A 57,671-nucleotide genomic window follows, 5' to 3' on the forward strand; every position below is an offset into this window, starting at 1 on the left:
CGTTGCCGTGGTTGTGTACGTTCCCCGCAGACGCGGGGATGAACCGGCATTATTGATTCTGCTGTTAACTCTCTTGATACGTTCCCCGCAGACGCGGGGATGAACCGCGTGAAGCGTAGAGATCAGGTAGTTCACTCGGACGTTCCCCGCAGACGCGGGGATGAACCGCTATTATTGATTCTGCTGTTAACTCTCTCGATACGTTCCCCGCAGACGCGGGGATGAACCGATATATCAGGGTCATCACCTTGCTGGTTGCGCACGTTCCCCGCAGACGCGGGGATGAACCGTTGCAGCAGAGATGTATATCTTCCTGGGCGGTACGTTCCCCGCAGACGCGGGGATGAACCGAATCTCTCAATCTTGAATTTTATAACCTACCACGTTCCCCGCAGACGCGGGGATGAACCGCCGATGACCTGAAAAGAATAGAGTTTAAGGTTACGTTCCCCGCAGACGCGGGGATGAACCGAGGACAACAAAACAAAAATACGTAGGTTATATACGTTCCCCGCAGACGCGGGGATGAACCGAGGTCGAAATAAAGAAAGAGGTGAAGCTTGCCACGTTCCCCGCAGACGCGGGGATGAACCGGTCAAGGTCACACTTGCAAGAGCTCCTTTTCAACGTTCCCCGCAGACGCGGGGATGAACCGAAAAAGAAATTATCCAAAAAGAAATGGATGAAACGTTCCCCGCAGACGCGGGGATGAACCGACTCTTCCCGTGGTGGTGCTGTGCACGGACGCACGTTCCCCGCAGACGCGGGGATGAACCGGCTGCAAGTGTGCGCTCTTGCATTTCTCCCGGACGTTCCTCGCAGACGCGGGGATGAACCGATAATATTGATTTGGCTTTCCGCTGTCCCGCTACGTTCCCCGCAGACGCGGGGATGAACCGCGTAGGACGATATGGTGACAGTACATCCACCCACGTTCCAGGACGATATGGTGACAGTACATCCACCCACGTTCCCCGCAGACGCGGGGATGAACCGACAGCAACGGGTTCAGAAATGCGAGAACCGTTACGTTCCCCGCAGACGCGGGGATGAACCGCATTACGGTCATTCTACCGTTCCCTGCAATTGACGTTCCCCGCAGACGCGGGGATGAACCGGGAGGTAGTAGATGGCAAAAACAGCTTTTGTAGACGTTCCCCGCAGACGCGGGGATGAACCGAGGGCCGCACGATCATTCCTATAGATTGGTTTACGTTCCTCGCAGACGCGGGGATGAACCGATAATATTGATTTGGCTTTCCGCTGTCCCGCTACGTTCCCCGCAGACGCGGGGATGAACCGCCTGCCCACGCACCTTGATAAGACAGAGCGTTACGTTCCCCGCAGACGCGGGGATGAACCGCCCTGAAAAAGGCCGAGAAAGAATTAAACAACACGTTCCCCGCAGACGCGGGGATGAACCGCATACGACGAACTTGAGCGTCTATCCCCTCAAACGTTCCCCGCAGACGCGGGGATGAACCGATTAACGGTATACCCATGAATGGAGAGCAGACACGTTCCCCGCAGACGCGGGGATGAACCGTCCCCGGTATCCACATGGATATTTTTAAGGGTACGTTCCCCGCAGACGCGGGGATGAACCGGGGTAACTGTTATCGTTGCCGCGTTGGGTTTGACGTTCCCCGCAGACGCGGGGATGAACCGGCAATAAAAGCAAAAAAGGCAGTGAATAGTGAACGTTCCCCGCAGACGCGGGGATGAACCGAAAATCAGGCAAAGACAGAATAGATATTTGTGACGTTCCCCGCAGACGCGGGGATGAACCGGGATTGTGACAGGTGCTGTAGACAACGGCCTGACGTTCCCCGCAGACGCGGGGATGAACCGGGACGCAAGAATATTTGAGGGCGGTTAGTAGGACGTTCCCCGCAGACGCGGGGATGAACCGCTTCTTTGCCCAGCCAAAGGCGGGGTGATTATATGTTCCCCGCAGACGCGGGGATGAACCGGGAACTATACCGGCAGCGCTTATGATCTACGGCGTCGCCCCCTGTCATTGGGGTCATTGGGGTCGGGCCAAGATAACTGATTGATATTCATGCAATATTAGGCTATAGATACATGTTTTTAGGGCTTAAAGTGCTATTTATTTGGGGTAAAACCGTAACAAACATCTGTGGTTGAAAATAAAAGGACGGGGCAAAGAAACATTTGCTGCAACATTTGCTACAACTTTTAAAATGGTCATAAAGCTAATAATACAAGCATCTTAGCGATCAGCCATCACCAATCAAAAAAACCGAGGGTCAAATCTTTATCCTTGACATTGGAGGGTAACGGGTAAGGCGCGCACGACCCACTCACCGGGTGGGTACCCCGGCAGAGAGCAAAACAGTATTCCAGGGGTAGATTGGGGTCGGACCAAATTCAGCTTCTGTATGAGGCGTTGATTTTTATGTAATCGTAGGTAAGGTCAGTGGTGTATATGTCAAAGGATGCCTTTCCGTCGTGAAGGTCAACGGTCAATTCTATCTCTTTTTTGTTCATCATCTTTTTTAATTCCTGTTCATCGAAGGGCACTTCAACACACTCTTTTACCAACTGCCTGCCCTGCATGATGATCTCTATCTTTGAGGGTTGAAGGGGTACGTCTGCATCCCCGGCTGCTGCAATGATCCTCCCCCAGTTGGGGTCACAGCCGAAAAAGGCCGTCTTTGTTAACGGCGAAATGGCTATCCTTCTTGCAATTTTTTCTGCATGGTCCTTTTTCTTTGCCCCCTGTACCGTTATGTGTATCACACGTGTAGCGCCTTCCCCGTCCTTTACGATCATTATTGACAACGCTTTCATAACAAGATTCAGCTTATTTTTAAAGTCGTCGAGTCCGTCCAGATCCTCTTCACCGGTTTTTGTAAAAAGTGTGACGGTATCGTTTGTACTGCATTCACCATCGACCGTTACCCTTTCGAATGTCTCCTTCCCCGCCTTAGAGAAGATATTTTTTATCCGTGAGGGGGAAACAGGATAATCCGTAAAAACAAAGGAAAGCATCGTGGCGAAGAGCGGGTTTATCATGCCGGCGCCTTTTGCTACCCCTATGATGTTATATGTTTTTTTTCCATGAACCGTTTCACTGACTATCTTCGGGTAGGTGTCTGTCGTCATAATGGACCGCGCAAATGATTCGATGTTGTTATTTTTGAGGCTCTTGCAAAGACCTGGCAGCGCACTGATCATTCTGCCGGTTGGTAGCCTTTTCCCTATGACACCGGTTGAGGCGAAAAGGATCTCCTCTTTGCTGGTTCCGAGGATGCCCGAAAGCTCTCCTGCAATCGTTTTCAGGTCTGAAACACCCTCCTTCCCCGTGCATGCATTCGCGCACCCGCTGTTCACGAGGATTGCCCGTACAGGATGATGCTCTATTTTTCTATCGTAGATGATATGGGCTGCCTTTACCTTGTTTCGCGTATAGAGCGATAGACAATGCATCGGTTCTTTGAAAAATGCAAGACCGAGGTCGAGGCCATTTGCCTTTATGCCGGATGCGTAACCGGCGAACCGAATACCGTCTATCATAACAACCTCCACGCTCCGCGCAGGCTAAAGCCCTGGCCAAGAACTACAAAACAACACCTTGGCAGGACATGCCTGCGGCTGCCTCTATCAGCAATCAGCTATCAGCCATGAGCAATCAGCTGACCCCTGATCCCTGTATTTATTTGCCGCAGCATCGTTTGTATTTTTTCCCGCTGCCGCATGGGCAGGGATCGTTTCTGCCGATCTTCTTGTCTTTCTGCTGGGATAACAGTTCATCACCCCTGTTTAAGAACATGACCGGCTCATTAAAGGTCAATTCTTCTTTCGCAGGTTGTATCGCATAGAGTTTTCTCACCGTGTCGAGTTTGGCCTGCCCAAGCATATCGAGGAATAGTTCAAAGCTTTCCTTCTGGTATTCTCTCAGGGGATCTTTCTGGCCGTATCCTCGCAGGCCAATCCCTTCCTTCAGATGGTCGAGAGAGAGAAGGTGTTCCTTCCAGTGTGTATCAAGAGAATTCAGCGTGATGAATCGCTCTAAGGCCCTTAATTCATTTTCTCCAAATTCGGTTTCCTTGTGCCGGTAGACATCAAGGACATTTTCTTTCACCATCTCAAGCAGCCCCTGCTTGGTAATGGATTTGAAGTCTATAGAATCGAATTCCATGTGAAAGAAAAAGGTTTCGAATATCCTGCTTTTCAAAGAAGTAAGTTCCCATTCTTCAGGATAGACCTTTTCGGGGGCATATTCGTCCACGAGACCTTCACAGATATCCTCAATCATATCGAATATCTGATCGAGGACATCCTCGTTGCTCATGAGCTCTTTTCTCATCCCGTACACGGTCTCGCGTTGTTTATTCATTACGTTATCGTATTCAAGGAGATATTTCCGTATTTCAAAGTTGTGCCCTTCCACCCGTGTCTGTGCGTTTTCAATAGCCTTCGATATGAAGGGATGTTCTATGGGCATATCCTCTTTCATGCCGAGCTTTGCGAGCATTGGCGAGACCCTGTCAGAGCCGAAAAGTCTCATAATCTCATCTTCCAGAGAGACATAAAACCTCGAAGAGCCAGGATCTCCCTGCCTTCCAGCCCTTCCTCTTAACTGATTATCAATCCTTCTCGACTCGTGTCTTTCAGTGCCAAGAATATGGAGTCCACCAAGTTTTATGACCTCTTCTTTGTCCTTTTCACATATATTTCTTGTTTCTTCCAGGGTCTTTTCGAATTCTTCCGACCCTTTTTGCCCTTTACACATGCTGAGGGCAAGGAATTCCGGGTTGCCACCGAGAAGTATGTCGGTTCCTCTTCCTGCCATGTTTGTAGAGATAGTCACTGCCTTCAATCGTCCCGCCTGGGCAACGACCTCTGCTTCCCGCTCATGATTCTTCGCATTAAGAATATGGTGCTGGACGCCCTTTCTTTTGAGCATCTCCGATACCTTCTCCGATTTGTCGATGGACAGCGTTCCAACAAGTACAGGACGCCTTTTTTTGTACAGATCTTCGATCTCATTGATGACGGCCCTGAACTTTTCCTTCTCGGTCCTGTATATAACGTCTGAATAGTGTGTCCTTATAAGGTCTCTATTTGTAGGGATTACCATGACATCGAGATTGTATATCTTCTTGAACTCCACTGCCTCTGTATCTGCCGTGCCTGTCATACCGGCCAGCTTCTTGTACATTCTGAAATAATTCTGGAATGTTACCGTGGCAAGGGTTTGATTTTCCCGTTCAATTTTCACATTTTCAGCGGCTTCAAGCGCCTGGTGGAGTCCGTCACTGAAACGTCTTCCATCCATGAGCCTGCCGGTGAACTCATCTACGATAATGACCTTTCCATCCTTAACGATATAATCCACATCCCTTTTGAAGAGGTGGTGTGCCTTTAATGCCTGGTTAATGTGGTGGAGCAGGTCAACATGTTTGGGGTCATAGAGGTTTTCCACATTGATGAGCTTCTCAATCTTTGCTACCCCGTCTTCTGTGAGGTAGGCGGTTCTTGCTTTTTCGTCTACCATAAAATCTTTATCTTTTTTCAACTGATAGATAAGTTTGTTGATTTTATAGTACTTGTCTGTTGATTCCTCGGCAGGCCCGGAAATAATAAGCGGAGTCCTGGCTTCGTCAACGAGGATGCTGTCCACCTCATCAACGATTGCATAATTGAATTCCCTCTGGGCGCACTCATCAAGGGAATATTTCATATTGTCCCTCAGATAATCAAAGCCGAACTCGTTGTTGGTGCCATACGTTACATCACATGCGTATGCCTTTTTTCGCTCATCATCATCCAGTCGGTTCAGGATGACACCCACAGAGAGGCCAAGAAATTTATAGATAGGGCCCATCCATTCCGAGTCCCTGTGCGCAAGGTAGTCGTTCACAGTAACCACGTGTACGCCGAGGCCGGTCAGTGCATTGAGGTATACGGGCAGTGTTGCTACAAGTGTTTTCCCTTCACCGGTGGCCATTTCGGCAATCTTCCCTTCATGGAGGACAGCGCCGCCGATGAGCTGGACATCAAAATGTCTCATATTGACTGTACGTCGTGCAGCTTCCCTGACAACTGCAAAGGCCTCAGGGAGGATTGAGTCGAGTTCCCCGCCGTTCTCGATCCTCTCTTTGAACCGGGGGGTATATTGACTTAATTCATAATCAGAAAGGGCTTTCAGCTTGTCTTCATGGGTTCCTGCCTCCTCAACGATAGGCTGGACCTTTTTGAGTTCCCTTTCGTTTTTAGTTCCTACAATTTTTTTTATGAAATTAGAGAGCATGGGTTTTATTTACCTGTTTCGAGTTACGAGTTATGAATTACGAGTTACGAGTGGTTTTCACCTGAGCCCTTGGCCCCTCGAACCCTGTTTTGTTTTAGTCCCTCAACGTTGCTACTAATCTTTCGGGGTGAAGGATAATGCTTATGGCATCCAGGATATTGGCTACAAAGACATCCGCCTCTTTTACCAATGAATTTGCGCAGCCTTCTTCACCAAACACACAGATCCCGAGTGCGGCCTCTCTCAGCATAAGGGCATCGTTCGCTCCATTCCCTATGGCAACAACCTTTTCCGGGCCGAGCTCCTTTACGATTTTTGCTTTTTCAGTACCGCTGTTCTCTTTTTTTACCTTGAGAACCTTGAAGCCGATGATATTTGTTTCATTATCTACATTGTCATAGCTGTCTGCAGTTATGACAAATACCTTTATATACCTTGAGACCTTTTCAAGCATCTCTTTGACGCCTTCCTTGAGCTTTCCGTCAAATGCACATGTCCCGTTGAAATCAATGACAAGATATTCTAAATCGAGATCGCCCCAGCCGGGAATGGAAACACTAATCATAATATTACCTCCTCAGGTTTTTTCGCAAGGCATTGTAACATAATTAGAAGATTTAAGAACTATAAATTTTATGCTTGCTTTTTTTCAGAAATCACGTTTTTTATAGTTCCTCTGGTTCCCAAAGAAAGCAGAGAAACAGTTTTTGATGATGTCCAAAAAAACACATGAAAAACTATTTTTAGCCGCAGACGGACGCAGACAAAAGCTGGACAGTATTTTATATCGGTTGCCGACCGGCACCCGATATACTCTATGCCTTTCGGACAGAGTGAAAATTTAACATATTCGCCCGTTAGGGCTGAATATTTGACAGACGGCAATGTCGCCGGCTGGCAAAATAATCATTTGTCCGCATTTGTCGAGCGCGAGCGGGCGGCAAAAAAATTATAGATGTTTTGACATAACATAATTTTTGCTAAGGAGTTAAAATGATGCAGCAAAAGAAGTGGCAGATAGAATGTGTGATATACGATTGTGATGGTGTGCTGTTTGATTCCCTCGAAGCGAACGGGAGATTGTATAACCATATTACAGTATCCATGGGAAGAGGGCCCCTCACTTCGGATGAACTTACGTATTGTCATACCCACACGGTGTTTGAATCGATTCGCTACATGTTCCCGGATGACGAGGTATTAGAAAAAAAGGCAGTAGAATTCTTGAAGAAAGAGGTTAATCTGCGCGATTTCATTGAGTACCTCAAGATGGAGCCAAACCTTATCAAGACTCTCGATATGCTGAAAGAAAAGGGAATGAAAAGGGCCATAAGCACAAGCAGGACTACCTCAATGAAGCATATTATGGAGAGGTTTAGTCTCTGGCCCTATTTTGACATGGTAGTGACCGCACTGGATGTGGCCAGCCCCAAACCTGCCCCTGAGTCCGTCGAAAAGATTCTGAAAGCGTTGAACGTTCACAAAGACAAAACCTTGTATGTCGGGGATTCCGAAGTGGACAGAGAGACGGCCTTTTCTTCTGGTGTTAAGTTCATAGCATATAAGAACAGTGCATTAGCGGCAGATGCGCTTATAGAAGACCACCTTGCCTTGCTGGGTTATCTTTCTGACGGGAAGCATCCTCAAGGATAATTTTCTTTCGTCCCGCTAAGGTATAGACAGGGCCGGACAGAAGGTATGCAAAGGTCAATCCAAACAATGTAATCCTTGGCTCAAGAAAAATTATTACAATGAGCAGGACGGCTGTTACTGTAGAACGGAATGGCCGGCCTTTGAAAAACGCTAAATCCTTGGAGCTGAAGTAGCGCACATCGCTTACCATGAGGAAGGCGAGAATATAAATCAGGATGGGTATGAAAACCGTTTTTAAATCAATGCCATGGGGCACTAACCACGAATTAAATAATACGCTTCCCGCGACAACTGTTGCCGCTGCCGGTATAGGCAGTCCAAGGAACTGTTTTTTCTGGACGGTATCAACCTGGATATTGAACCTGGCAAGTCTGAGGGCGCCGCAAGCTACATAGAGGAATGCCGCAAGCCATCCAAACCTCCCATAACCCTTCAGTGCCCACATATAGACAAGTAACCCCGGCGCTACGCCAAAGGCAATCACGTCGGAGAGGGAATCGTACTCAACCCCGAATTTACTGCTCGAACCTGTCATACGCGCAACCCTGCCATCCAGCATATCAAAAATGGCTGACACAAAAATTGCTATAGCCGCATAGATAAATTTCCTGTCTATCGTTGCAACAATCGCATAGAAGCCGGAAAAGAGACTGATGGAGGTCAGCAGGTTTGGTAAGATGTAAATGCCTTTCCCTTTTCTTCTTCTCATATGTCCCCCTTCCTAATTTTCTGGAACACCCGCAAGCGGGTACCCGGTCGCCCCCTCTTCGAGCAAAGCCCGAAGAGACTCCCCCTCTCGCTCGCGAGGCTCGCTGCTTCATAGATTGTTCCTAATGTGCTTGTTTCCATATGTTATCCATTGCTTTTCATAAAACTTTTGACCTTGCTTTTGCCAGGGAAGTTACCCCTGCTTTTACTTTCATATCTAATTTTACCACAGTTTCATATTCTTCTGGAAAATAAATATCAACCCTTGAACCAAAGGCAATCATACCGACAGGGTCACCTTTCTTTACGAAATCCCCTTCCTTTACGTATGAGATAATGCGCCGTGCCAAAAAACCTGCAATCTGAACCAAAAGAACCTTTTCTCCACCATGATCTATAAGAATATAATTCCTCTCATTCTCTTTGTCGATATCCTTTTTAAAGGCAAGCGCAAACTCTCCCTTTCTGTGTTGTACTTTCAGAACTTTACCCTCGCAGGGGGCACGGTTTACATGGACGTCAAGGGGAGACATGAATATACATATCCTCCTTGCCCGACCATGAATAAATTCACTCTCATCCATATCGCTTATGTCAATTATTTTCCCGTCGGCCGGTGAGATGAATGAGTCATCATTGTTGAGGGGTACCCGTTTCGGATTTCTGAAGAAAAAAAGACAAAACAGAAAAAAAAGGAAAATAATAAACGGAAGTACCGGGATACCGAGTACAAACAACAAGATGGCAAAACCGAGGGAAAGGCCTATAAGGGGGAGCCCTTCCCTCGCAATAGGTATTCCCCTCAACCCTTTCTCCCGATCCAGCCCATCATTGCCCTGAGTTGTTTACCCACCTTTTCGATAAGGTGCTCGCTCTCAATTCTCTTTATAGCAGTATAAACTGGTCTTCCTGCCATATTTTCAAGGATCCACTCGCGTGCAAATTCACCACTTTGAATTTCGTCAAGTATGGCTCTCATTTCTTCACGGGTCTCTTCCGATATGACCCTCTTACCTCTTGTTAAATCACCATATTCTGCGGTGTCACTGATGGAATAACGCATATATGAGATGCCGCCCTCATACATCAGGTCGACGATGAGCTTCAATTCGTGGAGACATTCGAAATAGGCGATCTCCGGCTGATAACCGGCCTCAACGAGTGTGTCGAATCCTGCCTTCACAAGCTCCGATGCGCCTCCGCATAGTACTGCCTGCTCACCGAATAAATCGGTCTCTGTTTCTTCCGCAAAGGTGGTTTCAAGAACGCCTGCCCTTGTTGCCCCTATGCCTTTTGCATATGCGAGGGCTGTCTTTTTTGCCTTCTTTGAGTAATCCTGATACATGGCAATGAGGGATGGAACACCAGCTCCCCTCTCAAATTCCCTTCTCACAAGATGTCCGGGGCCTTTCGGGGCTATCATGATGACGTCCACATCGGCAGGGGGTACAATCTGTCCGTAATGTATGTTGAAACCGTGCGAGAACACGAGGGTTTTCCCCTTTTTCATATTTTTTTCGATCTCATCCTTATACAGTTTTGCCTGGAGATTATCCTGTGCAAGGATCTGGATGATGTCGGCCTCTTTTGATGCCTGGGAAGCGCTTACCGGCTTGAAGCCGTGTTCCTTGGCAAGTTTATAGTTGGCCGTACCTTCGAGCTCTGCAACGATTACATTCACCCCGCTGTCTCTCAAATTCTGTGCCTGCGCATGTCCCTGACTGCCATACCCGATTATTGCAACCTTCAAGCCTTTTAAGGCGCCTAAATCTGCATCTTTATCGTAATACATCTTCGCCATTCTCTTCTCCTCCTTTAGTTTGTTTTTCTTTTGGTTTTATCGTCCTGTCACCTCTTGCCATAGCAATCGGCCCTGTCCTTACAAGTTCCTTTATGCCAAGCGGTTTTATGAGGGTCAGGAACGCCTTCAGCTTTTCTTCATCCCCGGTAATCAACAGGGTATATGTCTTTGTTGATACGTCGATTATTTTGCCCCTGAATATCTCTACCATCCTTAGTATCTCTTCCCTTGTTTTTTCGTCAGCATGCAGTTTCACCAGAATCATCTCGCGGGAGACATAATCCATCTCTTTGAAGTCTGTTACTTTAATGACATTGATGAGCTTGTTCAACTGCTTCAAAATCTGTTCGATGATGGCATCGTTGCCTGTTGTCACTATGGTCATTGTTGAGGTCGTGGGGTCAAGGCTTTCGGCAACACAGAGGCTTTCAATATTGAAGCCCCGCCCGCTGAACAAACCTGAAATCCGTGAAAGAACCCCAAACTCATTTTCTACCAGAACAGATATAATATGTCTCAAGATTTTCCTCCTAAACGAGCAGCATATCTTTTAATGGGGCGCCCGCAGGCACCATGGGGTAGACACACTCCTCAGGATTGACCTGGACGTCAATAATAGTGGTCTTGTTATTGCGAAATGCCTTCTGTAATATATCATCAACCTCTTCTTCCTTCGTGATTCTGTAACCTGCCGCACCGTATGCCTCGGCAAGCTTCACGAAATCAGGGGCATGGTCCATGTGAGTCCATGTGTATCTCTTTTCATAGAAGAGTTCCTGCCATTGCCTGACCATGCCAAGATATTTATTATTTAAAATGACAATTTTTACAGGAAGCTTAAATTGTACCGCAGTAGCAAGCTCCTGGATATTCATCTGGATACTCCCGTCACCGGCTATATCGATGACGAGGGACTTCGGGAAGGCCACCTGGGCGCCGATACTTGCAGGAAATCCATAACCCATGGTGCCGAGGCCACCGGATGTTAAAATAGTCCTCGGTTTAAGGAACTTAAAAAACTGGGCTGCCCACATCTGATTCTGGCCGACTTCTGTGGCTATTATGGCATTCCCCTTTGTGAGCTCGTAAATCCTTTCGATTACGTATTGAGGTTTCAATATCCCGTTTCTCACATAAGTCAGGGGGTAGTCTTTCTTCCACTGGTCTATTTTTTGTATCCATTCGGCTATGTTTGTATGATGGTCCTTAAAATCTTCCTCATCCTTTTCGATAATCTCTACCATCTTCTTAAGGACATGTTTGGAATCCCCCACTATAGGAATGTCGACCTTTATGTTTTTGCTTATTGAAGTGGGGTCAATATCAACGTGTATAATCTTTGCATGAGGTGCAAACTCTTCAACCTTGCCCGTTGCTCTGTCGTCGAAGCGGGAGCCGATTGCAATGATCAAATCCGATTCAGTGATGGCCATATTTGCGGCATAGGTGCCATGCATGCCGAGCATCCCCAGAAAAAGGGGATGATTACCGGGGAAACCGCCGAGCCCCATGAGGGTATTTGTAATCGGCAATGAAAGTTTCTCTGCAAATTTCAAAAGCTCCTGGGATGCGCCGGATGAGATAATGCCACCACCCGTATAGAGGACAGGTCTTTTTGAAGAAGCAATTGTCTTCAACGCCTTTTTTATCTGGCCAAGGTGTCCGATGTATGTCGGCTGGTAGCTTCGTATGAAAACCTTATCGGGGTATTTAAAATCACAGGTTGCTGCGGAAACATCCTTCGAGATATCTATGAGTACGGGTCCCGGTCTGCCTGAACGGGCAATATAGAAGGCCTCTTTTATGATCCGGGCAAGGTCTTTCACGTCTTTTACGAGATAACTGTGTTTTGTGCAAGGCCTTGTAATTCCGACTATATCGGCTTCCTGGAAGGCATCGTTACCTATAAGCATTGTATTTACCTGGCATGAGAAAATCACAAGGGGTATGGAATCCATACAGGCAGTTGCAATGCCCGTAACAGTATTTGTTGCCCCCGGACCTGATGTGACGAGTGACACGCCCACCTTGCCCGATGCCCGCGAATATCCATCAGCAGCATGTACTGCCCCCTGTTCATGTCTCACGACAATCTGCTTTATGTCAGAATAATGGAGTGCATCTGTTATGTACAGGGTGGCGCCACCGGGATAACAGAAAATGGTGTCCACGCCTTCCATCTTTAAAGATTCTATGAGTATTTGTGCCCCGGTCTTCTTCAACCTTCTTCCCCTTTTTTTAATTCATCTTTGGTATTTTCCATAATGTCTTTAAAATAGAGCTTTTTCTTTTTCAAAACTATAATTTCCAGCTCTTCGTTTTCTGTAAGATACGGTTTTTTAAGGAGCATTTGCAGCCTTCTCTCAAGTGTTACGTGCTGCCCCTTTGCACTACCGTAAATATCTTCTTTTGTTTCGCCTTCTTCCATAAAGACACAAAGAGATATGGTATAAAAAATATTGAAAAATGTCAAATATTAGAATATAAATTCTGGTATTTAGCTTTCAGCGAAAATTTATTTATGAAAATATTCTTCGTCATCCTTATATCATTCATTCTTTTTTTCAACAACCTCGGCGCTATTGCCCTATGGGACCCGGATGAGCCGAGGCAGGCCATTATGGCCCGTGAGATGATAGAGAGAAACGACTACATACACCCCTATCTTAACGGAAGACCTTATCTTGAAAAGCCGCCTTTGTATCCATGGCTGATCATTATAACCTCGAAAATCACCGGAAAACTCGATGAATTTTCATCACGACTGCCGGCTGCAATATCAGCAACATTGCTTGTACTTATTACATATTCTCTTGGGAATATGATTTTCAGCCCTCCGGCAGGAATCCTGTCAGCGCTCATGCTTGCAACAAATTACCAGTTCCTCTCCAATGCGAGAGAGTCTGTCATGGATATGACCTTTGCATTTTTCATCGGGCTCACTATATTTCTCAATTACCTGTGTATTCAAAAAAGAAAGAAATGGTTGTTTGTCCTCTCTTTTATCCCATCGGTGCTGGCGGTTCTCTCTAAGGGGCCTGCGGGTCTGTTAATACCTGCAATTGTTACATTTATCTACCTGATAACAAAAAAGGATCTGAAGAAGTTTTTCATCCCCTTTGTGGCCGGATGTCTTGTCTCGCTGGTCCTTTCATCGATATGGTTCATCCTGGCAGGCGAGGAGTATATAAAAGAATTTATTTTCAGACAGAACATTACACGGTATACAAATGCCTTTGATCACATCGAGTCACTTTTGTATTATTTCCACAAGCTTTTTGTAAACTTTCTTCCATGGAGCCTTTTACTCCCCTTTGCAATCTACCATGCCTTCAAAAAGAGAATCTGGCTGCCCCTCATATGGTTTATCTTTACCTTTCTGTTTTTTGAGCTCTCCAAGAGTAAAAGGGCAATTTATCTGCTTTCATGCTATCCTGCCTGTGCATTGCTCTGCGGTATCTATATAAAAGACAGGTGGTCATGGCTTATGGAAAACAGAATAACAAGCGCAGCGCTGAAGTGTTTTGCCCTTGCACTTGCCCTTTTACCGGTTGCCGCCCTTGTTGTGCTTTATAAAGGCAACTCAATGGTGATTAATGCATTCAAGACAGGACCCAATTCATTGTACATTTATATTGCTGTATTGTTTCTTGCTGGAGGTATCCTTTTTTATGCACTTTTAAAAAGGTCACAGGGTTTGTCAGTTTTTATGCTCTTTTTTTATCTGGTTGCTATGAGCTACTTTTATGGCGCCTATTATATGCCTGCCATGGACAGAACACTCAAATCGCCAAGGTTAATAACTGACCATCTCGTGGATATGAAAAAGGATAAGGAGATATTTACGACCGGTTTCAGTTCTGCCGGCATCATTTTTTATGTTGGCAAGCCGATCCAGATGTTTGTCAATATTAATGAGATAAAGGACAAAAAAAATGATATACTCCTTATCGTTGAAGACGACCAGGCGAAGCATATGCAGAAGGACCTGGATTTGTTATTTTTACCGGTAGGAAAGACACGGTACGAAAGGGAACTTTACACATTCTACGTGAGGAAAGATGGAAAATAAAGCCTACATTTCTGTTTTAATCCCTGTGTTAAATGAAGAGGAATCACTCCCGGAATTGCAGGAGAGATTGCACAGGACCATGGAGGGCATCGGAAAACCTTACGAAATCATCTACATTAATGATGGAAGTACGGACAGAACACCTGTCCTGTTAGAAGATTACCACGACCGTTACCCGTGCGTTAAGGTTATAGAATTTAACAGAAACTACGGCCAGCACATGGCCCTCTTTGCAGGGTTCGAACATGTACAGGGGGACATAGTGATTACCATAGATGCGGATCTCCAGAACCCCCCGGAGGAGATACCCAGGCTTGTTGCAAAAATGGAAGAGGGTTATGAGGTTGTTGGCACTTACAGGAAGGCAAGGAAGGATTCGCTTTTCCGTAAGATACCTTCTTTCATTGTCAACAAGATTACTGCGAGGCTCGTTGGTGTAAAATTGCGTGATTACGGCTGCATGCTAAGGGCGTACAGGAAAAACATTATAGATTATATGAACATGTGTCCCGAATCATCGAGTTTCATTCCTGCCCTTGCCACTACATTCGCAAAGAAAATCGCAGAGATTGAGGTTGAACACGAGGAGAGGACGAAAGGAACTTCAAAGTATAGTCTTTTCAAACTGCTCCGTCTTAACTTTGACCTCATGACAAATTTTTCCCTCCTGCCTATTCAGTTCATTGGTGTGATCGGCGTAATTGTGGCCCTTTTAGGACTTGCCTTTGCAATCTTACTTTTTGTGAGACGATTGATCGTAGGCCCTGAAGTAGAAGGAACCTTCACCCTTTTTGCTATACTCTTCTTCTTTATCGGTGCTCAGATATTTTCCCTCGGTATCATAGGGGAATATATCGGGAGGATATATCAGGAGGTAAGGAGACGACCCAGGTTTATCATTAAAAGGGAATTGCTGTGAGGGTTGTTGTATTCGGGTACCACGAGATAGGCTATGTATGCCTCGAAGAACTTATTAATTTTGGCGCAGATGTATTGTGTCTTTTTACCCATAAAGATGATCCCGAAGAGGAGATATGGTTTAGAAAGCCACGGGCAATTGCAGAAAAGCACAACATCCAAATCTATACGCCAGAGAGTATAAAAGATAAATCCTGGGCTGACACGATCAGTTCCCTGTCACCCGACATCATCTTTTCTTTTTATTACAGAAACATGATACCTGAGGATATTCTTGAGATTCCCCGAACCGGTGCTTTTAACCTTCATGGCTCGCTCCTTCCGAAATTCAGAGGAAGGGTACCGGTGAACTGGGTACTGGTAGCGGGCGAGAAGAAAACAGGCCTCACACTCCATTATATGGTAGAGAAGCCCGACGCAGGCGATATAGTGGCCCAGCGGGAGGTGGAAATTGCCTTTGAGGATACTGCATATACACTGTTCATGAAAATGGCAGATGCAGCAAGGGTATTGATGAAAGAGGTTTTGCCTCAATTCAGGGACGGCACATTTAAAAGCGCTCCCCAGGTTGGCCCTTCATCGTATTTCGGAGGGAGAAAACCTGAAGACGGGCTTATCCCCTGGGAGAAAGATGCAATAAGCATTTATAACCTTATAAGGGCCGTTGCCCATCCATATCCAGGTGCATTTACCTATCTTGATGGTAAAAAATTATTTATATGGAAGGCTTATCCGGAGGATACCCTCTATAATGGTGTACCGGGGATGATTGTTTCAAAAAGACCGTTTATTGTGAATACCGGCAAAGGGGTGTTGCGGTTGCTGAAGGTGCAGCTTGATGGGGAAGGGGAGTTAGACGGAGAAACCTTTGCGGAAACACATGAAACGGAAAATAAAACATTAGGAGGCACCACTTGAAAATACTCATTCTCGGTGTAAATGGATTTATAGGCAATAGCCTTGCGGCAAGAATATTACAGGAGACGGACTGGGAAGTGTTCGGAATGGATATCAGGGAAGACAAACTTGATATGTGCCATGGGAATGCAAAATTCCATTTTGTCGAAGGCGACATATCTATTAATAAGGAATGGATAGAGTACCACGTAAAGAAATGTGACGTGGTCATGCCCCTTGTGGCCATTGCCACACCGGCAACGTATGTAAGGGAACCCCTCAAGGTGTTCCATCTCGATTTTGAGGAGAACCTCAATATCGTAAGGTTATGTGTCAAGTACGGCAAAAGGCTTCTTTTTCCTTCTACCTCTGAAGTGTACGGCATGTGTACCGACAAGGAGTTTAACGAGGATGAGAGTAACCTTATCCTTGGTCCAATCAGGATGCAGAGATGGATATACAGCGCATCGAAACAGCTCCTTGACAGGGTTATCTGGGCGTACGGATTCCAGCAGGGCCTGAAATTTACCCTTTTCCGGCCATTTAACTGGATAGGGCCAAAGCTTGACGAGCTTGCCGCTGACCCTGAAAAGGAAGGGAGCTCACGGGTTGTTACCCAGTTTATAAGCAGCCTTCTCCTCGGTGAGCCCATACGTCTCGTTGACGGAGGACTCCAGCGGAGATGCTTCACCTATATTGATGACGGCATCGATTGTCTCATGAAAATCATAGAAAACAAGGACGAACGATTAAATGGAGAAATCTTCAATATCGGGAATCCCGATAACGAAGCCACCATCAAAGACCTTGCCTATAAACTGAAGGAATTGTTCATGAACCACCCGGCCACGAAGAATCTCGATAAATATTCCGAAATCATCGAGGTATATTCAAAGGAATTTTATGGTGAAGGCTATCAGGACATAAACTTCAGGGTACCGTCCATAAAAAAGGCAAAGACACTCATAGGCTGGGAGCCCAAGGTAAATCTCAATACTGCATTAAAGAAAACGCTGGAATACTATCTTGATTCGAATTTAAAGGTTGAGTGCTGAGGCGGGAGAAGGGGTTCTGAGCAAGGTCATTGGAATAAAGGTCGATGTTGATACGTCGGAAGGCATGAAGCACGGGGTGCCGGTACTCCTCGCCCTTTTTAAAAAATACAACATACATGCCAGTTTTTTTGTCCCCATGGGAAAAGACCATACAGGCTGGACGGTAAAAAGGGTCTTTACGAGAAAAGGTTTTCTCAAAAAGGCGGGAAGGGTCGGCGTTGTAAGCACATATGGCATCAAAACACTCCTCTACGGCATTCTCCTCCCCGGACCGGAAATCGCAAAGAAAAATGCGGCTCTTCTTCGCAGGATCACAGAAGAGGGTCATGAACTCGGGATTCACGGGTACGACCATGTATACTGGCATGACCACATAAAACACCTTGGCAGAGAACGGACAGAAGGCGTATTACGCAAGTCGGTTGAAGTGTACAGAGAGTTACTTCATGAGGATCCCCAATCATTTGCTGCCCCCGGATGGATGATAAATGCACATGCCCTGAAGTTTTTTGAGGATAACGGGTTTATTTACACGAGCAATGCCCGGGGTCAAGTACCATTTTATCCTTCGCTGGAGGGAGAGGCATTTCATATCCTCGAATTACCCTCTACGCTTCCCACCCTTGACGAGGTTGTCGGACTTGCAGGGACAGATGTATCCTCGCTAACAAAGTTTTTTCTTGATGCCCTGAAAGAAGGTTTGAATATCATGACGGTCCATACAGAACTTGAAGGAAAACACTGGACCGGCTTTCTCGATGCCTTCCTCAGAAAATCAATCGAAGCCGGTTTTATCTATAAAAAACTTATTAAAATTGCTGTGGAATGCAAAAACCTGTCGACTACAAAGACATGTGAAATGCAATACGGATCTGTCGAAGGCAGGGCAGGTGAAGTATGCGTGCAAATGCAGCGTAGAGCGGAGAAAAACTAAGCACTAAACAGTAGGCAGTCAATACATACTCTATTGGTTTTAACCAATAAGACCAACAAAACCAATTAAACAAATAAAACAGGTTTAAACTAATCCCTTGACATATTGCCGGTCTGTGCTATTACTTTCTATATGCGTTTAAAAAAATTAATAAAGGAGGGTGCTTATGCCGGGAAGTATTTATAAAATCATTGAAATTGTGGGAACAAGTGCGAAGTCATGGGAAGATGCTGCGAAACTTGCCGTCGAAACAGCGGGGAAGTCACTGGAAGATTTACGCGTAGCAGAGGTGGTAAAGCAGGATCTAACAATGGAAAACGGAAAAGTAACTGCGTACCGTGTAAGGCTCAATATTTCGTTCAAATACCACACAGAATAACATTTTAAGGGGAGATTAAAAAGATTTGAAAAAAGAGGGGACGCGAAGTCCCCTCGATTATTTTAATACATTCCGTCCATTCCACCCATTCCACCCATTCCACCTGGGGGCATCATAGGCATCTGGCCTTTATCTTTCGGTTTTTCTGCAATCATGCAATTGGTTGTAAGCAGGAGAGAGGCTACGGATGCGGCATTCTGTAAGGCAGTCCTTGCTACCTTCGTAGGATCGATAATGCCTGCTGCCATCATATCGTCTATGTAAACCTCTTTTGCTGCATCAAAACCAAAGCTGCCCTTACCATTCTTGATCTTATCAATGACGATAGAACCATCGAAGCCTGCATTATTGGAAATCCACCTGGTGGGTTCTTCCAGTGCCTTCTTGACGATCTTCACGCCACCCTGCTGCTCGCCTTCGAGTACAAGTTCATCGAGCTTCGGCAGGCACCTTAAAAAGGCAACGCCGCCGCCAGGTATAATACCTTCTTCCACTGCTGCCTTCGTTGCATGCAAGGAGTCTTCAACGCGGGCTTTCTTCTCTTTCATCTCTGTCTCAGTTGCAGCGCCTACATTAATGACAGCAACGCCACCAACGAGTTTCGCAAGCCTTTCCTGAAGTTTTTCCCTGTCATAGTCAGAGGTTGTTTCATCAATCTGTGTTCTGATCTGTTTTACCCTTCCCTCGATCTCTTTCTTGTCGCCGGCACCGTCAATAAGTGTTGTGTTATCTTTGTCAATGACGACCCGTTTTGCAGACCCGAGGTCTTTAATAGAGATGCTCTCAAGCTTAATGCCAAGCTCTTCGGAGATCATCTGACCACCGGTAAGGATAGCGATATCTTCGAGCATTGCTTTTCTTCTGTCGCCAAAACCAGGCGCTTTAACCGCTGCAATCTTCAATGTGCCTCTCAGCTTGTTTACGACGAGTGTTGCCAGAGCTTCGCCTTCAACATCTTCAGAAATGATTAACAGCGTTCTTCCCATCTTTGCAACCTGTTCGAGGATGGGCAGGAGATCTTTCATATTGCTAATCTTCTTTTCATTGATGAGTATCAACGGCTCATCAAGGACCGCTTCCATTTTCTCAGGGTTTGTTACAAAGTATGGAGAGATGTAGCCTTTGTCAAACTGCATACCCTCAACGATATCGAGGGTTGTTTCCATGCTCTTTGCTTCTTCAACAGTAATGACACCTTCTTTTCCTACCTTACCCATTGCTTCCGCAATGATGTTACCGATGGTTTCATCATTATTTGCAGAAATTGTTCCTACCTGGGCGATCTCTTTCTGATCCTGTGTAGGTTTGGAGAGTTTTTTAAGTTCGTTGACAACTATCTCAACAGCCTTATCGATGCCTCTCTTTAATTCCATAGGATTGTGGCCGGCTGCAACGAGCTTTACGCCTTCTCTGTATATGGCCTGTGCGAGCACTGTAGCGGTTGTGGTTCCGTCACCTGCTACATCGCTTGTCTTGCTTGCCACTTCCTTAACCATCTGGGCGCCCATATTCTCAAACCTATCTTCAATGTCAATCTCTTTTGCAACGGTCACACCGTCTTTTGTAACTGTGGGGGATCCAAACGATTTTTCTAATATTACATTTCTTCCTTTGGGACCGAGAGTCACTTTCACTGCATCAGCAAGGGTGTTTATGCCCTTTAAAAGCGCCTCCCTTACAGCCTGATCGTACCTTATTTCTTTAGCCATACTAATCATCCTCCTTTCTTAATCTTCCACGATACCGAGAACATCGTCTTCTCTCATAATGAGATGTTCCTCGCCGTCAACCTTGACTTCTGTTCCTGAATATTTGCCGAAGAGAATCTTGTCTCCCACCTTTACAGTGAGGGGAGCCTTTACTCCGCTATCCAGCATCTTGCCGTCGCCTACTGCTATTACCTTACCTTCCTGGGGCTTCTCCTTTGCTGCATCGGGGATAATAATCCCACCCTTTGTTTTTTCTTCCTCTTCAATACGTTTAATGAGGATCCTGTCTTGTAACGGTTTAATCTTCATTGTATCACACTCCTTTCATAAAAATAGTTTGTTGGCAATAACCACGAATGATTGCTAAAATTAATATAAGAATATAAGGGTGTTTTGTCAATACCCGCTTGTTAAATTTTTAGCAATAAATTTACGCCTTCCTGGTACCATTTGGAAAACCGTTGATTTTCCTTTTTGTTTTCCTCTTTGTTGTGTTGAATGGAAGAAATTATCTGATCTTTGTCAATAATAGTTTCAAATTCCCGCTCAGCCTGGAGGCAGAGCCGTTCCACCATACTGTATAGTATTTTTTCTTTGTCGTCCTTGCATAACCACATGGACCACCATTTGTCATATGTATTCTTGACTGTTTTAGCGTGTTTATCATAGTAGCCTGCAAAAGCCGGGAGCCACTCTTTCATGTATTCTTTTGATTCATAAAAGATGTCCTCAACAAAAGGGTACCGCTCGATAACATCCATTTCGATCATGATTTTTTTTATGAAACCATCTATAATGCTTGCTGCACCGTGCTTCTTCGAATAGACTTTATCTTTAAGTGAATTCCATACTTCAATGACAGGGTAGGACTCCATACTTTTTTCTGAGTAATTGATTGTTTCAAGGCTTTCAATGGCCTGCATGCCTTTTTTGGGCACATTGTACACAAGACTTTCTATTGCCTGTCTGCTTTTTTTGGGTACCCCATACATGAGGAGACCAAGCAAATCCGATACCACATGGTAAAGGAGTGACCTGTTCTTCGGCCTCCTCAGCGGAAACATGAAGCAGATAAATTCATTCAACTCCAGGGCCTCAACGAGATGGTCTTTTTTGGGTTTCTTTTGCATATATTTGATCGCGTCAATTGCGAGGGTAATAGTCGACATGGAGAGAAGCTCATGCTTGTCCTTCACAATCTCACACACATCGAGGATATGTCTTCTCGGAAGCATCAAATTCCTTCTTTCTTCAGTTCCTCGAGCAGTGTTTTTTGTTTGTCCGTCAGTCGTTTCGGGATGTCGATGAGCACTTCCACATACTGATCGCCATTTGTTCCCTTGCTCATATCAGTCACGCCCAGTCCTTTAAGCCGTACCTTGGCGTGGCTTTTTACGCCGGGCGGGATTGTGACCCGTTTCGGCCCTTCTATAGAGGGGACTTCCACTGTTGTTCCGAGGATGGCATCGGTAACCTTTATGTCCTTTGTCACGTAGAGATCGTTCCCTACCCTCTTAAAAAAGGGATGCTCACCTACCTTGATTGTAATGTAGAGGTCTCCGGCCCTTCCTGTTCTCTGATCCAGGTTGCCTTTCCCCTGGAGTCTCAGTTTTTTACCGGTGGAGATACCTTTTGGGATTTTTACATTTACCTCTTCAGTGCCTGTATGAGTTGAGAACGTTATTCTTTTCTCCACGCCCCGTATGGCGTCCATGAAGGGGATTTCCAGTTCGTAATTGAGGTCCAAATCCCTTTCCGGTTGCTGCTCCCTTGTAATATAATCCCCAAAATCCCATGACTGGGCCCTCTGTTTGCCACCTCTGCCGCCCTGCCTGCCAGCCTGTTTGCCAAAGATCGTGCTGAACATATCGCCGCCCCCGAACCCGAGGTCCTTAAAGAGGTCGCCCATATTGAAACCCCTGAAAATGTCCTCCTCAGAATACTTCTGCTGGAAGCCACCCATGCCGAAGGTATCATACTGTTTCCTCTTCTCCTGGTCGCTCAGAACGGCATATGCCTCATTGATCTGCTTGAACTTTTCTTCTGATTCTTTATTCCCCGGGTTTCTATCGGGGTGATACTTCATCGCAAGTTTCCGGTATGCCTTTTTGATTTCCTCTTCTGATGCGGTTTTTGAAACTCCAAGCGTTTCGTAATAATCTTGTTTTGATGCCATTTCCTTCACCACCCTTTTAAAATCATCATAATGTTACATCTACAGTTTACAATGTTCAGTTCAATGCAGTATCGCCACGTATGTCCCTGTTTCATGTTGTGCTGACCGGCTCACTGCAGGACATTTAACCTTCATTATATGGACAACAGGTCTTTCCCCGCTATATTCAGATAGCGTTTCGTAGTTACCCATCCCCTTGGCGATCACTATAGCGTCTGCTTCCCATAACTCCTTTACTTTTCCCTTCATCTCTTCCCTTCTTAGCCCCACTTCATCTGTGCCTGTGGAAATGATGTTAGAATATATTTGTTTTAAATCAAACCTTTCCACGTCGGCCATTGAGAGGTCGTTTTGGACCGGATGCTCTTTTACGGCATAGTACACTGTTTTCCCTCTATCCTGTAAAAACTCGACCAGCGGCATATCAAATATAAAATCTCCCACGTTGTCACCGAGCAAAAGCACATCTTTATTTTTAATATAAATCTCTTTTTCAATTTTATCTATATCTCCGTAAAATTTAAGTGCTTCAGTTTTTGTGTCATAGCTACATTCCGTAAAGAAGTCCATAGAATTTCCCAGGGCTGATAGCTTCAGAAGGCCTTCCAGGGTTTTGGGGAACAGCGCAATCAGTTCTATTAACGCCTTTCCGGCCTCTTCGAATTCTTTTGTCTTTGCAAGGGCATAAGGATCGTATGCCCCGGTAGTATGCTTGATGTGTTTGAGCAGTTTATTCGAAATGCCCGGTGGAGTATGCCCTTTATCGTACGATTCTTCAATCATGGTATGGCAGTGCGACAGCAAATCCCCGTTGCCGCCTGACAATTGAATTGTCTTCCCGGCGAGCCCTTTAAGACAGTCTAAACAATGTTCCGTAACTTTCATGATATTTATCCTATAAGATATAATGTAATGGAGGGGCAAATCAAATTGAAATGTGTCCCGATTCCATTAAACCGGAAATACAATAAAATATTTCCTTTAGAATCGGGACAGAAATACGAAATAGACTCATTTAAGCCGGAGCGGTATCACTGAAGGCATCAACGATTGAAAAACTCAGTAAATGTATCTCCTGATGCCTACCCTCAGTATATTGATAATACTGTTTTGCTTCTCAATAGCATAAATTCAAATGAAAATTCATATCAAAATTTGACACAGATGATAATTTTCAGGCGAAAAGTATTAGAAGGATAAAAAATTGGTGGAGCTGAAGGGGATTGAACCCTCGACACCTTGACTGCCAGATAGAACCATTGTAGACCTTACCTTTTCCCGATTTGTCCCCTTTCATACTTGTGATTATTTTTATGGTAATTTTTTGGGGTGAGACTTTCCTTATTTTAGACCTTAAAAACCCATGTCTACTATACAAAAACTATACAGTTGGATGAATAACAGTTTTGCGGTAGATATAAAAACATAAATTAGCATAAAGGGATGTCAAGCAACATAGTAATATCAACATGATATAGGAAAGCTTGGCATCCCTTTTTATTACACCACAATCATCCATGAAATAATGTTGTGATATTTTTTTTTGATTTTGGTACAATGGAGATGCAAGGAAAGGGGGAAACCATGAAATACTTACCATTGTTAGTCTCAATAGTTTGTCTTCTTATGTTTGGTTACACGACAGTCAACGGAGCAGAGTGGGTGCATTATGCCACGGCTAAAGGGTTAGATGACAAATATTATTACGATGAGACAAGCATATTTTCTGATAGTGAGGGTGCTGTAAGGGTATGGATAAAACAGGACTTTTCTTATAAGGGGAAACAGCACTTCATAGAATCCATGAAACAAAATGGTTATTATGATAACAAGAAATTAGAAAATATAAATTATGTTCTCGACTATTTTGCCATCAAGTGCAGTACAAGAGAGTATAAACTTATTTCTCATTACGTAGGGGACACAAAAGAAAGTGTCAAAGATTCAGGTTCGCCGCAACCAACATGGAACTCAATTCCAAAAGGAAGCATTACAGAATTTCTCCATAAAACAGTATGCAAAGGAAGATGATAATTGTATGTCCGTAAACTCTACCAAGGGATTGTACATAATGGTTAAGATTTCCAACTGGTTGATATTATTGGTGGAGCTGAAGGGGGTTGAACCCTCGACACCTTGACTGCCAGTCTAATAAATTAACTTTCATGCACCATCACATTTCAGCACAAAACACTTGACATATCAGACATATAGGCGTATATATCTATCATGTACCATCATTAAAAAACACGTGCTTTCAGGAAAAAAAGTGGGACAGGAGCGGGACTGGAAAAATATACGGACATATTCTTGTGAAAATATACGGACATATTCTTGTGAAACCGGTGTTATCCCACTTTTATCCCGCTGGTAGCATCTAACAGCCTATAACTAAAGGAGAAAAGGTTATGGCAAAATGGATAAAAACAACATTTCCAGGTGTACGGTATCGAGAGCATGATACCCGAAAACATGGCGTTAAAAAAGACCAATACTTTACGATCCGGTACAAGCTGGACGGCAAAGGCAAAGAGGAAGGCCTGGGCTGGGCTTCTGAGGATTGGACAGCATCAAGGGCTTATGGCCACCTGCTTGAATTAAAGAAAAATAAGAAAATAGGTGAAGGTCCGCAAAGCCTGGGAGAAAAACGAGAGATTGAGGAGACGAGGCGCATTGAGGCAGCAGCAGAGAAAGAACAGATTGAAAAGGATACACTTACATTTAATCAGATATTTACAAAACAATATTATCCGATAGCAGAGCAGAATAAAACAAAAGGTGCAGCAGAGGCAGAGAATAGCCTTTTTAAATGGATTGATCCAGTAATAGGCAAACTACCCTTGAAAAATATATCACCGCTTCACCTTGAGCGAATCAAAAAGAACATGGCGAACGAGGGCAGGGCACCACGAACCGCTCAATATGCGCTTGCATTGATACGACAGGTTTTTAACTATGCGAAAGACAATGGTTTATATAGTGGCGCATGTCCTGTTTCAAAAGTCAAAATACCCAAATTCGATAATAAACGGCAACGATTCTTGACCCATGAAGAGGCAGAGAAACTATTGACAGCACTAAAAGCACGCAGCATTGATGTTTACCACATGGCCCTATTGTCCTTGCATTGTGGGTTAAGGGCCGGCGAGGGCTTTTCTTTACAGTGGGCGGACGTGAATATTGAAGCTGGAATGATAACCTTAAGGGATACCAAAAACGGTAAGACAAGACATTGCCAAATGACAAGCGCAGTAAAAGAAATGTTTACCAAGCGGAAACCAGGTAATAAAGACGACCTTGTATTTCCTTCTGCAAAGGGTACGTTAATCGGTAAAATATCAAAGACTTTTGAGATTGTGGTTGATGAACTCAAATTCAACGAAGGTGTTGACGATCCTCGACACAAGGTTGTATGGCACAGTTTAAGGCATACATACGCTTCCTGGTTGGTGCAAAGTGGAGTAAGCCTGTATGTCGTTCAAAAGATGCTTGGACACTCACAGATAAGCCAAACCGAGAGGTACAGTCATTTACATCAAGATACCATTACCGATGCTGTAAAGGTATTCGAGGCAGCATTGAAGAAAGAAAAACCGAAGGCCGGAAAGGTTATAAACTTTTAAAAATAGGTAAGTATAACCGGGGATAGGGCTGTACACCTGAAAGCGGCAATCCTGAACCGCTTCCCCGGTTTAATATCAGGGCACGACAGGAGGTGTCAAGGTGGAAGAGAATGGTTTATGGTGTCCGTTAACCGGGGAATTACCAGACGTTGACCACATACCAAGTGACTTTAAATACCAATGTCTTGAAATAATTTACGAGGCAAGGGGGCTTTGTGGGGCGGGTGAGGCGGAGCTCATGTTTTTTGACTACACATACCCGGAAAACCTCTTAGAGTTTGCAAGAACTATTGAAGGGGCTTATGGGTCTATACGTCAGAATAGTCTTTGTCTTCAACGTCCTTATTACTATACAAATGAAAAAGGCGATCTTGTACTAACACATACGCTTGCATCAAATGCAGAGCAAGTATTGAGCATGGCAGGGTATTCCAAGGCATATGGATATGTTGATGATGAGGCTCCAGATTATTTTATACTGGCAGTAGTGGCTATTATCGAAGCAAGGGAGGCCTTACAAGAAGCACTGGAAGATAAAATATATAATTATGATGATTTGTTGGATGCAAGGGGATTATTATCAAAAGCAGAAAAAGCCAAAAGTGAATTTGAAAAGCCGGAAAAGCAAAGCATAAGATCGCGGGAACTTAAGAAAAATATAATAGACCAGGCCATAAAAAACGTATTTGAAACATTTCCAAATATGACAAAAACACTTGGAACAGTAAAGCTCAGATTTAATCACGTCAATGCTGATAAAGACTTTGAAGGCTGTAAAACAAATTTAGTCGAAGATCCCAAAACCAGAAAAACAACAGTATTTATTCATAGGCCGGGCACTGAAAAGCCATACAAATATGAAGAAAGGACGCTTGAAACCCGCATCAAAATAGTAATTAAGCGCACTATTGACGAGAATAAACCCGTATCATGCAAAGATTATATTAAATGAACTCTCAAAAGTACGCAATAACGTTATTGCGTAACTAATTCAATTAATTTAATAACTTACACTTGATACTTATACCGGCATGTAATATCTTTTGTGAACATTAAGGAGGTATCACATGACGAAAAAAACAGAAAAAGTTGATCTATCTTGTATCGAACTACCGGCTATACTCTTCAGAAATCACCCGAAATTTAAAGAGCTTGTCGGTATCTCTGCCAGGACAATGAGCAACCTTGATAGTTTGGGGCTTGGCCCCTCAGAGAAAATTCAGGTAGGGCGTACTGTTGGTTATAGAAGACAGGTTTTGCTTGACTGGATGCAGGAAAGGGCTGTTTCGTTCGGAAAATAAGTAACTACCGAACCGGGAATAATATGTCTGAGGCAATAAATGATAAGAGATTTAGAATCAAAAACAAGATAATGATAGAGCCGGAATTATTCTATTCTGAGGCTTTCATGGGATTGTCAGCTTCAGCAATCAGAACCTTGTTGCGATGCCTTCAAAAAAGAAAGTGGGTTAAGCAAAAAGTAAATGGCATAAAAAGAGTTGTGTACACCAGTGAAGCGTTTATTTTCCCCTATCGTGAAGCAGCTTTTTTAAAAATCGGCACAACACAATATTGGAAGAATATAAAAACGTTAATAGAACGAGGTCTTCTTGACATTATTCACCAGGGCGGCTGGTATCAAAAGAGCGAACGCGAGAAAGATTATAGCGTTTACCAGTTGTCTGAAAGGTGGCGATGTTATGGTACAAAAGATTTTCAAAAGATTGAGAAGGGTAAAGTGTTGCAACCAGAATTTCACGTTAGAAACAACATGGGTAGGCTAAAAACAAAAGCAACTTCACTAAAATGAAGTTGATAGCTTCACTAAAATGAAGTTGATGAGTAAAAAATTGTTATGATCGTCTTCACTAAAGCGAAGATGAGGAAATTTAACAAAATGATCGCAGAGGCTTGTTAATGCTACCTAAAGAACGTTTTTTAATCCGTGAGGGGTTTTTTGTAACACCCTTTCGCTTTCGTGAAGGAAAATTATATATCCAAGGGGGTATGCTTTTTCCCTTCACTTATCTTTTAAAAATGTCTTTAAAGTCTTTAAAGCAATTCGGCCCGAAAAGTGACCTCAGCATATCAAAAAGAAAGAAGGTGATGCTTTGAAGAAAGCAAGCAAGCATTACACCGATGCAGTTAAAGACTTAAATGAAAATAAGGAGTTGACAGGTTGAGCGGGTCCTCCCTAACAGTTGACGCTATACGGAGACGTAGGACCCCGCCGATTCTCCGCTTTTATAATATTTAGAGGTGGGCAGATGGTCAAATGCGAGGAGTTGGCTAAAATGAGAGAAAACCCCGAAACTATATCTGGTTACCTTCTTGATATGTTTGACAGGTCATTTCTTAATGAAGAACGGTGTCAAAAAACCATATTAAATTTATTACACCCTAACGGTCCGGCATGTCCTTTTTGTAAAACAAGGCTTGATGAAAAGAAATTTCCCCGATTTGCAAATCTTCATAAAATTAAGTGTAAAAAATGTAATAAATTTTTTACAGGCTTGACTGGTACAATGCTGTCTGGTACACATCTAACGTTCGCACAACTTACACTTCTTGCCGTTCTGATTGAATCCGGAATACGTCCGGAAAAAATAGAAAAAATCACAAAAATACATAGGGAGACAGTGATATTATGGAAAAAGAAGCTTTAATAACCACAACCATCAGCAGCCTTCGTAAAGCGGCAGAATACCTTGAAAAAGCAGGCTGGGCGGTTAAGAGACAAACCATTACGAACCATGCAAGGGCCGGACTAATCCGAAAAAACGTACAAGGTCAATATGATACGAAAACACTTGATCGATATGCGATGGCAAATTTAAAACGTCTTGATGGTGCCCCCATTACCGGTGATGACAAGTATCTTGCAACCCTGCAGAAAAACAAACTTGAAGCCACTACACAAATAGCAATAGAGCAAGCCCAGTTCATGAAGAACCGTAATCGTGATTTCGAAGCAGAATGGGAAGCGATCAAAGGCACAGAACTTGCTGCCAGGGCAGCTCTGTTCAAAAATGACCTTGAAACGTTTGTTCGATCTAAAACCCTCGACATAATCAATATCGTTCACGGTGATCCCGTCCTTGCTCCAGACCTTATAGCCTTTATTCTTGCTTCCATCGATGGGATTCTTCTGCGCTATGTGCAGACTGGTGAATTTGAAATAGACCGCGAGACCTATCAGAGATTTCTCGACAGCATGACTGCCACCGTCCTGGCGGTTTCCACACAGGCCGACGCACAGCTTGAATCCGTAGAGGAGCCACCGGCATAGACAGCAAAATACCGAATCTCGCGTTGACACTGTGAACAACCTTCCAGGTGAGAGCTGGACCTTGCATTGCCTATGCCTAAACCACGAGGGCGCCGGGAATTATTCAGCACGAGGGCACCGGGAAAGATGCAGCGTGAGCTCACCGGGCACGATCCGTTGAGGAAAGGAAAGGGCCGGAGTTATTTTTTATCGTGCCCGTTTAGATCAGCAATGAAACGATTAAGTTCAGTTTCTTTGAAAAGGGTTTTTCTTCCCATTTTGAGGGGCTTAATTTTACCATCTTTGATAAATCTATAAAGAGTTGGTCGAGAGATTCTAAGCAGTTTTAAACATTCGTTTACTGTGTATAATGTCTCCATGTTTTTCATTGTATCATAATATCAATATTTGTCAATTACAATTAATATTATTCTTGACAGATTATGAATAGATGATATAATCAATAACTATGAGATACATTGAGAAACATATAAAGTGTCAAAAATGATAAAAAGTGAAGGGTCATGATGTTTAGTGACACTATACAAAATGACGATAAATGAAGGGCTAAAAACAGTGCATATTTTATTAAAAAAATGATAAGTAATTATAATCATTAAGTAAATGATGAAAGTTTACATAATGTCACTTATAGGTACCATTTATACAGCCAGTAATAACTGGGAATCACAGCGATATGATAAAAAAAAGACGAGTAACACTATATTAAACATTAATTCTGAATATATGATAATTTCAATATTGTACTAAATTAAGTACAAGATGTATTTAGGTGAAAGGTAAAAAAACGGGAAATTGAAGCAAGGCGGCTCGAAAATAGCCGCTGCAAATCACATGAAAGGAGATTAGCAATGTCATCGAAAAAACAAACTACAGACACAATCAAGGCATCAATCAAAGACAGGCTTCACCCACTCGAAACACAATTTCGCTTAATGCTTGTATCATCATGTGTTGAAGGATTTACTTTACAAGGCCAGGACATATCAAATATTGTTGTTGGTATGCTGCGAACCCTTGACGATGTCTATAAATTTCTTGAAAAGGACTGAGCAGACACAATAATTATTCCGAGACAGGGATATGTCCAGGAGGGTACCGAAATGACAAAAACGAAAAATTATATTCCAACAGAAAAGGGCTTTAAGGCGGCGCTTAAGGCGGTAGAGATAACCCAAAAATTACAGTATAGCCTTGAAGATATTGAAGAGGATTCCCCCTTAGTTTGTCTTCGCTATTTGGCCTCTACCCCGACATATCAGGACAAAGAAACCGGAGAAACCCACTACAAACACGAAATAGAAAATTCATTAGAACATACCATCATGTGTATGTTTGCGGCCCTGTATACTGCAAGTGTACACTTCAGGGTAAATGAATTTACCCCCGACAGGTACGCACAGATCAAGTCTTTAATCGAAAATACCATCAAAACTACAAAAAAATCTAAATATGGATTCAGGCTTATTTCAGGAGGCAAAGAGTAAATTACCCTGAGAGGTCTTCTACTGGATAAAGGGTTTGACCGTCATCGATGCCATAAATTGTGCAGCGTGAGGGCACTGGCACGATCCGTACAGCCCTTCACCCACGCCATGAACATACCGGACACCCTGAGAGCGGGGCTATACAGGAATTTTTTGGGGGCCTTGATGCTTCACCCCATAGCACCGGCACGAAACAAGCATATACAGGCAATCTGAAGATATGCTGTACGATCCGGGAGTACCACAAGACAGGGGCACGTCCAGGACAATCCACCTGGTACCTTTACATTGACGCTGTTAACAGTCTTTCGGGTGAGACCAGGGCTTTATATCACCCATACACTGAAACATTCACTACGAGGACAAAAGACCGGGGCAGTGGATGTTTAGGAGGTGGTCAACAAACGTTCTTCTTTTCTACTAAAAATCTATTGACAAAAAGACATGCCTCAATATATAGTTGCATTATATAAAATAGTTAACTACCCACACGGTTTCGACCTGTGGTGCGGGGTCACGCAAGTGGCCCCTGCTTATTTATGTCTACTTCTTACAAAACATATGTTTACGTTGACGGCTTCAATTTATATTATAGGGCCCTGATACATACCCCATATAAATGGCTTGACTTAAAAAAACTATGCTCAAGCTTGATTGACCCCAGGCATGATATTGTTAAAATAAAATATTTCACCGCAAGGGTTAGCGGCAAACTGGATCCTAACAAACCGATAAGGCAAAATACCTATATAAGGGCCATACAAACATATATACCCGGAGTAGAAGTACATTTTGGTCATTTTCTCAGCCATGATATTTACGCACCCTTAGCTAACACAACTCCATATAAGTTTGTAAAAATTATCAAAACAGAAGAGAAGGGGTCCGACGTAAATTTAGCAGTTCATTTGTTAAACGACGCATGGCTGAATAGTTATGATTGCGCTATTGTGATAAGCAATGATAGTGACCTTGCTGAATCCTGCAGGCTGGTAAAAGAACAAAATAAAAAAATATTAGGTGTCATTACTCCAAATATCAACCCTTCTTCAAATCCATCCCACGAACTCATAAAACACGCATCTTTTGTTGAAAGAATAAGAAAAAGTGTTTTGGCAGTGTCTCAACTTCCAGATCTCATACCTGGTACCAATATCCATAAACCCGCTACCTGGTAAATCTATATTCCTTCATGCTCTTGCAGAAATCACCAGTGAGACATAAAGAATGTTTCCGAAGACTTTCAAGGTGCCATGACGCAGAATCACCGGGGATACATCCAGGACAATCGCCGGATACCTTCTCGTTGACACTGTGAACAACCTTCCAGGTGAGAGCTGGACCTTACATTGCCTATGCCATGAACCATCGAGGGCACGAGACAGGGGCACGTCCAGGATCACCGGCACGAATCGACTGAAGGATCCAGGCCCGGGGCTATGTCCGGGACCACCCTCAACACTGCTTCCCTGAGAGGTCTTTCACTGGATAACAGGAGTGTATTTCATTACCTGAAAAATAAAAAGTGGGACAGGAGTGGGACAAAACCACCTTACACAAAAAAAGAGGTTAAGCCTTTAAAGCCTAACCTCTTAATTTTATTGGTGGAGCTGAAGGGGATTGAACCCTCGACACCTTGACTGCCAGTCAAGTACTCTCCCATCTGAGCTACAGCCCCACTGATATTTTATATAACAGTAAGTGTTGAAATTGTCAAATGGTTTTGACGTTATGTGCACAGTGCTTTCAAAGAGGTGTAAGAAGGTTGTTCATTACCGTGCGCTTTTGAGCAGGCGTTTTTTTATCTTGCCAGAGGCGGTTTTTGGGAGTTTTGCTACGCATTCCATATTTTTAGGGATCTTATACTTCCCAAGTTTGTCCTGCAAAAAGTTTACAATCTCTTTATACTGAAGCTGTTGACCCTCCTTAACAACAATGAATGCCTTTCCTACTTCTCCCCATGTTTCATCAGGTATGCTTACAACAGCTACGTCGAGAATCTTCGGGTGAGCGAGCAAAGCCTTTTCGATTTCTGCGGGGTAGACGTTTTCGCCGCCGCTGATAAACATATCCTTTTTCCTGTCCACAATATATACAAACCCCTCTTCATCCATCCTCGCAAGGTCACCCGTGTGGAGCCAGCCGTCCTTAATAACTTCTTTTGTCAGGTCAGGCCGTTTCCAGTACCCGTTCATTACTATAGGGCCTCTTACGATAACCTCGCCGATCTCGCCGGGCAGGACAGGTGTTCCCCGCTCATCGACTATTCTGATATCACCGTGCAATACCGGTGAACCCACAGACCCCATCTTTTCTTCCGCTCTTTCTGTGGGTAGCCAGAAGAGTGTAGATGCCTCGGTAAGCCCGTAGATCTGTGAGATTAAAAGCCCTTTCTCTTTAAGGGCTTTTAATAGAGGTACCGATACCCTTTCACCTCCCGTAAAAGAGCATTTTATTGTCCGTAAATCGTATTGGCTGATATCGCATTCATGCAAAATAAAATTATATACAGTGGCAGGCAATTCAAGAATCGTTACCTTATGCTGCTGAATCGTTTCCAGAATCTCCACCGGCCTGAAGCGCTTTTTTACAATGACCGTGCCGCCGTTATATATAACGGGCGCCATCTCAACGATGAGTCCGCCGGAGTGAAACAGCGGCCTTGCTATGATGGCTATATCTTTCCTTGAAAGATCAAAATAAAAACTGGCATTCAAAACATTGAAGAATGTTTTTCTGTGGGAAAGCACAGCGCCTTTCGGCAAACCTGTTGTCCCTGAGGTATACATGAGGATATGGGGATCATCTTCTCCGGAAGACCACCCTGATACCGGTTCTGTTTCTGGGTACGACTTGATTGAAGATTCATAGTCCATGACCCACGGGATATTCTTTTTCTTTCCGGCTTTTTCCCCGATGGAACACGTTATACAGGTAGCGATGGGCACCTTTTCTCTTAACCGCTCTGCATTTTCCAGAAATTCATCTTCAAAAATAATGAAATCGGCGCCACTGTCCCGGATAATAAATTCGAGCTCCGGGATGGCAAGCCTCCAGTTCAGAGGCACAAGAATGCCACCCATCCTTGATAGGGCAAAGAATATTTCAATATATTCCTTACAGTTATGGAGGAGCACCCCAACCCTGTCACCTGTTTTAATGCCTTTATCCAGAAAGAAATGTGACAGCCTGTTTACACGAACGTTAAGCTGGCCATAGGTAAACGGGGTACCCTCAGAGATAACGGCAACCTTATTCGGCTGTATCCTAGCCCATTTTGAAATCCATTCCCCAACATTTATCTTATTATTACGGTTTCTTAGCATGTTATGGCCGCATGTATTTTGTATACAATATATTAAAATAAAACGCAACCCAAAGGTTGAAGCTACCACTGCCAAAATTTGTAGTATGGGCTACTTCAGGGAATTTATTTTCATTATATCTCTGATATCATTCAGGATATACGTTGCTCCGGCCTTCTCGAAGGCTTCCCGTGTTGTCCGGCCGGTGAGGACACCGGCGGTGTATGTGCCTGCTGACCTGCCGGCCATGACGTCAGTAGGATGGTCTCCGGCAGTCAATGTTTTATCCGGAGTGACATTTAGGATTCGGAGGGCTTCAACCACATGGTCCGGGTGGGGCTTAACATGCTCAACGCCTTCACGGGTAACAATACTATCGGTGTAATCGAATATATCGGGGAATACGGTCTTTAATGCGTCGATACAGCTTCTCGTAATAATCCCGGTTTTGATTGACTTATTTTGCAACGACTTCATGACATTCCGTGTATAAGGAAAAACGTCTTTGCCGCGGGCAGCCTCCACCTCAAGCACTCTTAACCTCTCAAACGCCCTGCTTTTGAATTCCAATGCCCCTCTCTGTCCGTCCAGCCTTTTGTCTATTCCGTAAATCATCTCAATGATATATTGACCTTGCGTGTCCTCCAATATTTCCCCATTAATATATTCTCTTGCAATTTTTACAATTTCCGCCCGTAGAGAATCGAAATTCAGGGTCAATGGAGTGAGGGTGCCATCAAAATCAAAAACAACCGCTTTTATTTTTTGCATATACGTTTTATTGGCTGATAGCTAACAAACAACCTAAGGGGTAAGGAAGGGGTCAAGTGAAATTCACTCAAACCCTTGAACCCATTATCAGCCATGAACTATCAGCCAAATCTTTCCTATCTTCCAGGCTTCTGTTCCTACGGCAGGTTAATCCTTCTCGCTGAAACGATATTGGGGAGAGACTGAATTTCCCTTATTACGTTATCTTCAACCTCTTTGTCCAGGTCGAGGAGAGAAATGGCCATTTCACCTATGCCCTCCCTGCCGAAGTGCATTCCACCGATGTTTATGCCCCTTATGAAAAAAACATTCCCGATACTTGCAATGACGCCCGGTTTGTCGTGATTATAGACGAGGAGCATATGACCTTTGAGGTCTGCCTCTAAATAGATGCTGTTTATTTTTATCAACCGCGGCTCTTTCTTGCCGAAGAGGGTTCCGTAAACGGTATTTTCCCCTTTATCACCCTTTACGGTAATCACAAGGAGCGATATAAAATCTTCCTGTTCCTTACCCTTTGTTTCTCTTATCTTAATACCGCGATTCTTTGCGACTGAAGGTGCATTTACATAATTCACGCCTTCAAGCTGCTGGCTAAGGATACTTTTCATTATGCCCTGTGTCAGGATTTTTGTGTCTGCCCCGGATATATCACCCATATACTGGATCTGTATTTCCTGTATCGGGAAATCGGTTATTGCCGATACAAGGGTTCCAAGGTTTTCAGACAATTTGAGATAGGGGGAAATCTGTTTTGCCACTTCAAGTGACACAGATGGTGCGTTGACGCTGTTTTTGATAACCCCGTTCTTGAAGAAATCGACTATCTGGTTTGCTATATCGATGGCGACCTTGTCCTGAGCCTCTTTTGTGGATGCACCAAGATGGGGTGTACATACGGTTTTGTCAGAAAGCACAAGGGGGTTGTCTGCAGGAGGCGGTTCCGGATCAAAGACATCGAGAGCTGCGCACGCTACATGACCACCTTCGAGGGCTTCAAGAAGGTCTTTTTCGTTCACGATGGGGCCCCTGGCTACATTGATTATGATCACGCCCTTTTTCATCTTTGCAATGGCGTCCTTATTGATTAAGTTCCTTGTGTCTTTTACGAGCGGAACATGAATGGCAATGAAATCACTTTCTTTCAGGAGTGTGTCAAAATCGACAAGTTCTATTCCTTTGCTCTCGGCGAATTCTTTGGACACGTAAAGGTCATAGGCAATGACCCTCATGCCGAGGGCTAACGCCTTTTCAGCTACCAGAGCACCAATATTTCCGATACCGATTACACCGAGGGTTTTTTCGTAGAGCTCGATTCCCATGAGCGCTTTCTTTTCCCACTTACCCTGTTTCATGGTTCTGTCTGCAAAGGCAATTTTTCTTGCTGCTGCAAACATGAGGGCAATGGAATGTTCTGCCGCAGCAAGTGCGTTCCCCTGGGGGGTGTTCATTACAACAATACCTTTTTCGGTAGCCGCTGCAACGTCCACATTGTCCACGCCAATACCGGCCCTTCCTATCACTTTGAGTTTATTGCCTTTTTCAATAATCTCCTTTGTGGCTTTTGTGGCGCTTCTCACAATCAATGCGTCGTAGTCTCCTATGATGGCCTGGAGTTCGTCGCCTTTCAGGCCTGTTCGGGTGTCTGCTGAAAGGTTGTTGGACTTCAGTATCTCAATGGCTTTATCGGATAATGCATCTGCAATGAGTACTTTCATCATGCGCTCTCCTTTTATAAGTCCTTTAATACATTGATGGCTGCAGATATACCTGCACCCATCTGGAATTTATAGCCAAGGTCTTTTAATGTAAATTCCAGTGCGGAAATGGCTGTGATGACATCGTACTTGTCTGCGTATCCAAGGGTGGCGATCCTGAAGACCTTGCCTTTCAATTGATCCTGTCCACCTGCACCGGTAACGCCATATTTTTTCCACAAAGTCTTATAAATGGCCTGCCCGTCAACCCCTTCCGGTGCATAAATAGCCGTTACGGCAGGACTTGGAGATTTTGCAAAGGTTTTAAGGCCTAATGCACCTGCACCCTCACGGGTAGCCTGTGCGAGAACTTCAATCCTCTTGTATACGTTTTCGAGGCCTTCTGATTTTATCATCCGCAGAGATTCCCTGAGGCCTATGATGAGAGAGATAGCCGGGGTGAAATTTGTCTGGTTTTTCTGCAGGTTGGTCAATTCTTTTGTCCAGTTAAAATAGAACTTTGGTATCTTCGATGTTTTATTGAATTCCCATGCCTTATCGCTTACTCCTGCAAAGGCAAGACCGGGAGGGAGCATGAGGGCTTTCTGAGAGCCGCTCACCAGAATATCGATACCCCAGGCATCCATAGGTAATTCAAAGACTCCTACGCCGGTAATACCATCAACCACCATGAGTGTGCCGGGATAGTTTTTTACAATTGCTGCAACTTCTTTTACGGGGAATTTAGCGCCGGTTGAAGTCTCTGTGGCCTGCATATACACTGCCTTTGCACCGGGATTATTCGTAAGGGCCTTTTCGATCTCTGCCGGGTCAAGATCGTCTCCCCATGGAATATCGATATTTATAGATTCAACACCATATGCCTTGCATATATTTGCCCATCTCTCACCGAATTTTCCGCTTCTTACACAGATCGCCTTGTCTCCGGGAGAGAGCATATTAGTAACAGCGCCTTCCATGGCGCCGGTGCCGGAGGATGCAAACATTAAGACCTCGTTCTTTGTTCCGAACAGGTATTTGAGGTTGTCCCTTACCTCCTGTACAACTTCTTCGAAGAGGGGGTTTCTGTGATGGATGATCGGCTCAGCCATTTTTAAAAGTACTTCCGGTGGTATTGCGGTGGGACCGGGTGCGAGTAAATACCTTTTTTGCATCGTTGACCTCCTTGGGTTTAATAAGCGGTTCGTTTAGCTGTCAGCATTCAGCAAAAAGCATATTGATAATGTTATTCGTGGTATTTGAATACATAGCTTTGTTTTGTAAAAGCTGGCTGCTTACTGCTAACGGCTTAAAATAAGTGTAATTTTTTACCAAAATCGTGCTAAAAAGACAAGAAAAATGATATAAATTTGTGAACCCTCAGGTTCGATTGGTTCGATTGGTTTTATCTAATTAAACTAATTTAAACAGGTGTCCATAGTGATTACTTAATATTCCATCATGGAAAAGTTTTTATGGGTGCTCGATGCAATGCTCCCTTGTTTTGCCGAGCAATTCGGGAATCCCTCGTCAGTCCTCGTTAGTCCTCATCGAAGGCAGAATATTCAAAACCCCTCATCTTGATGACATATTGTCATGGAAGGACAAATGCTACTGAAAGATACTTTACAAGCTTATATCTCTCTTTTAAGGTGAGTCTGAAATAAAACCTGCTTTCCATCAATGTCCTTATAATCTCTCTGATCAACTTTGAATCCATACCACTTCTCCTTGAACATTATTATCGCCGTTTTGAGGAAAAAGATTAATGTGGGACATTGGGGTTGGAGCAAACTAACCCATTGAAATCGGGAGTTTTATGTTTGGAAAATAGCCGATCTTAGAAACAGTTTATAGTTGAACCCCCAAGAAATACTTTATTTTAAGTTCTCTTTTGGTTGCACCTTATTTGCCTCTATTACAGTCCTTGCAACCTTATAACATTCGTTAATATGGGAACGAATAATAAATCTCATAGCCGTAAAGCTGATACCGGCAGATATTGCCTGTCCCAGAACAGGAACATATTTCATTACTTGTTTTGTGGTTAAGCGGACTCCCATTTTCTTTAAAATCTGAACAATCAGCTCTTTGGTGATATATTTGCCGATCATGTTCGTTCCAAGTCTTTTTGCAACATCATAAATAAAAATGGCCAACTGTGGATTGTATTCGTCGATTTGCTCTTTTGACAGACCGAACTTTTCACTGATTCTGGGGATTATCTGTTTCAGAAGGACAACGTCAGTGGCAATATCTGTGAAGGGAACAGGAACTACTGAAGCGGCCGCTGAAAGAAGAGCTCTCTTATTTGACATGCGGGTGCATTCTTTCTTTATCGTTTCTAATTCTTCTATCCCGGCAGGAAACATTAGTATCTATATTACTTCGAATACAAAGAGATGACAAAACATATTTAAACTATTTTATATATGAATTTTTTAATATTAAATTCCTGGAGTGGCCAGATATAAGGGGGCCGTAAGCCCCCTTTCGGTTATTTTGTTGATGCTCCAGGTGTTACCTTTGGAGCTTTTTTCTTTGTTTTCTTGCTTTTTGTCTTCTTAGTCTTTTTTACCTTCTTCTTAGGAGTTGTCTTTTCAGGTACTGTAACCTTTTCAGGTACTGCAACTTTTTCAGGTACTGCAACCGCTGGTGGTGCTGTCGGTGTTTTCTTTCCCATTGCAAATCCTGCCGAGACAAAGACTACGCTTACAAGTAATGCAACAATAATGACGAGTGTCTTCTTCATTACATTTCACCTCCTCTTTTTCATTAAAGATTTGAAGGGTAAAGGTTTTTAAACGGTTTCTCCATTCCGGCGTTGCCTTGACAATTGGGAAGGCATAACCTTCTCTGTTTACAACTAAAGGGGGATGCCATATTTTTGTTGAAAGTAACCTGGTTCACCGCTTTTCCATCTTTCATTTTCATCTTCGTACCATGTTGCCTGCTCTTCTATTTTTGGATCGAGTATGGCAAGATCAACAACATTGTTTTCAATCATTTTCTCAATCTCATGCGTTTCCAAGGGGAGGCCAAGCTGTTTTACATAGTCTACATACTGCCTTAGGGCGTTAAAGCCTTCAGGCTTGCCTTGCTTAAGCAGGATAAGTGATTTGTAACCAAGAATCCTCATGTAATAAGCGCTATTTTTGTCAATCCTCTCTGCTTCTCTGATGGTGCGTTCGGCATTAGCAAGATCACCCATTTTGTAATAGGTTACTCCAAGTAATGCTAATGAGGCTGAATCCTGCTGAACATTCGATGCCTGTGTAAAATATTCCTTTGCTTTTTCATATTCTTTTTCCTGTAAAAATTGCTTTCCTGTAAGCATTTCATTAGAATAGGCAGCATACTTTGCACTGCAGGATACAAGAATCAAAGTGCTTAAAACTGTTAAACTTATTGCTATACGTTTTACATTTCGAGTCATTTTAATTCCCTCCATTTTTATATACTCTTCAGGGTTACTTTACCCTTAATCTTCTCTAAGTTGTTTATCGAGATGATGCAGGGCTATTTTTAATCAACCATTTTTGATTATTACATTTTTACGCAATATATTCCTTAAAAAAAGGGTTTTGGATCACCCATACCACTTTTCTGCTAACGCACGGTTTAGCCAGAGCCGGATTTATCGGCGATTGGCCGCATTGGCTTCTTAGATGCCTTTCTTCCACCAAACAGAGCCAACTCAAAAACCTTGAAGAAACAATCCACGTCTTGAAAGCCTATGTCGCGAAGCCATTGGCACTGTGTTTCAACGAGGGCAAGAATATTCTCTTTTTTGTCGGGCCGCTGATAGTAGGCTTCTTCGATCTCCTGCCTTGCTTTACTTGGGCTGGCATTGCTGTGGAAATGTAGAAGGTGGTCGACGAAGAAGCTGTCAAAAAGCGTACTCCCCGCAGGGGTTGCTGAACTGACGTGTTCGAGGTTCAAGAAAACACCACCGTTGCTCAGAAGGCCATAAATCTCGGCATAGAGCTCTCTCTTTCGATCATCCGGTTGATGGTGGATGGCAAACCCTGACACGATGACATCAAAAGGCTTTTCGACCTCAAAGCCTTTTGCCCAAGCCGGTGTTGCGAAATCTACTTTGATGATCGTAGCCCGTTGACTGCTGCCGATCTGTTTCCGTAACGCTTCCAGCATAGGCTCCGAGAAGTCAGCAAAGATCATACGCACTGTGGGGTGCGCTTCGAGCAGCATACGACCGAGAGCCCCATCTCCACACCCCAGGTCCAAAATCTTGGATGGCAGAGGGCGCCACATACTTACAATCTTGCTGAGCACTTCCAACTGGAAGTTTGCTGCTGGGATAGCCCCTCGAACTCCCCCTAAAAAGGTCTGTGCAAGCTCCTTGGTTTGCCATTTGCTGTGCTGCTCATTCATTCCTATTCCTCGTCCAACGTTACGCATCAGCGGCGCGACATATTCGCGTCCACCGAATGCGTTTGTTATGCATTCTTATTCTCAAATCGCTCATAGTATCCAAGCAATCTGCCATCACAGTCGCGCACACCGACAACAATCACCTTTTCCTGATCCTTGTTGATCTTCAGGAAAATCTCATCTTCGCCCTCCTGGAGTCGTTTGTGAATCTGCCGAATTTGATTTACTGATGCCGGATTGTGGCAATCGAATATCGATTTCCCTATCAACTCTGAATAACCACGCTTTTCATAGTAGCGGACCTTGGCTGCTCGATTCAGATACCGGACGATGTGGTCGTTATCGACGAATACGATAGGATGTTTGATGCTGTCAAGAATCGCTTGGTAGATTTCTATATTCATAAGTATCCTTTGCAACATTGATATACCAACTTGTCTTTTGTTCAGTATCATACACTAACAAAAGAAATATAAGAAACAAATTGCATGATATTTCAAGGTTATTTTCCACGCGCTGATTTGATAACATGGTTTTTAGAGAAAGACCCATTTCCCGGAGGAAAAATAATATTGCCTTTAAAATTCAGGCATGAATCTGCTATACTTGGAGGAGAAATGGGTACAGTTCTTGATGAAAACATTATTGAGAAAGGAGGAAAATCAGATGCAAATAAACTGGAGAGAACATGTAGTAAGTACTCCTGATGTACTTCGAGGCAAACCAAGGATCAAGGGTACAAGAATCCCTGTAAGCCTTGTACTTGGCTATTTGGCTTCCGGTGAGACTGCTGAAAGCGTTGTAGGCCAGTTTTCAGACCTTAACGAGATACAGATTGCAGCCTGCCTTGATTACGCCCGTGACCTCTCTGAATATGAGGTGGCGGTGTAATGGGGCTTAAATTTTTTGTGGATCACTGCATAATTGCACTTCAGGTACGGAATCATCCTGAAACCATCCCTTACCTGCTTGAGAGGTTGAAAAACTATTTTTCAGTCTTTTCTGACATGAGTCATTATAAGGGTAGGCTGCTCTTGGTAGAAGCTCACAGAATTAGAGTCAGGGGGTAAGTAAAGAACAACATCGAGGTAGATTCACAAGATAATACATAGTACATAGTACATCGAGAAAGGCTCTTAACGAAGTACGAACGACGAAGTACGAACCACTGAATTAAAAAGAGGGGGAGAAAGAATGGCTGAACAGGAAAAGAATGGTAGTCCGGAGTTTATGTACCTGCCTCTGGAAGACATTATAGTGGAAGAACAGATTCGCTCTGGGATCGATACAGAGAGTGAGTCTTTTAAGGCCCTTATGGAATCTATTAAAGAACGGGGCGTCTTAGAGCCTGTCCTTGTAACACCGAAAGACGGTAAATACCTGCTCCTCTGCGGGGAGAGACGTTATCGGGCTGCCCAGAAGCTTGGACTCCCAACAATACCGGTCAGGGTAGTCAATACGATCACTCAGAAGGATGAAATACTTGCCTTCCAGTTGACGGAAAACCTTCAGAGAGAGGATTTGAATCCCATGGATCAGGCCAAAGGGATATTGGCATATATTCAGGCAAAACTCCCTGATAAGGGGTATGATGTGGCCGGGGTTGTGAATGAGCTGATGAATGTCATGAGGAGACCTGACTCGGTATCGGAGGAAATTGCAGCAACGGTTGCTGCAATTCTTAAAATCTCCGGAAAGTCAATAAAGACGCTGTTTAACGGGCTTTCGCTTTTAAAGCTTCCCGATGAGATTCAGACCGAAATCCGATCAGGAAACCTCCCCGTTTCTCAGGGATATCTCTTTGCTGCCAATCTCGAATGCCCTGATCGTGACAAGATATTTGAGGCCATTATGAAGACGCCGGCGACTAACCCCGTCCTGAATAATTTGCTTACAGCATACAAGAAGGTCAAACCGGAACCTGGTGTCACAAGGCTCCCATCCATAACGAAGCATGTTGCCGTCTTACGATCAGTAGAGTCATTTATTGAGATGGGCGCCAAAAAATACACAAAACCTGACCTTGTGACGCTTCTTGATGAGCTGCGAGTTTTCTGTGCTTTAGTGGAGCTGCGGATACCGATTGCCCCGGAACCTGCGCCGGAGAAGAAAAAGCCACCACAGGTATAAAAAAGGCAGTGAATAGTAGATAGTGAATAGTGAATAGTAAAAAAGGCAGAAAATATGAAATGCTGTGAATGGTAAATAGTTTTTTGACTAACCACTATTCACTGCAGTTAAGATACGAGTAACGGGGTTTTAAAATATGGCAAAAGAGTCCTGTCCCCGAACGGGAGAATGACAATGAGCTTGATAAAATGTCTTTAACTATTCACTATTCACTAACGACTATTCGCTGAAGTATTCCGAAATCCGCAATCCGAAATCAACAATCCGTACGGTTTAATCCTGCCGAAGGCGGGACAATGGGACGGGGGGGGAATAAATAATTCTGTAATAATATTTTCACTTGCAAATTAATTAAAATTGCATGAGAATCAAGAAAATGATGTTGTGGATCAATAATAAATGTGTCATTGCAAGACCCCTTCTGCTTTTCCAGGAGGAACGTCAAACAGTTTCCTGCTTTTCAGGATGTTCCCTTATTCCCCTTAAAGCAGAAAGAATCAAGTGAAGGAAATGATATGAGCAATGTATCCCAGTTCGGAAGGCCAGTATCAAAGGATAAGGCAGTGATCAGTGGCGAAGACCTGTTAATGAAGTGCTATAGTGATAGGAGATTAAACAATGTGATGCAAGAGATGGTTATGACTGTAGACAAGCTATTACGGGAAAATGGGTATGAGTTTAATAGTGCTGCTGATAGAGATTATACTTCTGATGAGGTACATAAATTTCTGTTGGGTTTTATAAGACCATATATACGTATCAAGGATGAGCCTCGATGAAACCTTGTGGCTATGTTAATAAAATACACCGTCAGACAGAACTGACGACATAGCAGGACAACAAACAGGAAGGGGAGGAAAGCAATGGGAGACAAGGGCAAGAAGGACAAAGAAAAGGGCCAGAAGCAAAACACCGACCTATGTCTGTGTAATGCCCTCCGTCAGCAAAATAATCCCGGCACTTTACAAGGTTCGCCGACCAGTTGCTTCCTGAAAGACGCAACGTGTTACCCTTTTCTATTAACTAATAATACAACTGGTAATTGTGGACAGAATACCATAAAAAACGATGGTCATTTAAACCTAATATTGCCAGACAATCACTGATTACTCAGATAATTTTCTCAATATATTTAATAAGTTTTGCTATTGTTTTTTTGATAGGCGAGAGTATAATATTAAAGAAACGGAAAAATACTATGTCCGTATATTAATTGTTAGCCACAGAAAATGGAAGCGATAAGTAAGGATCTTATTTCACTACTTCAGTTCCTCCTTCCGGGATTTATTTCCGCATGGGTGTTCTACGCCTTTACATCTTATCCCAAGCCTTCACAATTTGAACGAGTCGTCCAAGCCCTAATATTCACCGTCATTATTCAAGCCATAATCTTTCTTGTGAAAGCTTCTCTCGTATGGGTTGGTCGTTTCTATGCTCTCGGCGCTTGGAATGAAGCTTCACGCCTTATATGGTCAGTTGGCTGTGCAATCGCATTTGGTCTCGTTTTCTCCTATTTTGCCAACAACGACAAATTTCACGCGCTTGTTCGTAAATTGGGGATCACCAAAGAAACATCTTATGCCTCGGAATGGTTCGGCGCCTTCTTGAAGAACGTGACTTATGTCGTCCTCCACTTTGAAGACGAAAGGCGACTTTATGGCTGGCCTATTGAGTGGCCAAGCGAACCGGGGAATGGACATTTCCTGATTACAGAAGCGTCATGGCTGGATGAAGAGGGTAAGGAAATCCCAATCACCGGTGTGGAGAATGTGCTTGTAGATGCTAAGCAAGTGAAATGGGTCGAATTCATGAAAAAAACTTGGGAGGAAAAGCATGAGCAAGAAAAGTTCTAACCCGCCACCGCCAACCCCACCGCCAACCAGGATAAACGGAGGGCGGAATTACAATCCACCGCCACCCAGCGTTAAGCCTCCACCTCCTCCACCGCCACCGCCACCGTCAAAGAAAAGTGGCTAACGAGTAGGTGCACCTGACGCGGAAGATATCAGGCTGAATTCGTTAAGGTTTTGTGGTATCCCACGCTCCGTCCGCCGCGCAGGTGACCGTGGTGTTCGGTGTATAAAGGTATAGGAGCATATGGACACCCAAGACGTAATTCATTGGTTACAAGAAGGCGAAGAATGGGCCGCGGCCGATCTTCTCGCCCAATGTGACTTCAACTACTACTACATTGATTCTGGATTCGCCATTAGCGGCGGTCCCGATATTGATATTGTTGGCCTCGACATTCAGGCTCCAAGACGTATCCTCGATAGGCTTTCTGAAGAACTACATGAACACTCTGATCTTGTGGAAAAGGCCGTTAGGACAGTCGCCGAGGCGCAGCATTGCTACATCCGAGACATAATTTGGGTAGCGAAGGTTGGCACCATTCCTTCTCCATCAGATTCTGAAATCGAGTATACCCTCCAAAACCTTGATTCTGAACACATACGTTCTGCCTGGAACAAAGCCCTTTCCCGTAGAGCCACTGACCCTGACGGTGCCATCACGTCAGCAAAAACCTTGGTGGAGGCCGTCTGCAAGCACATTCTGAATGCTCTGTCGGTGCAATACCCTCCTAACCAGGATATCATTTCGCTTTACCACTTGGTTGCTGAACGCTTGAATATCTCGCCAAGCCAGCACATCGATAAGAACCTTAAGCGAATACTGGGCAGCTGTCAGGCTGTTGTTACCGGCATTGCATTTCTGCGGAATCATTTGGGTGACGCACATTCAAAGGAACCTGGTGGGGCTGTACCGACCAGGGCCGAGGCTGAACTGGCCGTCAACCTGGCGGGGGCCATGGCAACTTTTCTGGTTAAAACATGGGAAGACCACAAAGGCACCGAACGAGGCGTTGGAGCCGATCGCTAACGCTCCGGCTCAACTTTTTGTTATAGGTTACAAAAGAACGACATAAAGACATGGACAATACAGTAAATAGCCAGACCCAAAAAACCACCCAAAAGAATCTCCCCTATATCACTTTTGGTAAGGTTGAAATATCCGCCGTTGTTCTCATCATTCTCGCTGCTATCCTGGCTTACTATTTCGGTAGACGCAAATACAGGGGAGAACGGCATGAAGATGTCTACAATGCTTTTCACGATACTTTTATCCCTGCAATTAAGATTTTGACTAAAGAAACTGGTACTTTCAAACAGGAAGACTTCATAAATTTCAAAAACACGTTCGATAGCCAAAATACTATTATGCTCAAGATGCAAGATAGGTTGAAAGGCAATAGACTTCGAAGATTCAACGAAAAATGGCAGGAATACAAAGATTGTCAAAAATATTGTGAAACCTATGAGTTTACAGTTATGGCTATAGGCATTGAATCTAATCGTCAGAGGCTTCTTGAACTTATTTATGAGATTCTTAAGATTTCTAAACATTAATAAATCCTATAACAAGTCATTTGAGCCAATCGCTAACGCTCTGGCTCAATTCTTTGTTAGAATCAGAAAAGGAGGATAAAATTGTGAATCTTTCGGAGCTTAATGATCTTTGGAACACTCAACGTCAACAATATAAAATATGGTTTGACAATCTCAACAAACAAGCTGCTACTCTTCGAAATGAGGTTTGGGAAATTCTTCAACCGACATTAAAAGAATGGACAAGTCCAGAAAATGGTCCTAAGCGTTCATATGTCGAGCTACATGACATAAGCGAGAAACCACAGCCAGTATCTGGTCTGGGACTTACATCAAAATCGCTCACAGATATGGGAGAATTGATATTTGGCATTGCAATTACATTTGAACCAGCACCCAATGCATTTCCTAAAACTACTCATTATATGCCTGTCGCAGTTAGGTTTATAAATAAAGCTCCCCAGTTTTCTTTTTTTGATAAAACGTCAGGAAGGCCAGATTCCAAATGGGAACAAGATATTAAAATATTTGCAAATACATTAGTTGATGAAATGATAAAACATTTGTCGTTTAACCCTCTTGACGGACCGCGTACAAGTTCAAGGATCGGTTTTCTTTAAGTAACCTAACCATCGGCTGGAGCCGATCGCTAACGCTCCGGCTCAACTTGTCGTTATGTAAAAGAATATTAAGAATGAAGATTGGCGATATAATATCGTTACCATAGCATCCCCCATATTCTTTTACATTGCTTTTATGTTTGCTTTCCCGGCATTTATTGGGCTAAAAAAAATATGGTCGACCCCTAATCCGTTATGGGGTCGGCTGATTGTGATTCTGCAGGCGTTAATGTGGTTCACTGCCAGTTTTTTGTTCTTGACTGGAGTTATTTTCGAGTTTGGCCTCGAAGGCTTTATTGGCATGGCAATTGGTGGAATTATTCTTTATTTTTGGATAAAAAGGAAGTGAGGCTTTTTATTACAGAAACAACTCTTTCCACATAACGAGACCATGCAGCCAACTCGCTACATTCGTGGCCGATAGGAAGATCAACAGACAATGGGTAATTCATAAAGATTGCAAGAGTAAGTTCTTATATGGTTTTATAAAACTACATTATATCTAATACCAATTCGCCGTCATTCAGTAAAGTAAAACGGGAGTGCCTTCCCTGAGCATGACTCACGGAACGACCGGGGTCGGGAGAGTGCGGAAGTGCGAGGGTATGTGTGCTCCCGCTATCAGGCAATTCGGTTAGCAATTGATGGCAAGTTGGTATGACACCAATCTTAGAGCAAGCCAAAATATGATGTTATTTTGAATACTTTTGTTGTAAACTTTATAAATGGAATTTGAATGGGATGAAGTCAAAGCAGGAGAAAACCTTAAGAAACATAAAGTGGGCTTTGACGAAGGCAAAACGATCTTCAATGACCCTTTTCTGCTTACCTTTCCAGACATTGACAGTTCTGAGACGGAGGAGCGTTATGTCAACATCGGTCTGTCCTTTAGTGATCGGGTTTTGGTTTTGATTCATACGGAAAGACATGGTAAAATACGTATAATTAGTTGCCGTAAAGCAAAGGCACGCGAAAGGAGACATTATGAAGAAGGCTGAGACCGGAGAGCCAACAACGATAGAAGACATGAGACCGGAATACGATTTTTCCACCATGAAAGGAGCAGAACGGGGCAAGTACTATGAGGCATATCGCGAGGGACATACTGTCGTAATTCACAAAGAAGATGGTACCGATTCGGTTCAGCACTTCAAGCTCAAAGACGGAGCGATTATGCTGGAACCGGATGTAAGAAAGTACTTCCCCACTTCGGATGCGGTCAATAAGGCTCTAAGGTTATTGATCGAAATCATTCCGGCAAAGAGGCGTGCGGCCGGTCATCAAAAATGACATTATTGTATAATAGGATGCAGCCAATCATTAATAATAAATAATTGGGGTCGGACCGCTATCAGGCAATTTGGTTAGCAATTGATGGCGAGATTATTGAGCTCTGGCTATAGTGCGATTTTGAAGAGTTCGAGCAGGCCAAAGGGCATGATACCCATATAGAGGATAACGAACATGAGGAGATAGCAGAGCATCTTTTCAGACAGGGAAAGGTTAATCGGCACTGTTGTTGCGGCCTCTTTTGAGTAACCCATGCGGACAAGGTTGAGGTAATAGAATATTGATATGACAGTATTTACCGCACCTATAATGACGATAGTAAGGTGGCCAGACCTGAAGGCGCTGGTCAAAAGAAAAAACTTACCGGTAAAACCACCTGTGGGCGGGATACCTGCAAGGGAAAATGCAGCAACAGCCAATAGAAGCGCAAGAAGAGGCGACCTCCTTGAAAGCCCTGCAAGGTCGTTAACGGTAACATTCTCGCCTTTTTGCGAGAGCAGTATAAGCACATAAAAGCATGCAAGATTCATGAACACGTATATCGTGATGTAGAACATTGCAGATGCACTTCCTTCCTTGCTCAGCGACAATATACCCAGCATGAGGTAACCTGCATGGGCGATCCCCGAATAGGCAAGAAGCCTCTTTATATCCTTCTGAACAAGACCGACAAGATTTCCTAAGGTCATGGAGAAGGCGGCGAGGACCATCAATATATTGACGAATTGAACCGGCCCCGGCGATGCAAGCATTGTAATCCTTATCAACAGGGCTGTGGCTGCAACCTTCGGGATAGTGGCAATGAACGTTGTCGTGCTGTTCGATGCGCCCTCATATATATCAGGAGCCCAAAAGTGAAACGGAAAAAGGGAGAGTTTAAAAAAGAATCCTGTGAGGGTCAGAATCAGCGCCAAAATCCCTATCGGTTTGGTCATAAACTGCGGAAAGACGGCAACAATATCAGAAAGGAATGTTGAATGGGTCATCCCGTAGATGTAACTCATCCCGAAGATCATAATGCCGGTAGAAATGGCGCCAAAAAAGAGGTACTTCATGGATGCCTCTATCTGAATCCTCGTCTGTCCCTTCCTCAATGGCACGATTACATATAAGCTGTAAGAGGAGATTTCAAGAGATATGACAATAGAAATAAGCTCCACGGAGCTTGTAAGCATCATAAGCCCAAGTGTCGAAAAACCGAAGAACATATAGTACTCCGGCAAGTACGCTTCTTCTATCTCCGTATTCTTGCCGAGCATCAACACCACCAGACAGAGTCCCAAGCCTATGATAATCTTGAATATCTGCGAAAAAAGGTCAATCCTGTATGCGCCCGAAAAAAGTTCCCCGTTGTTTGTAATGCTTAGAACCGTCACAATAAGTACGAGAAAAGGCAATAGCTTTGCAAACGGAACAATGCCGCTTTTCTTTTTACTTACGGAAAAGAAAAGGCAGATAACAGAAAAGAAAAAGATGCTCAATTCAGGCAGTAACAACATCATCCTTGCTCCTTAATGCAAAATTGCTTGAAGCTGGTTAAAAAGGTGCGTCAACGTCTTTTCCATAACGTACACGTAAGGCCGCGGGAAAAGACCAACCCATAAAACAAAGAGCATAAGGGGAAGCAGGTATACAACCTCTCTCGCATTCATGTCTTTGATAAAACCCTGATCTTCCCTGCCCCATATAATCTGTTTCAGTAATCTCAGCATGTAAGCTGCTGCAAGCACCGCCCCCACAACGGCAAGAAACCCTGCCAGCTTCGATTGCACAAATGTTCCGATAAGGACATAGATTTCCCCGACAAAATTATTCGTGCCGGGAAAGGCAAACGCGGATATGGAAAAGAATCCGAAAAACCCTACATAAATCGGCATTATTTTGCCAAGCCCTGCATTATCCATAATTTCACGGCTGTGTGTCCTCTCGTAGATTATGCCGACACAGAGAAAGAGCGCCCCCGTTGTGATGCCATGGTTGAGCATCTGGAGGAGTGCGCCTTCAAAACCAAATAACGTAAAAGAGAATATACCAAGGGTCACAAAACCCATGTGGGCAACGCTCGAATAGGCAATAAGCTTCTTCATATCGGTCTGACTCAGGCATACAAAGCCGCCATAAATGATCCCGATTATGGAAAGCGCTACCATATACGGTGCAAAATAGAGACTCGCCTTGGGTACAATGGGAAGACAAAACCTCATAAAACCGTATGCACCCATCTTTAAGAGCACGCTTGCAAGGAAAACGCTTCCTGCTGTCGGAGCCTCAGTGTGTGCAGCCGGCAACCATGTGTGAAAGGGAAACATGGGTACCTTAATGGCAAAGGCAATGGCAAAGGCAAGGAACACCCAGACCTGGAAGGAAAAGCTGTAATCCCTGAACATTGCCTCAGGTATATTAAAGGTTCCGTTTGCAAGATAAATCGCAATAATGGCAACCAGAAGGAAAACGCTCCCGAAAAGTGTGTATATGAAGAACTTAATAGAGGCATAATCCTTTTTCGGCCCTCCCCAGACCGCAATAAGCAGGTACATGGGGATAAGCATGGCCTCCCAGAAGATATAGAAGAGGATAAAATCGAGGGAGCAGAATACCCCGATCATTGCCGTCTCCATAACGAGTATACAGAACATGAACTCTTTTACCCGGTCTTTGATAGCTGTCCAGGAACAGAGCACACAAATGGGCGTGAAGAGAGTGGTTAAAAGTATCAGAAAGATGGTGATGCCATCTACTCCGAGGATATAATTAATATTATAGATGGGTATCCAGGATATGAATTCTCCGAACTGAAAGAGGTGTGTTTCAGGGTTGAAGTTGGCGTAAAGGAAAATCGACACGAGAAAAGTAACGATGCCTGAAGCAAACGCAGTAATTTTAATTACTTTTTCATTATTCATGAGGAGGACCAGGATCGCACCGATTAAGGGGAGAAAGATGGTCGCTGAAAGAATAGGAAAATTAAGTTGATTCATCAAAAGATATTGTTCCATAACCATACTAAACCTTTCACATACCTCGTATTAGTAGCCACACAATCAGGACGATGAACAATACGGCAAATCCCATGTACGCCTGTATCTTCCCTGTCTGCAATTTTTTTACGACCCCGCCGAACCCCCTGACGCCAAGGGCGCTTCCGTCAACCACGCCGTCGATTACCTTTCTGTCAAAACCGTAGGATATGTCCGCATTTTTGAAAAGCGCCCGCAGTCCGCATGTCCTGTATAGCTCACCCCAGAATGTATCCACCGGACTTATCGCCTTATTGTCGACCCACATGAAAATTGTCCCGCCTTTACGGTAAAACCAGTCTACATCAAGGTTCATCTTATCCTCAGGCGCCAGCTTCTTTACAAGTAGAAAGAAGACAAGGCCGGTAAAGGAGAGTATCTGGAGCATCTCGGAAAGATGGGGCATAGTATAGGGATGATACTCAACACTGAACGGCAGCAGGTCGTAAAGCGCCTTGGGATATACGCCTATAATAAAGCATAGGGCGGACGTGAGGCCCATAGCCCAGAGCATGTTTTTCGGAGGTTCGGCTGCTTTTATCGGCGCTTCTTCTTTGCCGAAGAATGCAAAATATGTGACCTTCAGACCCACAGACAGGAATGTACCTATGCCGGCAAGGTTCATAAGCAGCACCAAGATAATCCTGCCCTGTTCATGCGCCGAGGCAACGATCATCGATTTGCTCACAAAACCGGAAAACAGCGGGAAGCCGGAGATGGAAATAGCGCCCACAATGTAGAAGATCATCGTGAGCGGCATATATTTATAAAGACCGCCAAGTTTCGACAGTTTAGCTGTGCCCGTCATATAGAGCACGGCGCCTGCGCCCATAAACAGGAGAGCCTTGTACAGGATATGCGCAAAGGCGTGCGCGCATGCCCCGTTTAGGGCAAGTTCCGTGCCTATGCCTACCCCTGCTACCATGTAGCCCACCTGACTGACGATATGGTACGCGAGCACCCTTCTCATATCGTTCTCAATGACAGCGTAAAAGACGCCATAGACTGTCATGGCAGTGCCGAGTATCGCAAGGACCTCGAAACCGGGGAAACCCCTCGCGAGCACATATACCGCAGTCTTTGTGGTAAAGGCGCACATGAACACCGCGCCTTCAACGGTTGCCTCAGGATATGCGTCGGGCAGCCAGGCATGCAGCGGTATTACTGCAGCATTGAGCGAAAAGCCCGCCAGTATCAGGTATTCTTCAAGACCGGCACCGCCCTGCGATACCCTGTCAAACAAGAGATTGCCTGTCTTGAAATAGTAGAGCATCATGCCAGTGAAAAACAAAAGGCCGCCGAACACGTGGACGAGCAGGTAGCGGTAGCCTGCATCTGTGGATTTTTGCTTTTTGCGGTACCAGATAAGGAATACGGAGGAAAAGGCCATTATCTCCCAGAAGATGAATAAGGTCAGGTAATCCCCTGCGAAGATCGCACCGAGGGAGCTGCCCACATAAAAACTGCCTGCAATGTGGTGACCATCTTCTTTGACATGGAGTGCATAAAGGGCGCCCAGAAATGCCATAATCACAAAAACCCAGGCAAAGACAAGGGACAGCTTATCCACCCTGCCGAAGATCAGCGTTGTGTTTAAAAACCGGAAGCTGCCATAAACACCCTCCTGCATCAGGGCAACGTCAATGATCGAGAGGACAGGGATGAGCAGGATAAAGAAGCGCTTTGCCTTTTCGTGCTTGATAAAAGGCAGGAGCAGGCTCCCTATAAAATAAAAGACAGCAGGATGCAGCCACCTATCCATAGAAATCCTCGTCTTTTGAGAGGAATGCATGGGCTATGCCCTTTGCAACCTTGATGAGCAAAAAGCAACCGATGATGCCGAATATCGTCCAGAACGCCGGTATATTATCCACAAAATAATGGCCGTGTTTCCCAAGATGGATAAGGACGTCGAATACCACAAGGACAATGAGGTAGACAATCAACGCTTTCTTAAGCGTGCCTATGTTTTTTCGCAAAAGCTCAATATATTTCAATACATTCATACTAAACACTCCATAACGATGTGGTTATGAATTAAACTCAAAACTTGAATCTCAAAACTCGAAACTGTTTTCATGGCAGCATCCTCCCCACAAGACCGACAAAAAAGTCGGGGAATAACCCCAGCGCAACAGATATGCTTGCAGCAATAACTATAGGGACAACCATCGTAGCCGGCGCTTCCTTGATATCGCTTCTGCTCCACCCGGATTTTCTCCCCTGAAAAAATGCCTTGATGGTAATGGGTGCAAAATATCCGGCATTCAGTATTGTACTCACCATAAGAATAATCACGATAGGGATGTTATGAATCTCCATTGCGCCATTGAGGAGATACCACTTCGATACAAACCCGGCCACAGGGGGAACCCCGATCATGCTCAGGGATGCTATGGCAAATGCGCCCATGGTAAAGGGCATGGCATATCCTATGCCTTCCATGTCGCTTATCTTCTTTTTGTGGGTAGCCACATATATGGCGCCGGCGCAGAAAAAGAGTGTTATTTTGCTGAAACCGTGATTGGCGATGTGAATAATGCCACCCGTGATGCCTGATACATCGAGGAGGGCAACGCCGAGTATAACATACGAAAGCTGGCTTACCGTTGAATATGCAAGTCGCGCTTTCAGATCGTCCTTTGTAAGGGCAATTACAGAGGCAGTAAGGATGGTAAAGGAGACAAGATAAGCGGTATACAAACCAAGGTTCGAATCCTGGAGTAACTCCACACCAAAAACGGAAAGCATAACCCTGCATATACAGAATACGCCTGCCTTTACGACGGCAACGGCATGGAGCAAGGCGCTGACGGGTGTCGGGGCCACCATGGCCGAAGGGAGCCAGTTATGGAGCGGCATTATTGCCGCCTTGGCAAAACCAAAGATAAAGAGCCCGTATGTAACTGCAACCCAGATGCGATCCGTTTCTTTTCTGAAAATACCCGAAACGATGTCATCTGAAAAGTCGAGTGTTCCCGTAAGAACATACGTGAGGATTACAGCAGGCAAAAGCAATCCCTTCGATGTGCCCATCAGGTAGATGATGTATTTCTTGGCGCCTGCATAGCCTTCCTCGTCCTGATGGTGTGCAACCAGAGGATAGGTGAATATTGTAATGATTTCGTAGAACATATAGAGCGAAAACAGGCTTCCGGAAAACGAAACCCCCTGTGCGCCAAGTATTGCAATGGCAAAACAGGTATAATACCTTGTTTGCGCATGCTCATCCAGAGCCCGCATATAGCCGATATTGTAAAAAGTGGCGAATATCCATAAGAATGAGGATATGATGCCAAAAACAAGGGAGAGTCCATCCACCCTGAAGTTCAGGGAAATCCCCGGTGCAATAGTTGATAATGTATAAACAATCTTCTGGCCGCACCATATATCAGGCACCATGCTTGCCACCGAGATAAATGTGAGAACCGAACCGGCGACAGACCAGAACTCCCTCACATTCGGCCTTTTTCTTGAAAGGAAGATAAGGATAGTGGTAATCAGAACAATAAGAATAGGAATAAGGGGTCGCGCGCTTTCAATGATCATAAACTAATCCTTCATCTCTTTTAATTCCTGGCCTTCAATGTGCCTGAATTTTTTGAAGATTAAAATGATAATGGCCAATGCAATGGCTGCCTCGGCAGCGGCAATCCCCATGATAAAAAGCGTAAAGGACAAACCGTACGCATTGTCAGGAGATGTAAATCTGTTAAAGGCCACAAAATTGAGGCCGGCGCCGTTCATTATGAGCTCCATGGATATGAGCATGCCGATAAGGGTTCTTCTGTAAAGAAGACCCAGGATACCGCAGCACAGCAAAAAAAGGCCAAGGAACAGATAAATATAGAGATTGTTGTACATAAGGGTCCCCGTCATTTCCCCCCCTTCGAAAAAAGCGCAAGCATTATTGCCCCGACAATGCTCACAACGATGAGCAGAGAAATCAGTTCGAAGGGGAGAGTAAGCTTGTCAAAGAGCGCCCTGCCTATGTCTTCTGTTGAAATAGTGAATGTCTTTGCCTTTGTATCCATCCACGGTGCATGCATAATAACCTTAAACAGGATGGCAAAAGAAAACAGGGAAACCACAAAAGAAGCAACAAATTTTGCGATTGTGGTCCATTCCTTGGGCCTCTTGTAAAGGGGACCGGCAAGCATGATTGCAAAGGCGATAAGGATCGATATGGCTCCCACATATATCAGAATCTGCATCATTGCCAGAAACGGGGCATTAAGATAAACATACAGGCCTGCAATCCCGAACATGGTTGCAACAAGACCAACCATAGCGTATATGATCGAGCCAGAAAGTACGGTTACCAGCGCACTCATCATCGTCACAAACATAACCAGAAGGAATATAGACTCAGCAAAGTTCATCATGACCTCATAAAATCCTTACCATGGGTTTTCAAAATCCTTTGATCCATATACATAATCTCTCGCACACCAGTACGTTGTCCCGGCGGCATCCTGACGTTTAAGTGAAAAAAAATCTCCATGAAATAAACGGTAGAAAAATGCAATAGGTGTTAAAAACACAAAATAAATCACTGAGAGCACTACCCGTGTGCTTATACCGCCCAGAACTCCGGAAAACTTCAGCCATATATTGGCAATACGGATCGAAAGCGCCCTCAAAAAAATTCCAATGAAAAGAAGGCATAAAGCTAAGTAAAGCAATATGTTGAGTTTGAAAAACAGACCGAGGGCGATGGAGACAAAAGCCAGTACGGCAATTGTTTCCAATGCATTCTGTTCGGGACTCTTTTCTTTACGCATGACCGATCAAAACCTCCGTATCTCCGCAGTTACCATTCCTAAAATTCTAAAACAGCGTGTAAATAAATGGCGCTATTGCCGAACCGCTGAAAATAATAAGCAGGCTGAACAAAAGCAATAGAATGATAATCGGTAATAACCACCATTTCTTTCTTTCCTTTAAAAAGTTCCAGAGATCTTTTAAAAAAGACATCTATACCCCCGCACAGTGCATCATTTGCTGCCTTTGCCGCAATAGAAATATGCCGGTATACCAAGTCTCTAATCGATTCCATGTAAATCCTTCGCCTCGAGCTTCTCCGGCCATTCCGGCTGTTTCTCTTTGTCAAAGAGATGGTTGCCCATAACAAGAAAATCCATTTCGGTGCGCATAAAACACCTGTATGCGTCTTCCGGGGTGCACACGATAGGCTCTCCTCTGACATTAAAACTTGTATTCACAATGACTCCATAGCCGGTTTTCTCTTTAAATCTTTTAATCAACTGCCGGTAAAGAGGGTTCGTATCCCCGTGAACCGTCTGGAGCCTTGCGGAATAGTCAATATGGGTGACTGCGGGGAGATCTGAGCGGAGATAGTACAGTTTGTCTCTCCACGGCAATGAATGGTAGCCATCAGGTAGCGCCCTTCTTCTGTCTTTTTTGATGTCAGCAATGAGAAGCATGTATGGTGAGGGTTTGGTGAAATCAAAGTAGTCGCCTAAATCTTCAATCAGTACAGAGGGGGCAAACGGTCGGAAGCCTTCCCTGAATTTTATTTTCAAATTCAGTTTTTTCTGGACGTCAGGTTTTCGAGCATCCGCAATAATGCTCCTGTTTCCCAGCGCCCTTGGTCCCCACTCCATTTTTCCCTGAAACCATCCGATGACCTTCCCTTCCTCCAAGAGTTCTGCCACTCTCAGACACAATGCATCAACATCATCGAGGTACTCTGAAAACCCCTTGTATTTTTTTCTGATGGCCTGTATATCGTGGTCGGTAAATTGCGGCCCTAAAAATGAGCCCTTCATCTTATCGTCTTTATCGTTTGCATTGCGGGGCTTATCAAAATAGATATGGTATGCACAATAAGCCGCACCGAGGGCTCCGCCTGCGTCACCTGCAGCGGGCTGAATCCATATTTCATCAAACAAACCTGTGTTTAACAATTTCCCGTTGGCAACGCAGTTTAACGCCACGCCGCCGGCAAGGCAGAGATGTCTGGACCCTGTAAGCCTTTTCGCCTCGGCGGCCATCTTTATCACTGTTTCTTCAGTCACCCTCTGGATGGCAAGCGCCAGGTCGCAGTGTTCCGCCA

The 57,671-nt window shown here is 44.2% G+C and carries 62 protein-coding genes, 1 tRNA gene and 2 CRISPR repeat arrays (1 of these 65 running past the window's edge); of the genes, 28 read left to right on the forward strand and 35 right to left on the reverse strand.

The window, feature by feature from the left end:
• Positions 1–17: 17 nt before the first annotated feature.
• Positions 18–899: a CRISPR direct-repeat array (repeat unit 29 nt; unit sequence ACGTTCCCCGCAGACGCGGGGATGAACCG).
• A 68-nt stretch (positions 900–967) separates the two neighbouring features.
• Positions 968–1,973: a CRISPR direct-repeat array (repeat unit 29 nt; unit sequence ACGTTCCCCGCAGACGCGGGGATGAACCG).
• A gap of 418 nt (positions 1,974–2,391) precedes the next feature.
• From argJ to NTX75_12825, 3 genes are all read right to left on the reverse strand, one after another.
• Positions 2,392–3,540: a bifunctional glutamate N-acetyltransferase/amino-acid acetyltransferase ArgJ gene (gene argJ / locus NTX75_12815; protein MCX5817096.1), complete on the reverse strand. Its 1,149-nt coding sequence runs from the start codon at positions 3,538–3,540 to the stop codon at positions 2,392–2,394.
• 139 nt (positions 3,541–3,679) lie between these two features.
• On the reverse strand, positions 3,680–6,280 hold the full coding sequence (secA, locus tag NTX75_12820) for a preprotein translocase subunit SecA (GenBank protein MCX5817097.1): 2,601 nt from the start codon (positions 6,278–6,280) through the stop codon (positions 3,680–3,682).
• A gap of 94 nt (positions 6,281–6,374) precedes the next feature.
• Positions 6,375–6,845, reverse strand: a complete 471-nt coding sequence (locus NTX75_12825; protein ID MCX5817098.1) for an HAD family hydrolase — start codon at positions 6,843–6,845, stop codon at positions 6,375–6,377.
• Between the two features lie 428 nt (positions 6,846–7,273).
• Here NTX75_12825 and NTX75_12830 point away from each other — a divergent pair, with 428 nt between their 5' ends.
• Positions 7,274–7,933: an HAD-IA family hydrolase gene (locus tag NTX75_12830; GenBank protein MCX5817099.1), complete on the forward strand. Its 660-nt coding sequence runs from the start codon at positions 7,274–7,276 to the stop codon at positions 7,931–7,933.
• On the opposite strand, the gene pssA is transcribed toward NTX75_12830, so the two are convergent.
• The 6 genes from pssA to NTX75_12860 all read right to left on the reverse strand — a co-directional run bounded on the left by pssA (position 7,872) and on the right by NTX75_12860 (position 12,870).
• Complete coding sequence (gene pssA, locus NTX75_12835) at positions 7,872–8,642, reverse strand: CDP-diacylglycerol--serine O-phosphatidyltransferase (protein ID MCX5817100.1); 771 nt, start codon at positions 8,640–8,642, stop codon at positions 7,872–7,874. The two genes, NTX75_12830 and pssA, sit on opposite strands and share 62 nt — an antisense overlap.
• Positions 8,643–8,799: 157 nt before the next feature.
• Positions 8,800–9,447 (reverse strand): phosphatidylserine decarboxylase family protein, encoded by a 648-nt coding sequence (locus tag NTX75_12840; protein ID MCX5817101.1) that lies wholly within the window; start codon positions 9,445–9,447, stop codon positions 8,800–8,802.
• Entirely contained in the window at positions 9,444–10,442 is a 999-nt protein-coding gene (gene ilvC / locus NTX75_12845; GenBank protein ID MCX5817102.1) for a ketol-acid reductoisomerase, read from the reverse strand. The genes NTX75_12840 and ilvC overlap by 4 nt, the downstream gene beginning before the upstream one ends.
• A complete protein-coding gene (gene ilvN / locus NTX75_12850; protein ID MCX5817103.1) occupies positions 10,420–10,962 on the reverse strand; it encodes an acetolactate synthase small subunit in 543 nt (180 codons plus the stop codon). The genes ilvC and ilvN overlap by 23 nt, the downstream gene beginning before the upstream one ends.
• Positions 10,963–10,972: 10 nt before the next feature.
• On the reverse strand, positions 10,973–12,664 hold the full coding sequence (gene ilvB, locus NTX75_12855; GenBank protein ID MCX5817104.1) for a biosynthetic-type acetolactate synthase large subunit: 1,692 nt from the start codon (positions 12,662–12,664) through the stop codon (positions 10,973–10,975).
• Positions 12,661–12,870, reverse strand: a complete 210-nt coding sequence (locus NTX75_12860; GenBank protein MCX5817105.1) for a hypothetical protein — start codon at positions 12,868–12,870, stop codon at positions 12,661–12,663. The genes ilvB and NTX75_12860 overlap by 4 nt, the downstream gene beginning before the upstream one ends.
• Before the next feature lie 93 nt (positions 12,871–12,963).
• On the opposite strand from NTX75_12860, the gene NTX75_12865 reads away from it, so the two are divergent.
• From NTX75_12865 to NTX75_12890, 6 genes are all read left to right on the forward strand, one after another.
• Entirely contained in the window at positions 12,964–14,514 is a 1,551-nt protein-coding gene (locus NTX75_12865) for a glycosyltransferase family 39 protein (protein MCX5817106.1), read from the forward strand.
• Positions 14,504–15,433 carry a glycosyltransferase gene (locus NTX75_12870; GenBank protein ID MCX5817107.1) on the forward strand — a complete coding sequence of 310 codons (930 nt, stop codon included), beginning with the start codon at positions 14,504–14,506 and terminating at the stop codon, positions 15,431–15,433. Before NTX75_12865 ends, NTX75_12870 begins: the two co-directional genes overlap by 11 nt.
• Positions 15,430–16,350, forward strand: a complete 921-nt coding sequence (locus tag NTX75_12875; GenBank protein ID MCX5817108.1) for a formyltransferase — start codon at positions 15,430–15,432, stop codon at positions 16,348–16,350. The genes NTX75_12870 and NTX75_12875 overlap by 4 nt, the downstream gene beginning before the upstream one ends.
• Positions 16,347–17,384 (forward strand): bifunctional UDP-4-keto-pentose/UDP-xylose synthase, encoded by a 1,038-nt coding sequence (locus NTX75_12880; protein ID MCX5817109.1) that lies wholly within the window; start codon positions 16,347–16,349, stop codon positions 17,382–17,384. Before NTX75_12875 ends, NTX75_12880 begins: the two co-directional genes overlap by 4 nt.
• Positions 17,374–18,318: a polysaccharide deacetylase family protein gene (locus NTX75_12885; protein ID MCX5817110.1), complete on the forward strand. Its 945-nt coding sequence runs from the start codon at positions 17,374–17,376 to the stop codon at positions 18,316–18,318. The genes NTX75_12880 and NTX75_12885 overlap by 11 nt, the downstream gene beginning before the upstream one ends.
• Before the next feature lie 166 nt (positions 18,319–18,484).
• A complete protein-coding gene (locus NTX75_12890) occupies positions 18,485–18,697 on the forward strand; it encodes a dodecin family protein (GenBank protein MCX5817111.1) in 213 nt (70 codons plus the stop codon).
• Positions 18,698–18,759: 62 nt separating this feature from the next.
• Here the strand turns inward: NTX75_12890 and groL are convergent, their stop codons facing one another.
• The 5 genes from groL to NTX75_12915 all read right to left on the reverse strand — a co-directional run bounded on the left by groL (position 18,760) and on the right by NTX75_12915 (position 23,467).
• Positions 18,760–20,406: a chaperonin GroEL gene (groL, locus tag NTX75_12895; GenBank protein ID MCX5817112.1), complete on the reverse strand. Its 1,647-nt coding sequence runs from the start codon at positions 20,404–20,406 to the stop codon at positions 18,760–18,762.
• An 18-nt stretch (positions 20,407–20,424) separates the two neighbouring features.
• Complete coding sequence (gene groES / locus NTX75_12900; GenBank protein ID MCX5817113.1) at positions 20,425–20,715, reverse strand: co-chaperone GroES; 291 nt, start codon at positions 20,713–20,715, stop codon at positions 20,425–20,427.
• A 101-nt stretch (positions 20,716–20,816) separates the two neighbouring features.
• Entirely contained in the window at positions 20,817–21,641 is an 825-nt protein-coding gene (locus NTX75_12905) for a hypothetical protein (protein ID MCX5817114.1), read from the reverse strand.
• A complete protein-coding gene (locus NTX75_12910; GenBank protein ID MCX5817115.1) occupies positions 21,641–22,582 on the reverse strand; it encodes a DnaJ domain-containing protein in 942 nt (313 codons plus the stop codon). Before NTX75_12910 ends, NTX75_12905 begins: the two co-directional genes overlap by 1 nt.
• A 60-nt stretch (positions 22,583–22,642) precedes the next feature.
• Positions 22,643–23,467 (reverse strand): ARMT1-like domain-containing protein, encoded by an 825-nt coding sequence (locus NTX75_12915; GenBank protein ID MCX5817116.1) that lies wholly within the window; start codon positions 23,465–23,467, stop codon positions 22,643–22,645.
• A gap of 699 nt (positions 23,468–24,166) precedes the next feature.
• Here NTX75_12915 and NTX75_12920 point away from each other — a divergent pair.
• From NTX75_12920 to NTX75_12965, 10 genes are all read left to right on the forward strand, one after another.
• Complete coding sequence (locus tag NTX75_12920; protein MCX5817117.1) at positions 24,167–24,613, forward strand: hypothetical protein; 447 nt, start codon at positions 24,167–24,169, stop codon at positions 24,611–24,613.
• A gap of 377 nt (positions 24,614–24,990) precedes the next feature.
• Positions 24,991–26,205: a site-specific integrase gene (locus NTX75_12925; GenBank protein MCX5817118.1), complete on the forward strand. Its 1,215-nt coding sequence runs from the start codon at positions 24,991–24,993 to the stop codon at positions 26,203–26,205.
• Positions 26,206–26,305: 100 nt separating this feature from the next.
• On the forward strand, positions 26,306–27,157 hold the full coding sequence (locus tag NTX75_12930) for a hypothetical protein (GenBank protein MCX5817119.1): 852 nt from the start codon (positions 26,306–26,308) through the stop codon (positions 27,155–27,157).
• A gap of 115 nt (positions 27,158–27,272) precedes the next feature.
• Complete coding sequence (locus tag NTX75_12935) at positions 27,273–27,506, forward strand: hypothetical protein (protein MCX5817120.1); 234 nt, start codon at positions 27,273–27,275, stop codon at positions 27,504–27,506.
• A gap of 23 nt (positions 27,507–27,529) precedes the next feature.
• Entirely contained in the window at positions 27,530–28,015 is a 486-nt protein-coding gene (locus NTX75_12940; GenBank protein MCX5817121.1) for a hypothetical protein, read from the forward strand.
• A gap of 484 nt (positions 28,016–28,499) precedes the next feature.
• Complete coding sequence (locus NTX75_12945; protein MCX5817122.1) at positions 28,500–28,871, forward strand: transposase; 372 nt, start codon at positions 28,500–28,502, stop codon at positions 28,869–28,871.
• Positions 28,853–29,494, forward strand: a complete 642-nt coding sequence (locus NTX75_12950) for a hypothetical protein (GenBank protein MCX5817123.1) — start codon at positions 28,853–28,855, stop codon at positions 29,492–29,494. Before NTX75_12945 ends, NTX75_12950 begins: the two co-directional genes overlap by 19 nt.
• Before the next feature lie 851 nt (positions 29,495–30,345).
• Positions 30,346–30,546: a hypothetical protein gene (locus tag NTX75_12955; GenBank protein MCX5817124.1), complete on the forward strand. Its 201-nt coding sequence runs from the start codon at positions 30,346–30,348 to the stop codon at positions 30,544–30,546.
• Between the two features lie 51 nt (positions 30,547–30,597).
• The gene (locus NTX75_12960) at positions 30,598–30,981 is read left to right on the forward strand and encodes a hypothetical protein (GenBank protein ID MCX5817125.1); all 384 of its coding nucleotides are present in this window, start codon (positions 30,598–30,600) and stop codon (positions 30,979–30,981) included.
• A 539-nt stretch (positions 30,982–31,520) separates the two neighbouring features.
• Positions 31,521–32,159, forward strand: coding sequence for an NYN domain-containing protein (locus tag NTX75_12965; protein MCX5817126.1), 639 nt, complete (start codon positions 31,521–31,523; stop codon positions 32,157–32,159).
• 424 nt (positions 32,160–32,583) lie between these two features.
• On the opposite strand, the gene NTX75_12970 is transcribed toward NTX75_12965, so the two are convergent.
• The 11 genes from NTX75_12970 to NTX75_13020 form a co-directional block, all read right to left on the reverse strand.
• A tRNA-Ala gene (locus tag NTX75_12970) sits at positions 32,584–32,659 on the reverse strand.
• A 94-nt stretch (positions 32,660–32,753) separates the two neighbouring features.
• Positions 32,754–34,307, reverse strand: coding sequence for a long-chain fatty acid--CoA ligase (locus tag NTX75_12975; GenBank protein MCX5817127.1), 1,554 nt, complete (start codon positions 34,305–34,307; stop codon positions 32,754–32,756).
• A 90-nt stretch (positions 34,308–34,397) separates the two neighbouring features.
• A complete protein-coding gene (locus tag NTX75_12980) occupies positions 34,398–35,057 on the reverse strand; it encodes an HAD-IA family hydrolase (GenBank protein ID MCX5817128.1) in 660 nt (219 codons plus the stop codon).
• 137 nt (positions 35,058–35,194) lie between these two features.
• Entirely contained in the window at positions 35,195–36,778 is a 1,584-nt protein-coding gene (gene serA / locus NTX75_12985) for a phosphoglycerate dehydrogenase (GenBank protein MCX5817129.1), read from the reverse strand.
• An 11-nt stretch (positions 36,779–36,789) separates the two neighbouring features.
• On the reverse strand, positions 36,790–37,929 hold the full coding sequence (locus NTX75_12990) for an alanine--glyoxylate aminotransferase family protein (GenBank protein ID MCX5817130.1): 1,140 nt from the start codon (positions 37,927–37,929) through the stop codon (positions 36,790–36,792).
• 419 nt (positions 37,930–38,348) lie between these two features.
• Positions 38,349–38,474 (reverse strand): hypothetical protein, encoded by a 126-nt coding sequence (locus NTX75_12995; protein ID MCX5817131.1) that lies wholly within the window; start codon positions 38,472–38,474, stop codon positions 38,349–38,351.
• Between the two features lie 157 nt (positions 38,475–38,631).
• Complete coding sequence (locus tag NTX75_13000) at positions 38,632–39,072, reverse strand: hypothetical protein (protein ID MCX5817132.1); 441 nt, start codon at positions 39,070–39,072, stop codon at positions 38,632–38,634.
• Between the two features lie 179 nt (positions 39,073–39,251).
• Positions 39,252–39,506 carry a hypothetical protein gene (locus tag NTX75_13005; protein MCX5817133.1) on the reverse strand — a complete coding sequence of 85 codons (255 nt, stop codon included), beginning with the start codon at positions 39,504–39,506 and terminating at the stop codon, positions 39,252–39,254.
• 114 nt (positions 39,507–39,620) lie between these two features.
• Positions 39,621–40,190: a tetratricopeptide repeat protein gene (locus NTX75_13010; GenBank protein MCX5817134.1), complete on the reverse strand. Its 570-nt coding sequence runs from the start codon at positions 40,188–40,190 to the stop codon at positions 39,621–39,623.
• 185 nt (positions 40,191–40,375) lie between these two features.
• Entirely contained in the window at positions 40,376–41,149 is a 774-nt protein-coding gene (locus NTX75_13015; protein ID MCX5817135.1) for a class I SAM-dependent methyltransferase, read from the reverse strand.
• A 65-nt stretch (positions 41,150–41,214) separates the two neighbouring features.
• Positions 41,215–41,553: a PAS domain-containing protein gene (locus tag NTX75_13020; protein ID MCX5817136.1), complete on the reverse strand. Its 339-nt coding sequence runs from the start codon at positions 41,551–41,553 to the stop codon at positions 41,215–41,217.
• A gap of 84 nt (positions 41,554–41,637) precedes the next feature.
• On the opposite strand from NTX75_13020, the gene NTX75_13025 reads away from it, so the two are divergent.
• The 11 genes from NTX75_13025 (at position 41,638) to NTX75_13075 (ending at position 48,575) form a co-directional block, all read left to right on the forward strand.
• On the forward strand, positions 41,638–41,856 hold the full coding sequence (locus tag NTX75_13025) for a hypothetical protein (GenBank protein MCX5817137.1): 219 nt from the start codon (positions 41,638–41,640) through the stop codon (positions 41,854–41,856).
• Positions 41,816–42,040, forward strand: a complete 225-nt coding sequence (locus NTX75_13030) for a DUF433 domain-containing protein (protein ID MCX5817138.1) — start codon at positions 41,816–41,818, stop codon at positions 42,038–42,040. Before NTX75_13025 ends, NTX75_13030 begins: the two co-directional genes overlap by 41 nt.
• Positions 42,040–42,219, forward strand: coding sequence for a hypothetical protein (locus NTX75_13035; protein ID MCX5817139.1), 180 nt, complete (start codon positions 42,040–42,042; stop codon positions 42,217–42,219). Before NTX75_13030 ends, NTX75_13035 begins: the two co-directional genes overlap by 1 nt.
• A gap of 124 nt (positions 42,220–42,343) precedes the next feature.
• Positions 42,344–43,279, forward strand: coding sequence for a ParB/RepB/Spo0J family partition protein (locus tag NTX75_13040; GenBank protein MCX5817140.1), 936 nt, complete (start codon positions 42,344–42,346; stop codon positions 43,277–43,279).
• A 515-nt stretch (positions 43,280–43,794) separates the two neighbouring features.
• Positions 43,795–44,058, forward strand: coding sequence for a hypothetical protein (locus NTX75_13045; protein ID MCX5817141.1), 264 nt, complete (start codon positions 43,795–43,797; stop codon positions 44,056–44,058).
• Between the two features lie 450 nt (positions 44,059–44,508).
• Positions 44,509–45,132: a DUF6338 family protein gene (locus tag NTX75_13050; GenBank protein ID MCX5817142.1), complete on the forward strand. Its 624-nt coding sequence runs from the start codon at positions 44,509–44,511 to the stop codon at positions 45,130–45,132.
• 244 nt (positions 45,133–45,376) lie between these two features.
• On the forward strand, positions 45,377–46,159 hold the full coding sequence (locus NTX75_13055; protein MCX5817143.1) for an abortive infection family protein: 783 nt from the start codon (positions 45,377–45,379) through the stop codon (positions 46,157–46,159).
• Between the two features lie 50 nt (positions 46,160–46,209).
• The gene (locus NTX75_13060) at positions 46,210–46,686 is read left to right on the forward strand and encodes a hypothetical protein (protein MCX5817144.1); all 477 of its coding nucleotides are present in this window, start codon (positions 46,210–46,212) and stop codon (positions 46,684–46,686) included.
• Between the two features lie 83 nt (positions 46,687–46,769).
• On the forward strand, positions 46,770–47,285 hold the full coding sequence (locus NTX75_13065) for a hypothetical protein (GenBank protein ID MCX5817145.1): 516 nt from the start codon (positions 46,770–46,772) through the stop codon (positions 47,283–47,285).
• A gap of 725 nt (positions 47,286–48,010) precedes the next feature.
• On the forward strand, positions 48,011–48,283 hold the full coding sequence (locus NTX75_13070; protein MCX5817146.1) for a BrnT family toxin: 273 nt from the start codon (positions 48,011–48,013) through the stop codon (positions 48,281–48,283).
• Positions 48,270–48,575 carry a hypothetical protein gene (locus NTX75_13075; GenBank protein MCX5817147.1) on the forward strand — a complete coding sequence of 102 codons (306 nt, stop codon included), beginning with the start codon at positions 48,270–48,272 and terminating at the stop codon, positions 48,573–48,575. Before NTX75_13070 ends, NTX75_13075 begins: the two co-directional genes overlap by 14 nt.
• Before the next feature lie 107 nt (positions 48,576–48,682).
• Here NTX75_13075 and NTX75_13080 read toward each other — a convergent pair whose 3' ends face one another.
• The 10 genes from NTX75_13080 to NTX75_13125 all read right to left on the reverse strand — a co-directional run.
• Positions 48,683–50,077: an NADH-quinone oxidoreductase subunit N gene (locus NTX75_13080; protein ID MCX5817148.1), complete on the reverse strand. Its 1,395-nt coding sequence runs from the start codon at positions 50,075–50,077 to the stop codon at positions 48,683–48,685.
• 9 nt (positions 50,078–50,086) lie between these two features.
• Positions 50,087–51,571 carry an NADH-quinone oxidoreductase subunit M gene (locus tag NTX75_13085; GenBank protein ID MCX5817149.1) on the reverse strand — a complete coding sequence of 495 codons (1,485 nt, stop codon included), beginning with the start codon at positions 51,569–51,571 and terminating at the stop codon, positions 50,087–50,089.
• A gap of 16 nt (positions 51,572–51,587) precedes the next feature.
• Positions 51,588–53,354 (reverse strand): Na(+)/H(+) antiporter subunit D, encoded by a 1,767-nt coding sequence (locus NTX75_13090; GenBank protein MCX5817150.1) that lies wholly within the window; start codon positions 53,352–53,354, stop codon positions 51,588–51,590.
• A complete protein-coding gene (locus tag NTX75_13095) occupies positions 53,347–53,598 on the reverse strand; it encodes a hypothetical protein (GenBank protein MCX5817151.1) in 252 nt (83 codons plus the stop codon). The genes NTX75_13090 and NTX75_13095 overlap by 8 nt, the downstream gene beginning before the upstream one ends.
• 70 nt (positions 53,599–53,668) lie before the next feature.
• Positions 53,669–55,141, reverse strand: coding sequence for a monovalent cation/H+ antiporter subunit D family protein (locus NTX75_13100; protein MCX5817152.1), 1,473 nt, complete (start codon positions 55,139–55,141; stop codon positions 53,669–53,671).
• Between the two features lie 3 nt (positions 55,142–55,144).
• Positions 55,145–55,471: an NADH-quinone oxidoreductase subunit NuoK gene (gene nuoK, locus NTX75_13105; GenBank protein ID MCX5817153.1), complete on the reverse strand. Its 327-nt coding sequence runs from the start codon at positions 55,469–55,471 to the stop codon at positions 55,145–55,147.
• Positions 55,468–55,977, reverse strand: coding sequence for an NADH-quinone oxidoreductase subunit J (locus tag NTX75_13110; GenBank protein MCX5817154.1), 510 nt, complete (start codon positions 55,975–55,977; stop codon positions 55,468–55,470). Before NTX75_13110 ends, nuoK begins: the two co-directional genes overlap by 4 nt.
• Before the next feature lie 15 nt (positions 55,978–55,992).
• On the reverse strand, positions 55,993–56,376 hold the full coding sequence (locus NTX75_13115) for a hypothetical protein (protein ID MCX5817155.1): 384 nt from the start codon (positions 56,374–56,376) through the stop codon (positions 55,993–55,995).
• 46 nt (positions 56,377–56,422) lie between these two features.
• Positions 56,423–56,569, reverse strand: a complete 147-nt coding sequence (locus tag NTX75_13120) for a DUF5989 family protein (protein ID MCX5817156.1) — start codon at positions 56,567–56,569, stop codon at positions 56,423–56,425.
• Between the two features lie 68 nt (positions 56,570–56,637).
• Positions 56,638–57,671, reverse strand: partial view of a carbamoyltransferase gene (locus tag NTX75_13125; GenBank protein ID MCX5817157.1) — the 3' portion only. The gene runs 829 nt beyond the window's last position; only the last 1,034 of its 1,863 coding nucleotides appear in the window; its start codon lies off the right edge, out of view — the gene reads right to left on this strand; it ends in the stop codon at positions 56,638–56,640.

Source organism: Pseudomonadota bacterium, from assembly GCA_026388315.1.
GTDB lineage: Bacteria > Desulfobacterota > Syntrophorhabdia > Syntrophorhabdales > Syntrophorhabdaceae > MWEV01.

Coding starts and splice junctions, on each gene's coding strand:
- NTX75_12825 (MCX5817098.1), bottom strand. CDS start 6,845: ATGATTAGTGTTTCCATTCCCGGCTGGGGCGATCTCGATTTAGAATAT.
- NTX75_13075 (MCX5817147.1), top strand. CDS start 48,270: ATGAAGAAGGCTGAGACCGGAGAGCCAACAACGATAGAAGACATGAGA.
- NTX75_12990 (MCX5817130.1), bottom strand. CDS start 37,929: ATGCAAAAAAGGTATTTACTCGCACCCGGTCCCACCGCAATACCACCG.
- NTX75_12960 (MCX5817125.1), top strand. CDS start 30,598: ATGACAAAAACGAAAAATTATATTCCAACAGAAAAGGGCTTTAAGGCG.
- NTX75_13060 (MCX5817144.1), top strand. CDS start 46,210: ATGGACAATACAGTAAATAGCCAGACCCAAAAAACCACCCAAAAGAAT.
- groES (MCX5817113.1), bottom strand. CDS start 20,715: ATGAAGATTAAACCGTTACAAGACAGGATCCTCATTAAACGTATTGAA.
- NTX75_13110 (MCX5817154.1), bottom strand. CDS start 55,977: ATGATGAACTTTGCTGAGTCTATATTCCTTCTGGTTATGTTTGTGACG.
- secA (MCX5817097.1), bottom strand. CDS start 6,280: ATGCTCTCTAATTTCATAAAAAAAATTGTAGGAACTAAAAACGAAAGG.
- NTX75_13035 (MCX5817139.1), top strand. CDS start 42,040: ATGGGGCTTAAATTTTTTGTGGATCACTGCATAATTGCACTTCAGGTA.
- NTX75_13020 (MCX5817136.1), bottom strand. CDS start 41,553: ATGAATATAGAAATCTACCAAGCGATTCTTGACAGCATCAAACATCCT.
- NTX75_12935 (MCX5817120.1), top strand. CDS start 27,273: ATGACGAAAAAAACAGAAAAAGTTGATCTATCTTGTATCGAACTACCG.
- NTX75_12975 (MCX5817127.1), bottom strand. CDS start 34,307: ATGCTAAGAAACCGTAATAATAAGATAAATGTTGGGGAATGGATTTCA.
- NTX75_13055 (MCX5817143.1), top strand. CDS start 45,377: ATGGACACCCAAGACGTAATTCATTGGTTACAAGAAGGCGAAGAATGG.
- NTX75_13000 (MCX5817132.1), bottom strand. CDS start 39,072: ATGTCAAATAAGAGAGCTCTTCTTTCAGCGGCCGCTTCAGTAGTTCCT.
- NTX75_13115 (MCX5817155.1), bottom strand. CDS start 56,376: ATGCGTAAAGAAAAGAGTCCCGAACAGAATGCATTGGAAACAATTGCC.
- NTX75_13070 (MCX5817146.1), top strand. CDS start 48,011: ATGGAATTTGAATGGGATGAAGTCAAAGCAGGAGAAAACCTTAAGAAA.
- NTX75_12915 (MCX5817116.1), bottom strand. CDS start 23,467: ATGAAAGTTACGGAACATTGTTTAGACTGTCTTAAAGGGCTCGCCGGG.
- NTX75_13085 (MCX5817149.1), bottom strand. CDS start 51,571: ATGGAACAATATCTTTTGATGAATCAACTTAATTTTCCTATTCTTTCA.
- NTX75_13080 (MCX5817148.1), bottom strand. CDS start 50,077: ATGATGTTGTTACTGCCTGAATTGAGCATCTTTTTCTTTTCTGTTATC.
- groL (MCX5817112.1), bottom strand. CDS start 20,406: ATGGCTAAAGAAATAAGGTACGATCAGGCTGTAAGGGAGGCGCTTTTA.
- NTX75_12910 (MCX5817115.1), bottom strand. CDS start 22,582: ATGGCATCAAAACAAGATTATTACGAAACGCTTGGAGTTTCAAAAACC.
- NTX75_12980 (MCX5817128.1), bottom strand. CDS start 35,057: ATGCAAAAAATAAAAGCGGTTGTTTTTGATTTTGATGGCACCCTCACT.
- NTX75_13015 (MCX5817135.1), bottom strand. CDS start 41,149: ATGAATGAGCAGCACAGCAAATGGCAAACCAAGGAGCTTGCACAGACC.
- NTX75_12950 (MCX5817123.1), top strand. CDS start 28,853: ATGGAAAAAGAAGCTTTAATAACCACAACCATCAGCAGCCTTCGTAAA.
- serA (MCX5817129.1), bottom strand. CDS start 36,778: ATGATGAAAGTACTCATTGCAGATGCATTATCCGATAAAGCCATTGAG.
- NTX75_12925 (MCX5817118.1), top strand. CDS start 24,991: ATGGCAAAATGGATAAAAACAACATTTCCAGGTGTACGGTATCGAGAG.
- nuoK (MCX5817153.1), bottom strand. CDS start 55,471: ATGACGGGGACCCTTATGTACAACAATCTCTATATTTATCTGTTCCTT.
- NTX75_13045 (MCX5817141.1), top strand. CDS start 43,795: ATGAGCAATGTATCCCAGTTCGGAAGGCCAGTATCAAAGGATAAGGCA.
- NTX75_13090 (MCX5817150.1), bottom strand. CDS start 53,354: ATGGATAGGTGGCTGCATCCTGCTGTCTTTTATTTTATAGGGAGCCTG.
- NTX75_13030 (MCX5817138.1), top strand. CDS start 41,816: ATGCAAATAAACTGGAGAGAACATGTAGTAAGTACTCCTGATGTACTT.
- NTX75_13120 (MCX5817156.1), bottom strand. CDS start 56,569: ATGTCTTTTTTAAAAGATCTCTGGAACTTTTTAAAGGAAAGAAAGAAA.
- NTX75_12955 (MCX5817124.1), top strand. CDS start 30,346: ATGTCATCGAAAAAACAAACTACAGACACAATCAAGGCATCAATCAAA.
- pssA (MCX5817100.1), bottom strand. CDS start 8,642: ATGAGAAGAAGAAAAGGGAAAGGCATTTACATCTTACCAAACCTGCTG.
- NTX75_12870 (MCX5817107.1), top strand. CDS start 14,504: ATGGAAAATAAAGCCTACATTTCTGTTTTAATCCCTGTGTTAAATGAA.
- NTX75_13040 (MCX5817140.1), top strand. CDS start 42,344: ATGGCTGAACAGGAAAAGAATGGTAGTCCGGAGTTTATGTACCTGCCT.
- NTX75_13025 (MCX5817137.1), top strand. CDS start 41,638: ATGATATTTCAAGGTTATTTTCCACGCGCTGATTTGATAACATGGTTT.
- NTX75_12905 (MCX5817114.1), bottom strand. CDS start 21,641: ATGCTTCCGAGAAGACATATCCTCGATGTGTGTGAGATTGTGAAGGAC.
- argJ (MCX5817096.1), bottom strand. CDS start 3,540: ATGATAGACGGTATTCGGTTCGCCGGTTACGCATCCGGCATAAAGGCA.
- NTX75_12865 (MCX5817106.1), top strand. CDS start 12,964: ATGAAAATATTCTTCGTCATCCTTATATCATTCATTCTTTTTTTCAAC.
- NTX75_13005 (MCX5817133.1), bottom strand. CDS start 39,506: ATGAAGAAGACACTCGTCATTATTGTTGCATTACTTGTAAGCGTAGTC.
- NTX75_12965 (MCX5817126.1), top strand. CDS start 31,521: ATGTCTACTTCTTACAAAACATATGTTTACGTTGACGGCTTCAATTTA.
- NTX75_13100 (MCX5817152.1), bottom strand. CDS start 55,141: ATGATCATTGAAAGCGCGCGACCCCTTATTCCTATTCTTATTGTTCTG.
- NTX75_12890 (MCX5817111.1), top strand. CDS start 18,485: ATGCCGGGAAGTATTTATAAAATCATTGAAATTGTGGGAACAAGTGCG.
- NTX75_12995 (MCX5817131.1), bottom strand. CDS start 38,474: ATGGATTCAAAGTTGATCAGAGAGATTATAAGGACATTGATGGAAAGC.
- ilvC (MCX5817102.1), bottom strand. CDS start 10,442: ATGGCGAAGATGTATTACGATAAAGATGCAGATTTAGGCGCCTTAAAA.
- NTX75_12945 (MCX5817122.1), top strand. CDS start 28,500: ATGAGAGAAAACCCCGAAACTATATCTGGTTACCTTCTTGATATGTTT.
- NTX75_13095 (MCX5817151.1), bottom strand. CDS start 53,598: ATGAATGTATTGAAATATATTGAGCTTTTGCGAAAAAACATAGGCACG.
- NTX75_12940 (MCX5817121.1), top strand. CDS start 27,530: ATGTCTGAGGCAATAAATGATAAGAGATTTAGAATCAAAAACAAGATA.
- NTX75_13050 (MCX5817142.1), top strand. CDS start 44,509: ATGGAAGCGATAAGTAAGGATCTTATTTCACTACTTCAGTTCCTCCTT.
- NTX75_13010 (MCX5817134.1), bottom strand. CDS start 40,190: ATGACTCGAAATGTAAAACGTATAGCAATAAGTTTAACAGTTTTAAGC.
- NTX75_12830 (MCX5817099.1), top strand. CDS start 7,274: ATGATGCAGCAAAAGAAGTGGCAGATAGAATGTGTGATATACGATTGT.
- NTX75_12920 (MCX5817117.1), top strand. CDS start 24,167: ATGAAATACTTACCATTGTTAGTCTCAATAGTTTGTCTTCTTATGTTT.
- NTX75_12860 (MCX5817105.1), bottom strand. CDS start 12,870: ATGGAAGAAGGCGAAACAAAAGAAGATATTTACGGTAGTGCAAAGGGG.